Origin of the sequence: Pseudomonas sp. IT-P44 (genome assembly GCF_949768225.1) — a bacterium.
In the GTDB taxonomy this organism is placed as follows: domain Bacteria; phylum Pseudomonadota; class Gammaproteobacteria; order Pseudomonadales; family Pseudomonadaceae; genus Aquipseudomonas; species Aquipseudomonas migulae.
Map to the genome: position 1 here is coordinate 1 of NZ_CATKQM010000017.1, position 57,089 is coordinate 57,089.

The following is a 57,089-nucleotide window of genomic DNA, read 5'->3' on the forward strand; positions in this document are numbered from 1 at the left end:
AAATAAGTTGGCGGACCCACCGCTATCGCCAGCAAGCCGGCTCCTACAGGGGGATGCGTACGAACAAAGAGCCAGGTCGGCTGGCAGGCCGCCTCGCTTTTGCTTTTGCTTGGTTTTTGATTTTGATCTGCCCCGTCGGGAGGCCGAGTGGAGGTTCTGCGCAGTGGGCACCGCGGCAAGGATGCCGCGGTAGCCGCCCCCGGCCAGGGATGGCCGATGGCGGCGGGCCCACGGAGCAGGACCGGAGCGAGGGCATGCCGAGCCTAGGCGAGGCACCGTACGTCAGGGGCAAAGCCTTTTGGTTCCTTTTCGGCGTTTGGAAAAGGGACTCGCCGTAAGGGCGAAACCACAAGCGGCCGTTACCGAAGAAACGGATATGTACACAATCCCCCTACCCACCCAACACATTCACCAACGTCGCCTGATTCTGCCACTGCGCCGTCTTGACCTGGGACAACGCATTCTGCGCCGCCAACTGCACCCGCTGCGCCTGCAGCACATCCAGAAACGGCGTCTCCCCCGCCTGCCACGCCCGTTGAATCTGCACGGCGGCCGAACTGGCCTGACTCGCCGCACTGGCCAGAAACGTCTGGCGCTCGACATTACGTTGCGCAGCAGCCAGTGCCGACTCCACCTCGGACACCGCCACCAACACGGTGCGCCGATAACTCAACAATGCCTGCCGCGCTTCCGCGTCCCGCAAATCAACCACATTACGTCGACGGCCACCATCGAGCACCGGCACGCTGGCATTCAAACCCACGAGCCAGAACGTCGAACTGGCCAGGTTCGCCGCGCTCACACCATCAATCAAAGACCCCAGTGCAGCTGACAGACTCAAGCGCGGCAACAGATCCGCCTTGGCCACGCCGACCCGCGCATAGGCCGCGATCAAGCGAGCTTCCGCAGCACGGATATCAGGCCGGCGGCGCAACAGATCGGCCGGGGTTCCGGCCTCCAGCAACGACACCGTGGAAACCTGCACCGGACTGTCCCTGAACTGCTGATACAAACCCTCGGTCGGCTGGGCCAGCAGCACCGACAACCGATGCAGCGAACGCTGCCAGTTCAATTGCAGCGCCGGCACCTGAGCAGCGGTAGAGTCCGACTGCGAACGTGCACGCAACACATCCGCCTCCGGCGTGTCCCCGGCCGCATACAACTGCTCGGTCAGTTGCAAGGTCTGCGCCTGACTGGCAGCACTTTGCTTGACGATCGCCAGGCGTTCCTCCAGGCCGCGCGCCTCGGCATAGGCCTGGACCACCTCAGTGATCAACGCTACCCGCACGCCCCGCGCCTCTTCCTCGGTCGCGTTGAGGTCCGCGTCGGCAGCCCGCACGCCTTCGCGGATGCGTCCGAACAGATCGATTTCCCAGGCAGCACTCAACCCGACCGAGGTCGGCTCGGTGATCAGCGAATCCGTGAAACCGGCCTGATCGGCCGAGATCCGCTGACGCGCCGCGCTCGCCCCGAGATCGACCTGTGGGCTGCCCGACGCCGCGCTGATGTTGCGCAGCGCACGCCCGGCATCGATACGCGCCAGGGCAATCTGCAGGTCAAGGTTTTGTCCCAGGGCGCGCTCGACCAGACGGTCCAGCAGCGGGTCCTGATAACGCGTCCACCAGTTGTCGGTAACGCTCGCCGGACGTGCCGTTTGCGCGTTGACGAAACGCTCGACCGACACGTCGGACGGCGGTGGCATCACCGGCGAAGCACAGGCGCTCAACAGCGCCGCTCCCAGCATCAGGCCTGGAGCACGAAGCAAGTTATTCATGGGCCACGCCCTGTTCAGAATGAATGGATTGAGCCTTGGCCTGACGCTCGCCACCCGCGAGGCGGCGGATCAGCACATAAAAGACCGGGGTGAACAACAGACCAAACAACGTGACGCCGATCATCCCGAAGAACACCGCCGAACCCACGGCCTGGCGCATTTCGGAACCCGCGCCCTCGGACATCACCAGCGGCAACACACCCAGCACGAAAGCCAGAGAGGTCATCAGGATCGGCCGCAAGCGTAGACGACACGCCTCAACCACTGCATCGACAATGCCCTGCCCTTCCTTCTCCTGCTGACGCGCCACTTCGACGATCAAAATCGCGTTCTTCGCCGCCAGTCCCACCAGCACGATGAAACCGATCTGGGTCAGGATGTTGATATCGAGCCCCATCAGCCGTACGCCTCCGGCAGCTGCCAGCAAGCACATCGGCACGATCAACAGGATCGCCAGCGGCAGACTCCAGCTGCCGTACTGCGCCGCCAGCACCAGGTAGACGAAGATCACGCACAGCGGGAACACCAACAACCCCATGTTGCCGGCCGTGGTCTGCTGGTAGCTGAGGTCGGTCCACTGATAAGTGATACCCGCCGGCAGCGTCTCTTGAGCCAGGCGTTCCATGGTCTTGATCCCGAACTCGGAGCCCAGCCCCGGCAACGTATCACCGTTGATTTCCGCGGTCGGGAACAGGTTGTAGCGCGGGAATCGCTCCACACCCAGCGCTTCATGCAGACGTGTCACGCTGGTAATCGGCACCATCTGACCGGCATCGTTACGCACCTTGACCCGTGCCAGATCCTCCGGCGTGACGCGGTACGGCAGGTCAGCCTGCGCCGTTACGCGATAAGTCCGCCCGACGAGGTTGAAGTCGTTGATGTACGACGAACCAAAGTAGGTTTCGATGGCCTGGTTGATCTGGCTGCTCGGTACGCCGAGCATTTCCGCCCGTTCGCGGTCCAGTTCAACGAACACCTGCGGCGTGCGGGCCGAGAACGGCGAGTACACGCCGGTCATGCCTTGGGTGGCGTTGGCGGCGGCAATCAGGTTATCGGTCGCTTTGGCCAGGGCTTCGGTGCCCAGCCCGGCAGTGTCCTGCAAACGCATGGAGAAACCACCGGTGCTGCCCAAGCCTTGAACCGGCGGTGGCGTGGCAACAATCACCGTCGCACCGCTGACCACTTTCAAACGTTCACGCAAGTCTTCGGCAATCCTGTCCGAGGTAAGCCCATGGACCTTGCGCTCGGACCACGGCTGGAACACCGGCGCCAGACCGGCCGAGTTCGAGGAACTGGTGCCGGTCACCATCGAAAACCCGGAGAACGTCGGTACGCGATCCACTCCCGGCACCTGCAGGGCAATTGCCTCGATCTGCTGCGAGATTTGGTTGGTGCGCTCCAGCGATGCACCATCGGGCAGTTGCACGATGACCACCAGGTAGCCGCGATCCTGAACCGGGATGAAACCCTTGGGCGTCGACACCAACAGGTATGCGGTCGCGGCGATCAGCACCGCGTAGATCGCCAGCATCAACGGTGTTCTGGCCACCAGGCCGCGTACGCTGCCGGCATAACTCGAAGAGAGTTTCAGGAAGCCACGGTTGAAGCCATCGGCCGCCCGTTTGAGCACGCCTGTTTTTGCGGCGTGATGCGCTTGTGGTTCATGCCGGCGCAGGATCATCGCCGCCAGGGCGGGAGACAACGTGACCGAGTTGAACAGCGAGATCGCGGTGGCCACCGCAATCGTGATCCCGAACTGGCGGAAGAACTCACCCGAGATCCCCGGAATGAACGCAGTCGGAATGAACACCGCACACAACACCAGGGTAATGGCGATCAACGCACCACCGATTTCCTGCATGGTGACGATGGTCGCTTCCAGCGGACTCTTGCCATCGGCCAGATGCCGCTCGACGTTTTCCACCACCACGATGGCGTTGTCGACCACGATGCCCACGGCCAACACCAGCCCGAAGAGGGTCAGGTTGTTGATCGAATAACCGAGCATTGCCATGACCGCGAAGGTGCCCACCAGCGACACCGGAATGGCCAGGATCGGAATGATCGACGGCCGCCAGCCTTGCAGGAAAACCATGATCACCAGCACCACGAGGATGACCGCCTCGTAAATGGTCTTGCCCAGCTCGCCGATGCTGTCGGCAATGAACGCCGTCGGGTTGTAACCGATGCTGTATTCGATGCCCTCCGGGAAGTCCTTGCCGATTTTCTCCATGGTCTCTTCGACCACTTTCATCGTCGCCAGGGCGTTGGCGCCCGGACGTTGCAGCACTTGCAGGCCGATGGCCGGGTTGCGCAAGTAATAGGTGTTGTTGACGTACGCCAGCCCGGCGATTTCCGTGCGCGCCACATCCTTGAGCCGCACCAGACGCCCGGCAGTTCCCGACTTGAGAACGATGTTGTCGAAGTCGGCCGGCTCTTTCAGGCGGCCCTCGAAGATCAGGTTCGGCTGAAACGCCTGGGACGCCACTGGCGGCTGGGCGATCACCCCGCCGGCCACCTGGGTGTTTTGCGAACGCACGGCCGCGATGATGTCGGCGGGTGTCAGGTTGAACGCCGCCACACGCTCCGGATCGAGCCAGATGCGCATCGAGTACTCGCGTGCGCCGAGCGGGTTGATGTCGCCGACACCGTCGATACGCTTGAGCACATCGGCGACGTTGCGGATCGCGAAGTTGGAGACGTACAGCTGATCGTAAGTACCCTTGGGCGAGGAGATGAAAATCGTCGACAACTGCGTCGGCGATGATTTGCGCACCGTCACGCCACTGCGCTGCACTGGCTCCGGCAAGCGCGGCGTGGCCAGCGCCACACGGTTCTGCACCAGCACCTGGGCCTTGTCGACATCGGTGCCGCTCTTGAAGGTCACGGTCAGGTTGAGGCTGCCATCGGAGGTCGCCTGGCTGTACATGTAGAGCATGTCTTCAACGCCGTTGACCTCCTGCTCGATCGGGATTGCCAGGGTCTCGGCGACCGTTTGCGCCGAGGCACCGGGATAGGTCGCGGTGACCACCACGGTGGGCGGCGCGATGTCCGGGTACTCGGAAGTCGGCAAGACCAGATAGGCCAGGCCACCGATAATCATCAGGACGATCGACAGCACAATCGCCAATACCGGCTGTTCGATGGATGTACGGCCCAGGCTCATAACGGCGCCTCCTCGTTGCCCGTGGTTTTCGCGGCCTGGGCCAGCGAGCGATCCTCGGCCATGGCCGTATCACCGGCCCGCACGCGTTGCAGGCCATCGACAATCACCCGGTCCTGCGCCTGCAATCCGCTGGCGATTTCGCGCAAACCGTCATGCAGTTTGCCGAGCGTCACCGGGCGCACTTCGACCTTGTTCTGCGCATTCAGCACGTAGACGACTTTGCGGGTCGCATCGACGCTGATCGCAGTGTCCGGCAGAAGGAGCGCCGGGTACGGTGCCTGACTGGAGAACTGCACCCGGCCAAATTGCCCTGGGCTCAGTTGCAGGTTCTGATTGCTGACCCGGGCTCGCTGCCGCAAGGTCCCGGTCGATGGATCGAGGCGGTTGTCGATGAAGTCCATGCGTCCGGTCATGCTCGGCTCGGCTTCGCCGGGCAAGGCAATGCGCACCTGACTCTGTTTGCCGGCGGCGTTCGCCTGGCGACGGTATTTGAGGTAGCTCTGTTCATCGATATCAAAGTAGATATCAATCGGGTCAATCGAGACGATGGTGGTCAGCAACGTGGCGCTGCTGTTGCCGCCATTCACCAGGTTGCCTTCACTGATCAGCTTGCGGCTGATCCGCCCGCTCATGGGCGCGGTGATGCGGGTGAATTCCAGGTCCAGCTTCGCTGCGCTCAACGCGCCTTCGGCACTGAGGACTTCGGCCTGTGCCGCCTGACGCGCTTGCAAGCGCTGGTCGTAGAGGCTGCGGGCGATGGTTTTGGACTCGATCAAGACGTTGGCGCGGGCGAACTCCTGCTCGGCGAGGGCCAGTTGCGAGCGTACTTGCGCCAGCTTGCCTTGCGCCTGGATCACGGCGGCCTGGAACGAGCGCGAATCAATCACGAACAACAAATCGCCCTTCTTGACGATGGCCCCATCCTGAAACGCGACTTTCTCCAGATAGCCGCTGACCCGCGAACGAACTTCCACCGAATCGGTGGCCTCGAAGCGCCCGGTAAAACTGTCCCAGTCGGTGATCACCGACTTGACCGGCTGACTGACCGTAACGCTCGGTGCCGCCGGCGCGCTGCTGGCCTTTTCCGGACCGCATCCGCTCAAGGCAGCCACCAGCGCAAGGCTGATCGCGGACAACGCCGCGCCTTTTATTACTTTTGATTTGACTGGGGATGCTGCCGGTTTCCCCGTGGTGTGCAAGTTCACTGTTGTGCTCTCCGAAGTGGGTAAAACTAAAACATCAGTTCATTTATCCAGAACTGGTTTAATCAACTTCCGACAGCGCGCTCATCCAGTGTTTTATTGCGCTCGACAAAAGCACCCGACTCTTCTGCGTGAACTGCGAAAGATCCAGAAATAGCAGCCACGGTGGCAAACAAGGCAACGATTTTTTTGAAATAAGTCATGATGGAAAATCTCGGTAGTGATCAGGATGGAAAGGATTTTCCAGCACCACCCACCGAAGATAAACCGCAGGAATACGAAAACAATATTGACTAAAAGACACGAACGAACGCTCTAACACGAGGATCACACAAGCACCATCGCACCGATCCGACATCACGGGACAATGACTTGTGAAGCGCATTCACTGATGATTGGGCGATTGCCAATTATGGAGGCAGGACTAATAACAATAAGATTAAAAGCAGGCAGGGATAATTAACTTTCAATAAAAGGAGATGACCTGGCGGCCATCCCCCCGAAACTATCAGCGATTAATACCTCCCAGACAGAGGTATTTGATCTCAAGATAATCCTCGATGCCGTACTTGGAACCTTCACGGCCAAGTCCTGACGATTTGACGCCACCGAACGGCGCCACTTCCGTAGAGATCAACCCTTCGTTGATCCCGACAATGCCGCACTCCAGCGCCTCAGCCACGCGCATGATCCGGCCGATATCGCGGCTGTAGAAATACGCGGCCAAACCAAACTCGGTGTCGTTGGCCATTTCGATGGCTTGCGCCTCGGTGCTGAAACGGAACAACGGCGCCACCGGGCCGAAGGTTTCCTCACGAAACACTTTCGATTCGCGCGGCACATTCACCAGGATCGTCGGCCGGTAGAAACTGCCCCCCAGCGGATGACGCTCGCCACCGGTCAACACCGACGCACCACGCTCGACGGCATCGGCGACATGCTCCTCGGCCTTGCGCACCGCGTTGTCGTCGATCAACGGACCGATCGTCACGCCGTCTTCAAAGCCGTCGCCAATTTTGAGCGCTTCGACGGCGGTTTTCAGCTTGGCCGCAAACGCCTCATAGATGCCGTCCTGCACCAGCAAGCGATTGGCGCAGACGCAGGTCTGCCCGGCGTTGCGGTACTTGGACGCCAGCGCCCCCTGCACTGCCGCATCGAGATCGGCGTCGTCGAACACGATGAAGGGCGCGTTGCCACCGAGTTCCATGCTGGTCTTTTTGATCGTGGGTGCGCATTGGGCCAAGAGTGTTGCGCCGACCTCGGTGCTGCCGGTAAACGACAGTTTGCGCACATCCGGGTTGGAGGTCAGCTCGCCACCGATTTCACTGCCCGGTCCGGTGATCACGTTGCACACGCCGGCAGGCAGGCCGGCACGTTCGGCCAGCACGGCAATCGCGATCGCCGAAAACGGCGTCTGGCTGGCCGGACGCAACACACCGGTGCACCCCGCCGCCCAGCCCGGCCCAGCCTTGCGGGTGATCATCGCGGACGGGAAATTCCACGGGGTAATCGCTGCAAACACGCCGATGGGTTCTTTCTGCACGATGATGCGGCTGTTCGGCGAGTGCGAAGCGATGGTGTCGCCGTAAACACGCTTGCCCTCCTCCGCGAACCACTCGATGAACGACGCGGCGTAGGTGATCTCGCCGCGACTCTCGGCCAACGGTTTGCCTTGTTCCGCGGTCATGATCCGCGCGAGGTCTTCGCGGTGGGTGATCATCAATTCGAACAGGTGCCGCAGCTTTGCCGCACGTTCCTTGGCGGTGAGCGCACGCCACGCCGGTTGTGCGCGCCTGGCGGCGGCAATGGCTCGCGCGGTTTCGCTCGCCCCCAGTGAAGGCACGCGCCCCAGTACCTTGCCGGTGGCCGGGTTGATGACGTTGATGCTGCGACCTTCACCAATCGCCAGCCATTGACCATCGATGTAGTTGGCCTCGCGAAACAGCGAGGGATCGTCGAGCGTCGACAGGAAGTTTGAATCGGCCATGCTGCTGTCACTCCTCAAAATTCAATCACCTGACGGACCGCACTGCCATCGTGCAGGCGGTCGAAACCTTCGTTGATGTTGTCCAGTTTCAAGCGGCCGCTAAGCAGCCGATCCACCGGCAGGCGGCCATCGCGATAGAGCTCGATGAAGCGTGGAATATCGCGCAGCGGCACACAGCTGCCGATGTAGCTGCCCTTGAGCGTGCGCTCTTCGCCCACCAGTTGAACGACGTTGACCGGCAGCGCCGAACCGGGCGGCGGCAAACCGGCGGTCACGGTCATGCCACCGCGTTTGGTCATTTGCATGGCGTTGTCCAGTGCGCGGATCGAACCGGCCATTTCGAACACATAGTCCGCGCCGCCCCCGGTCAATTGCCGCACCTGCTCCACGGCGTCCGGGTCGCCGCCATTGACCACCGCAGTGGCCCCGACTTCTTTAGCCAGTGCGAGCTTCTCGGGTGACAGGTCGACGGCAATGATTTTGCTCGCCCCGGCCGCCCTCGCCCCCAACACCGATGCCAGGCCGACACCGCCCAGCCCGATCACCACGGCGGTCGAGCCCACCCGCAGCTGCGCGGTATTCACCACAGCGCCAACCCCCGTCAGCACTGCACAACCAAACAGCGCCGCTTCGACAAACGGCAGATCGCGATCGATCTTGACCACCGAGTTGCGCGACACCACCGCGTATTCGGCAAACGCCGAAACGCCGAGATGGTGATGGACGTGACCGGCAGCACTGCTTAAACGCACCGAGCCATTAATCAGCGTGCCGGCGGCATTCGCTTTTGCCCCCGGCTCACAGAGCGCCGGCCGACCTTCTGCGCACGGCAGGCAGTGACCGCAACTGGGCATGAACACCATCACTACATGGTCGCCTGGCTCAAGGTCACTGACCCCATCGCCGAGTGCTTCGACCACGCCCGCCGCTTCGTGGCCGAGCGCCATGGGCATTGGTCGCGGGCGGTCGCCATTGATCACCGACAGGTCGGAATGGCACAGGCCTGCGGCACGGATACGCACCAGCACTTCGCCCGGCCCCGGTGGCGCCAGCTCGATGGTTTCAATTGCGATCGGCTTGCTCTGTGCATAAGGCGGCGCAACATTCATATGTCTTAGAACAGCAGCTCTGACTTGCATCTTTCGTCTCCGACGCAGCTGGACTCGATAGTGAGTACTCATCACTATGCCGCAGCCCACCCACCTCAGAAACGCATCGCCAGGCGTAGCTGTTTGGAATTGAATTCGCAAAAGCACGCTGTCCCGGCGGGCACGCATTCGGGTCGAATTGTTATTTCGGTTCTCAAATCTTGTGCTCGGCCACCGCGTTCCCGGCCACCCATCCACTGCTTATCCTGAACCCGCAAACAACATCACTGCGTCCCCAGAGGCGCCTGAATGAGGGTTTCAAGATGACCGAAGCAAGCACCCGAAAAAAACTGGTCGAGGCCGCACCCCATGCCTCGTTCAATCTCGACGAGATCGTCAAGACATTCCCCGAAACCGCCGAAACACTGCTGGTCGATACGCGCCTGACTGATGAAGACGAAGCCAGTGCGCGGGTCTTCCGGGTCTATCACCCGACGCCCGCGCACTATCACGCCACCTGCGACGAATACCTGATTGTGCTGTCCGGGCGCGCGACCTTTTTCATGGGTGACCGCAAAGAATTCGAGGTCGGTCCGGGCGAGATGCTGTTCTTCAAGAAGTTCACCATCCACGGCATGCCGAAGATTCTCGAACATCCGCTGTTCATGGTGTCGGTCGACACTCCGCGTCGTGATCCAAGCGACATCATCTTTGTCGATCCATCCAGCGGCACCGCCGAATCGTTCGTGCAGGCAAAGCCATGAACAGCAGCGCGCTGGAAGTTTTCGCGACCTTTCCAGTCGAGCGCCCCGGCAATCCGACCGTAATGCCGGACGGACGCGTACTGGTATCGGTCTCGGCGATCATCGCGCCGTCGATCTCGGTGCGCGCCGTGTCCGAAAACGGCGAGCATGCGGCCTATCCCGATGAGGTCTGGGCCGGCAAACCCGGCGTCGACGGCCGTGGCATGTCTGCCGTGATCGGCATTCGCACGGACCCGCAAGGGATCGTCTGGATCCTCGACATGGGCAGCCCGCAGCAACAGCCCCGGCTCATCGCCTGGAATGATCGCGAACAACGCCTGCATCGCCTGATCGTGTTGCCGCAGAACGTACTTCGCCCGAGTTCCTTCACCCAGGACTTCGTCATCGACTGGCGCCGCCAACGCATTTACATCGCCGACATGACGATGAACCCCAGCGGTGCGAGCGACTATCCGGCCATCGTCGTGGTCGACCTGCAAAGCGGTCTTTCGTGGCGTTCGCTGGAGTGCTATCCGGGTCTGATGCCCGGCGATGTGCCGCTGATGGTCGCCGGTAAACCGCTGTCGCTGCGCACACCGGATGGCGAGGTCATTGCTTACCAGTACGGGCTGAACCCTATCGCCATCGACCCGTTGGGCCGATGGGTTTATTTCGGTTCGATGTCGGCGCGCAAGGTCTACCGCATCGCCACCGAAATCCTCGCGCAACCTGCCGCCGACGCGCCGTTGAGCGAGGCGGTGGAATACTGGTGCGAGAAGCCGCATTGCGACGGGTTTGATGTCGATGCACAAGGCAACGTCTATGTGACGGACATCGCCAACAGTGCGATCGGGCTGGCCTCTCCTGCGGGCTATCGCATCCTGGCCCAGGACGACCGACTGCTTGCCTGGCCGGACGGGGTCGAGCTCGATGCGCAAGGAAAATGGCTGTACATCACAGCGAACCAGTTGCACCGACACCCGCTGCTCAATGCGGGTGAAGACGCCAGCCAGCCGCCCTTCCATGTTCTGCGTTTGCAGGTGGATGCACCGATGGGGTTGAGCGAAGCGCCATGAGCATCCGGTCTGTTGTCATTGCGCTGCTGTTGACGGTAAGCGCCATTGGCCTGGCGCTCGCGGGTGTCAGTGCCGGTGTATGGATCTATGCCGCGGTGGCGCTCGCGGCGGCAGCGCTCTCGCGGGGCGGTCCGGACCGTTGGCCCGGTTGTATGTTCGAGGGGGCGAGGGTCTCCCTGGCGCATCGTTTGCTGACTCAATTGGCAGCGCTGGTGTGTTTGCTGTTGGCGCAATGTCTGCGTGGAGACCTGCGGGACATGCTTTCGGTTGCCGGGATTCTGCTGTTTGTTCATGCCTTGCTGGTGGCTTGCGTGCCGCGAATTGGCAGGGTGATTCGCCGGTGAATGAAGGGCGTGAGCCTGATTTCTGCCGCCCCCTATCAACTGTAGGAGCTGGCTTGCCGGCGAAAGCGGTGGGTCAGACGACATATTTGTCGACTGAAAGGACGCATCGCCAGCAAGCCGGCTCCTACAGGAGACATGTACATCCGATGCATCAGGCTGGCCGCCGAAGCATCGCCAACAACGACATCACCCGATCACACCACAAACCGTTATCAAAACACCCTGAAAACACGCTCCTCCCACACAGGTGAAAACATGAGTGAAGTGCACATCTGGATTGCCATTGAACGTCCCATCGAACAGGTCTGGTCGCTACTGGGCGGCTTTGACTGGCTCCCGCGCTGGGTCGAGGTCATCGCCAGCAGCCGTCTCAGCGACAGCGGCCGCCTGCGCCATCTGAAAACCACGGACGGTGCCGTCATTGTCGAGCGCTTGCTCACGTTCGACGAAAATGAAAAATACTACAGCTACGCCCTGCTCGAAGGCCCCTCACCCGTCACCGACTATGTCGGCACGATGTCAGCCCAGAGCGATGGCAACGGTAGAACGCTGGCCTCCTGGTCAAGCACTTTCCAGGTCCTGGAGGCCGACGAAGCGCAGGTCGTCGCGCGTCTCGAGGCGCTCTACCGCACTGGTCTCGAGCGCCTCAAAGCCATCGTCGAAACCATGGACTGAGCACCGAAAACGTCTCATCCCCGGTTCATGAAGGCCTGCAGACGCGGCACCATAAAGTCGAGGAACGTCCGGATACGCTGGGGCACATGCTGCCCGCCCTGATACAGCGCATGGACTTCCTCGCAATCATGCCCGGTCTGCGCAAGCACCTCGACCAGACGCCCCGAGGCCAGGTCCTCATCAATGTGAAAATCGGCCAATCGGGCAATCCCGACCCCGGCGATGGCCATGCGCCGAACCGTCTCGCCATTGTTCGCTTGCAGGTTGCCCTGGACGATGCGATCGACGATGCGACCACTCTGATGCATCGGCCAGACCGGACTGGAGCGGCGGAAATTGAAGCTCAGACAATTGTGCTCGGCGAGGTCTTCAAGGGTCTGGGGCACGCCGTACTTTTCCAGGTAGTCGGGGGACGCCACCATCTTGCGTCGGGCAACACCGATACGCCGTGCGCGCAACGTCGAGTCGGTCAATACGCCGACCCGGAAGGCAACGTCGGTGCGGTCCAGGTACATGTCGACGATGTCATCGCACAGGGACAGGTTGATCTGAATGTTCGGATGGGCTTCCCAGAACGCCGGCAGATTCGGTTCGATCGCCAGCGTGCCAAACGCCACCGAGGCATTGATGCGCACGGTCCCACGGGCTTTCTGTGCACCTTGGGCCAAGACTCTTTCGACGTCGTCGAGCTCGGCCAGCAAAGCGTTACTGCGCTCGTAGTAAATGCGGCCCTCATCGGTCAACGACAGCTTGCGGGTCGAGCGCTCGAGCAGACGAACCCCCAGGCGCAGCTCCAGGCGAACGATCAGCTTGCTGACCGTGGAAGGTGTCATCAGCATCTGCCGCGCTGCCTGTGAAAAGCTGCCGGCATCGACGACCCGCACAAAAACCTGCATCTCGCCCGCTCTGTTATCCACGTCTGTCTCCCGCTCATTGATTAGTGAAAAAATATCACAGGCGACACCCCTCGATACGCCGGAATATGCGGGTCAATGTTCATTGAACTTGTGAATATTTTTCATAAAAAGCTGTAGGAGCGGGCTTGCTGGCGATGGCGGCTGTTCAGGCGCACCGCGTCGCCTGAATCGCCGGCAAGACGGCTCCTACAGAAATCCAGGCTTACCTGACACACCACCCAACCTGTAGGAGCCGGCTTGCTGGCGATCCCGGCGCTGCGGTGCATCAAGTACGCTGATAACTACAGGGACGGCGAGCCGGCTGGCTCGGCCACTTCCCGGGTCAGAAAGTCGATCAAGGCCCGCGCGGTCGCTGACAATTGGCGATGGGGCGGATAGATCACCGAGAACGGTCGGGAGCGTCCGCCCGACTGTTCAAGCAGCGGCACCAGGCGTCCACTTTGAATGCGCTCGCGGACGATGAAATCGTAGCTCTGACAGATCCCCATGCCGTGCTCGGCCAGGGACACAATGCCCAGCACGTCGTCGGACACCTGCACATTCGCCTCGGGTATCCACTCCCGATCAACCCCCTGTTCGCGAAACAGCCAGGGCCCGACGCGGCCACTGCTGGGCATCACAAACGGCAGGCAGGCATGCGCCGCCAGTTCGTCGACACTGCGCGGGGTGCCGGCACGTTTCAGGTAGTCCGGCGCGGCGACCAAGCACAAACCCGCGTCCTCCAGCTTGCGTCCGATCAGGCCGCTGTCCGGCAATTGCCCGAGACGAATCGCCAGGTCATACCCTTCCGCCACCAAATCCACATTGCGATTGCTGATGCTCAATTCGATGCGCACTTGCGGGTACTGCCGGGTAAAACGGCACAGCAATGGCGGCAACCGGTAATGCCCGTAGGTCGTCGGCACACTCAGCCGCACACGCCCGGTCAACTCGCCTTCCTGCCCCTGGATCGTTCGTTCGGCATCATCGATCAACCCGAACGCCGCGCGGGATTGTTCAAGGTAAAGCAGGCCCGCCTCGGTCAGGCTCAGACGCCGGGTCGTGCGCCGCAACAGCTGGACGCCGAGGCGCGCTTCCAGGCGCGAAATCGCCCGGCTGACCACCGACGGCGTGGTCGCCAGAAACACCGCCCCGGCGCTCAACGAGCCCTTTTCCACCACGGTGACGAACACTTCAACGTCCGCGAGATAATCGAATCGACGGGTCACTCTTACCTCCAAAGAACAAGTGCTTTCCTTCGCAGCGAGTTTATCGCCCATACAGGCATGAATATAGTGAATCAACGATCCGGCGACCGCCGATCGATCACCTCACTGTTCGGAAGCTCCCATGCGCCCTATCGCCCGACTCGCCCTCGCCATGACCATTTCCGCGGCTGCCTTCAACGCACAGGCCAGCAATGTCCTGATCGTGCTGTCCGATTCCGACCACCTCGACCTCAAGGACCAGAAGGTTTTCGCCACCGGTTTCTACCTGAACGAACTGATGCAACCGGTGAAACTGCTGCTCGATGCCGGGCACTCGGTCACCTTCGCCACCCCAACCGGCAAGGCACCGACACTGGACCAATCGTCCAACGACAAGATGTATTTCAACAATGACGTGGCCGCCTTACAGGCGCACAAGGCGTTGCTGGATCAGCTAAAAGTCACTTCAAAAGGCGAGTCGCCGGTCATCAGCCTCGCGCGGGTCGAACAGATTGGCTACGAGCATTTCGATGCCGTCTACGTCCCCGGCGGCCACGCGCCGATGCAAGACCTGCTGCACAGCGCCGCGCTGGGGAAACTGCTGAACAACTTCCATGACAACGGCAAGACCACTGCCCTCGTCTGCCACGGTCCGATTGCCCTGCTGTCGACCCTGGCCGATCCTGTCGCATTCACCCGACAACTCGAAACCGCTGGCAAAGCCTCCACCAAAGGCTGGACCTACGCCGGCTACAAATTCACCGTCATCAGCAATCAGGAAGAGGAATTGGCCAAGGGCCTGTTGAATGGCGGCGCGATGAAGTTCTATCCGCAAACGGCGCTGGAACAAGCGGGCGGCGTCTATCGCAGCAACACCTCGCCGTGGGCCTCCAACGTCGTCATCGACCGCGAACTGGTGACCGGCCAAAACCCAGGTTCCGCGCTGGACGTGGGCAAGGCAATCGTCGAGCGTCTCAAGCCTCGGAGCTAGAGACTGAGTGGTCCCGGAATGGTAAAACTCGTGGCGTTGTTTTTTGTTTGAATGGCCTCGAAAAAGGATCACATCGGTGAAGTCACCCGCCACGCCAGATTCAAGTGTCACAGCCGAGTCTGGCCTGAGCCTGCAAACCCGGCTGATCGCGCTGGTGGTGGCGGTGACCTTTTTCATGGAAAACCTCGACGCGACGGTCATCGCCACCGCGCTGCCCACCATGGCCAGCGCATTTGGCATTACGCCGGTCGACATGAACATCGGCATCACTGCCTACATTCTTGCGGTGGCGATCTTCATCCCGCTGTCCAGCTGGATCGCCGACCGCTTTGGTGCGCGAAAGGTGTTTACCGGCGCAATCATCGTCTTCACCCTCGCCTCGCTCCTGTGCGGGCTCAGCCAGAACATCGAAATGTTCGTTTTCGCCCGCGTGCTCCAGGGCATCGGCGGCGCGTTGATGGTGCCGGTGGGACGCCTGGCCGTGCTGCGCAACACCGACAAAAAAGACCTGGTAAAAATGATCGCGGTGATTACCTGGCCCGGCCTGGTAGCGCCCATTCTCGGGCCAATCGTGGGCGGCCTGATCGTCACCCATGCTTCATGGCCGTGGATCTTTTACGTCAACCTGCCGCTCGGTGCGTTGGCGTTGTTTGCCGCACTGTGGCTAGTGCCGGAAGGACGAGAAGACAACGTGCGCCCATTCGACGGCAAAGGCTTCGCCCTGCTGGCCGGCGCCTGCGCATCCCTTCTGGGCGGCCTGGAATGGCTGGGCAGTCAGCACGGCAACGCCATGTACTCAGGACTCGCGCTAGTGATTGCCGGCGTGATCCTCGCCGCATGGGCCGTGCACCACTGCCGACATCACACCCACCCGCTTTTGCCGCTCGGCACCGTTTCCATCAACACCTTCCGGGTCAGCCTCTTCGGCGGATCACTCTTTCGCCTGGCCATCAGCGCCTTGCCGTTTTTGCTACCGCTGTTGTTCCAGGTCGGCTTCGGCTTATCGCCCGTCGACGCCGGCCTGCTGGTGCTCGCGGTGTTCGCCGGCAACCTGGCGATGAAGCCGTTCACCACAGCAATCATGCAGCGTTATGGCTTTCGCCAAGTCCTGCTGGTCAATGGCGTCATCGGCGTGATCTCGATTGTCGCCTGTGCCTTCTTCACCCCACAGACACCCTTCGCCGTGATTGCCGCCGTTCTATTTGTCGGCGGCTTGTCGCGATCCATGCAATTCACCTGCTACAACTCCATCGGCTTTGCCGACGTGCCCAAAGCGCGGATGAGCGAAGCGTCGGCGTTGTTCAGCCTGTTTTTTCAACTGGCCATGGGGTTGGGGGTGACGGTTGCGGCGTTGTTGTTGCGAGCGTCGATGTCGGTGCAAGGCCATGAGTTGCAGGCGCAGGTGGCTGACTTTCGAGTGGCGTTTGTGGGTGTGGCGGTGTTGGGGTTGTTGGCGTTGGTTGATGTGATCAGGTTGCCCAAAGATGCGGGGGACAGTGTGTTGAAGCGGGTTTGAACCTGCCTCAAAGCGGCTGAACAGAGACGGCCCATTCGAGCCGCCCCTGTACTTGATTACCCGCGTTTGGGCAATTTCCAGTTGGGTCGGATGAAGTGGCAGGTATAACCGTTGGGAAGCCGTTCGAGGTAATCCTGGTGTTCCGGCTCCGCTTCCCAAAACGGCCCGGCCGGGGTGATTTCGGTGACCACCTTACCGGGCCAAAGGCCGGAAGCTTCGACGTCGGCCACGGTGTCTTCGGCAACCTCTTTCTGCTCATCGCTGAGGTAGAACAACGCAGATCGGTAGCTCGCGCCGACATCGTTGCCTTGGCGATTTTGGGTGGTCGGGTCATGAATCTGGAAAAAGAACTCGAGAATCTGGCGATAACTGATTTGTTGCGGATCGAACACGATCTCGATGGCTTCTGCGTGATTGCCGTGGTTGCGATAAGTCGCGTTCGGCACATCGCCTCCCGAGTAACCCACCCGTGTGGACAGCACGCCGGGGTAACGTCGCAGCAAATCCTGCATACCCCAGAAGCAACCACCGGCCAGGATGGCGGTTTCGGTTTGCGTCGTCATGAACGGTCATTCTCCTCAATGAAAGTGGCGTGTTATTGATTACGGATCGGACTGTTGAACGAGTCGGAGCGACTGCCGCACGGGTGTCGACGCAATGATCATAAACCTTAACCGCTACGCCGTAAGCTCGACGTAGCTCGACTCCCCACCGCCCGTCGCGCCCGACAACCACCCCCAAACGAAGGCCAGAGTGGTACGCCCTGCGTGATCAACGCCCACCGTGCCACGAGACCAGCCGGCAAGCATCTCGCCATCCGCCGTCAAACACTGAAAAAGCAGCTCAATCGTATCGGGGCCTGTCACACGCCCGACTTGATGACCGATGCGTATCCGTCCGCCCTGGTAAGTGCTCGAAATGGCATTCCCCTCGACGTGGTAGTGAAACACGGTGCCGGCACCGGACAACCCTTGAGCGTTATTCGCGACGGTAAACCGGCGATTGTTCAAACGCTCGCTGATTTGAGAAAAGGGGGTTTCCATGAGTGTCGCATCCTTGGGTTGAGAGGTTCCGTTTTTAGGCTTTGATGATCCTAACTCATTCTTTTCCGAGTGATGAAGGCGCAGGGTTGGCTATCTCTGATGCTGTGGCTTCAATCCAAAAACAAAAAAGCCCTGCCCCGACTAATTGGGGCAGAGCTTCTGTTGGCGCATCACGTTAAATCAACGCCCTCGCCTACTCCTGCGGGTCAACCTGATCCAGCACCCGATTCACCGTCAACTCGGCTAAAGCAATCATTTGCTGAATCCCGAGTGCCAAATTGCATTTGGGACCTTCGAGTATGAACGCCAGCTCACTGGCCATAACGCTTGCAGAAGCGAGTGTTTCGCAGGCGTGAACCAACAAGGTTTCAGTGCTTGCGGTGGGGACGACGGCGAAGATCGGGTTTGGCCGGCGCTCGGCCTCGGCGGGTTTGCGGGGTGGGGATTCAGAAGTTTCGGAGGGGTTAACGTTTTCGTCGAGCATTTGGAACTCCAATGAACTGGGCTCCTATGAGAAAGTCGGGCTACCACACCCGGTCGCTGTATTGGCAGCGGCAGAGGAAGGTTAGTAAGGTCGCTTCCTAGGTGCAAGCCTATTAGGTTGTAGGAAATTTCGATGGAGTTAGGCGCCGAATCTGTAGGGGGTTGATTTCGGCCGAAGCAAACTTTCTGTGAGCGCGAATAAGTAAATCTATCCCCTTTTCCTCTGAAGTTTGCGCACAAAGCCTAGGTCGTGAGATAGGGCTTCACTGCGTCTTCGAGCATGTCCACCAGCTCAGGATCCATGTAGCGAAAGTCGTCGGGAATATCCAGAGTGTAAATCCGCTTGTGTTCAAGCAGGCGGGCGTACTCGGCTTGCAGGCGATTCAGGTGTTTGCGTTCCATGACGAAGATGACATCGGCCCAGCGAATATCCGCTTGGCCGATGGGTTTGCGTGCGTTCGGACTTGTGCCCGCCGAGCGGGCATTGAAGCCGGGGCGGCGGTGCCAGATCGCTTCCGCCGTGGGACTACGCCATTGGTTACGACTGCAGACGAACAGAAGGTTTGTCACGCTTGATCCAACAGTTGGCGGGTGGTGCGGATGGGATAGCTCATGCCGAGTTGCCGTGCCCTGACAAGCTTGTCGGCACGGGTGTACATCAGCTTCCAGTTCTTTTCCGGCTTGAACTTCAGCGGATCAACCGCTTTGTCATTGCCGTGTTTACGGGCCTGTGTGCGTCTCCACGCGCGGGTTCTTTCCATGGTCATTTCCTCGTGAGTACCGGGTTCAGCAGCCGCGGTAATACGAGTCGGGAGTATGGTAAGCGTGAATCGGGGGCAGTGGCTACGTTGTTGAGTGCCCGATACCAGCAGCGCCCGCTTCTGGCCGAATTTTGCCTGTCGCGAAGGACGGCAACCGACCCATAGCAGCCCTTCGCGGAGGGCAGCTAACGGCCAGAAGCGGACGCTCGACATTACCTCGCAGACCAAAGGTTACGTTCCCTTCAGCGTGGGGAGCAGTAGTAGATATATCCATGAAGCGATGCGATTATGACAATTGGATAGGACTACCCCTTAGATTGATGGCTGGAAAAATGTCGCTACTAGCGTCGTGGGTAGGACGTGTGCCTATTTGAAGATGGCGCGCTTTGTAGAAATGACACTCAAGGAAACTGAAAATGTCCAACTCGACACCTCCTGATCAGGAGCCGGCAAGCTCCAAAGCCACAGCGAGTATGCGTCGTGTCAGCCTACGCAACCTTTACCTCGACCCGAACAATTTCCGCATCATTCACGAGCCAGACCAGAAAGCGGTACCGGACGATCAAGTAAAGGATCGCACTGTGGCCCAACGCACAATGCGTTTGCTAACTGGAGATCGGAACCAGAACATCCAAGATTTGATCGAAAGCTTTAAAGCCAACGGTTACTTACCAGTTGATCAAATCCAAGTTCGGGAGTTGCCGAGCTCTGGCTATCTAGTAATCGAAGGCAATCGGCGTATAGCCGCACTCAAGTTTCTGCAACTGGAGTATGAAACCAAAGGGATCGACCTAGGGGAACTAGATCCAGATTTTTTTAGCCAGATTCCGGTTGTTCTGTACTCCGATGCCGATGAGGTCCACCATTTGACGCTGATGGCGCTCAAGCATATTAGCGGCAACAAAAAATGGGGGGAGTGGAATCAGGCCAAGTTGCTAGAGACGTTGCATAGCACCCACGGACTAACAGAGGGAGAGATACGCAGTCGCATCGGTATTAGTACAGTCGAATTACGCCGTGGTCTACGCGCCCTATCAATGGTGGCTGAATACCAGGCCTCCGATTATGGGGATCAGTTTACTGAGGCTATGTTCCCCATTTTTCGTCATGCAGTACGCAATGCTGCCTTGAAGGATTGGCTGCAATGGGATGACTTTGACCGGAAAAGTCACAATACGGCCAACCGAGACTTCTTCTTCTCACTACTGTCACGCGAACCTATGGATGAACCGGAAGAGGATGGTTCGATCGGTTACGGAGACAAATATTTGGACCCGGCGATCACCAAGCGCGACGACATCGATACGCTAGGCAAGGTTGTTTCGGATGAGCGTGCACTTGAGCATCTTAAGAAAACCCGCGATCTGAATGGTGCATACCGAAGCAGCGACTTGGTCTTTCGGGAGCGACAAGAATCCACTATCAACTCTGTTGTAGCTGACATTAAGTCCTTGAGTCAGTTAACTATACGCCCAGAGAACCTGCCCGAACTTGAAGGTATACGCGGTCGTTTACAAACCATTATCGATCGTGCAAGAACCATCGGCCTTAGTGGCGTTGAACAGAAAGCAGTATTCCGTGACCGGGTGGATACCCACTTCACTCAAATTCATGTGAAATGCTATCGAAGTATGGCGGGCCTACACATGACCGGCCTCACACGAATTAATTTGATTGCGGGCATCAACAACTCCGGAAAGACATCTTTACTGGAAGCAATCTACCTATTAACAAGGCAAAATGATTTCGATGGACTTATAGAAATAATGCGCCGCCGCGGAAAGGTGGCTACGGATCAACTGGATCCTGAATGGATGCTCGAACAATTGGGTCAGACTCAACTATTTATCGAAGGGATATTCGACGATCTGGCAACGAATGTAGAAATTCAGCTTCGCCAGGAAGAAGATTCGACTCTTGACAGAACCCGTTATCTTGGATCTGTGGAGATTAATTCTGCCTTCGGTAGCAATCAACTTAACTCAATCAATCGGATCTATAAGGGGCAAGATCGAGAGACTCATGCTGACAGTCTTCGTATACTATGCCCTATTGTATTTAGCAGCCCATTCTTTTTCAATGAGCCGCATCGCTATTCAGGTTTTTATCACAAGAGTGTTCAGTCTAAGGCCCTGCCCGAAATATTTGAATTCTTGCGGATCCATATGCTTCCAACGTTAGAAGATATTCGACTGACGGATGAGAGACAGCGGTTTGTGGTGATTGATAGCAAATTCCCTGCTGGGGTGGATTTGTCCTCTTATGGCGAAGGCCTACAAAGAATGTTCCTACTTTCGTTACTATTTGCTTCGGCGCAGCACGGAGTGGTTCTGATAGATGAGTTTGAAAACGCCTTGCATTACAGCTTGATAGGCCCATTTTCGCGATTTATTCATCAGATGGCACTCAAATTTAATGTGCAAGTTTTCATCAGCAGCCATAGCAAGGAGTGCATTGATGCATTCGTAATGGAGATAGCAACAAAAGATGATTTATCTTGTCATGCTGTTGTGAATACGGAAGACGGTATTCGGACTCGTGATTTCAGTGGTCCCCAATTCAAGCGCCTACTGGACATCGGAGATGTAGACTTGCGAGGAGCGAATTGATGTCGAGCTTCTCGAACATTCACCTATTGTTCTGTGAAGGGCCCCATGACGCGGCATTCCTAGCTCTTTTATTGAGGCGGGTTATTGGCTTTGAAAGAAGGCAACTGAAAATTTCAGAGATCCCTTACCCATTCTCAAATATTTTTCGCCAGAGCATGCTCACTCGTTCTGCTGAGGATCTAAGATTAGACCTCGCCAAGAAATTCTTTCTTCCAGATTTCCTGCTGACGAAAGGCGAAACATTGGTGATGATTTTCAATTCTGGGGGGGCATCACGGCGAAGCGAATCAATCGGCCCATTCCTTTCAGATGTATTTGAACTTTTGGCGGTCCAGTCAAGTTTTGGGGGACCTGATACGAATGGTGCTAGCGCGAAGGTACGCTATGCCGTGTTCGCGGATGCTGACGCGATAGGCTCGAAACTAGCTCTTGATCAAATCCAAAAAGACTTGGCTATAATCGGCGATAAAGAATGGCTTAAAGTCGAATGGGCCCCGTTCGGCGAAACGCGTGCTGTTACACAGTCCACAACAAACGGCGAAGTCTCAGCTTATATATGGAGGCAGTGGTCACAAGATATAGGGACATTGGAAGATTTGACTCTTGAGTGCTTGTCGGAAAGTGAAACGATACTGAGAACATTCGAATTTTTGGATCAGCGCTTTTCCTGGGCCCCTGCAAAGCAAGCAAAACCTGATCAGGTTTGTGCCCTCGCTGCAAAGCGATTAAAGGCGGCGTTATGCGTCGAAGGGCAGCGCGAAAAGCCAGGCGGCAGCCTAAGTGTCATTTTGGATCAAACAAATATGCTTACTTCAGAAAACCTGGCTAAATCCAAATCCGTTCAGGACTGCGTGCGTTTTTTGGATCAATGGGTGGCCGCTAATTAAATTAATATGGGCAATAATTGAATTGCCCCTGGTTTCCTAGATGAATCTGTGTGGCAGCTATTGGCCGATAGTTGCCTGTCGCGAAGGGCAGCAACCGGCCAAGTAATGCCAGTACTCGTGACGAGTACTGGCATTTTTTGCAGAGCAGAGTCAGCTATGATTAAGAGGAGGCACAATGACAGCTGTTATGGGCCTATCGTCCGGCGATGTTGCTGCAGCGTTTACAACGGTCGATGGGATCTGCACCTGCTTCCCGTTGGAGAGCTTCCGAAGGTGAGCATTTCGGGCATGTGTGCGCTTGGATTGGCCAGTGCCGCCGCCCTGATTTTCGTCACCGACTTCAGATGAGGTGGGGCGTTTGCGAAGTTGGCGGGTTCGAGTTTCAACATCCCAGGCGGTGATTTCCTGTGCAGGAATCATCTGGAATCCAGATGGGGTCCGCTTGGGCTTTGGAGTAGAAGGCCTACTTGCAGGGGGTACCTCAGCTGTTATGGCACAAAGCCTATAAAGCAACCCCGCGATGGGAAGGATATCTTCCTCCAGGGTGCTTTTCAGGATTTCGAGGAGTTCCTCAGGGTGTTTTGGGCTCTCATTTGGAAGTGGTGCGCGCTTCCAGTAATCCCCTAGAACCGTTGCCTGGAAGAAGTTTCGATCATCGTTGTCCATTCCCCACCCAGACGCGCCCTTCTTCCAGTTTCGAATGATGTCGGCACGTGAGTTCATGGGTTCGCGCACCTTGTGAATCTGGTATTCGATCCGCACATGGACGACATCGGTCAGCGAATGAAAAACCGGCTCGTCACGGTCCATCAGTATAATCAGTCCCAACTCTTCATCGAGATGGTCGTCGAGATAGGCAAAGAAACCGGACAAGGGATCTCCCAGCCATGAAAAGCCCGGTGTAGGCACGTAGATACATGGTTGAGGAAGGTGAAGGAACATTTTGGGATCGGGATCGTTTGGTATACCGGTCTCACGGGCGTCCGTAACGTCCTCATCGCTCATCACGAATATCCCTTTCGTGAGGCGCCAAGAGGCTAGGCCGGCAATGACATCGATGTCACGTAAACGCTTTCTCTGTTCCAGTTTGCCTGGTCGGCTGTAGCGACCGCGCGTAGGGAAGGGGTCTTGAAATTCGTGATTCAAAAATTTGGTGGGGATGAAGCAACGCCGGTCCCACTTGGTCTCATGCTCATGAGCGAGCTGGCGGACACCGTCAATCTGCTGCCAGATGCCTTCATGTCGTTTGCTTATTTTGGTAAGAAATGATTGCGCACGAGCAAACGCTACCGCGATTAGAGCGGATTGTGTCATAAGGACTCCATACCGATGATGAGTCATATCCAGGTTCCCGCCTGGTCAGGGCACAGGTTGTGCCAGCGCTGAGTCCGGTTGACTCAAACACCCATTTTTATGCCTCGACGGGCACCTTTTCAGGCTATTTCAAGCCGGGTTGCCGTGTAAAGGGAAATTGTGAAGGGTATGCCGCAGTTCCTTTGACAGGGCGGGTGATCAATGGGGTAGTCAGTGGTCGTGCTTCGTCAGATTTGAAGCGAGCATGAGACTATGGATCGGCTAGCGCCACGCACCTACTGACCGAGTGTTTAAGGTCGCTTCGGGCAACTCTCGAACGGCTGCAATTGGCCGATTGCTGCCTTTCGCGAAGGGCAGTGAATGGGTCTACTCAGGCCTGCTTCGAAGCCCAACGGGGGCTCCTCCGCTTTTCACGACAAAGCAGCAATCAATCTTTTAACAAACTATCCGCAATAGTCCCTGAAAAAACTGCCTCCACCGGCCCAATAAGAAACACCGGCCCCACCCCATCCCATTGAACCGTAACAGCCCCGCCATCACATTCAACCTCAACGGTATCGTCCAACAACCCCCGACGAATCCCGTTAACCGCAGCACCACAAGAGCACGAACCTGAACCCAGCGGAATCCCGCCCCAACGTTCCCAGATGCGCAGTCGAATATGCTTGCGGTCAATGACCTGAACGAAGTGCACGTTCGTCCTGAGAGGAAACAGCGGGTGGGTTTCAAGGGTCGGTCCGATGGCCGCAATATCAATCGCCGTCAGGTCATCCACAAAAAAGGTGCAATGCGGATTGCCCATGCTGCACGCCGCCGGGCCGCCATCAAGGGGCAGAACCAACGTATCCATTTCATGAGCCAGGGGAACATCCGACCAGCCGAACATCGGCGGCCCCATGCTGACGGAAATGTTGCCGTTGGAGGTTCGTTGGCAAGTGAGCAACCCCCGGTTGGTCCGAAGCGTTATCGACGTCGAATTCGATTCGCGCATCAGCCTGTCCGCAGCCCCCCGCGTTGCGCTGCCGCACACATCCAGCGTGGAGCCATCGGTATTCCAGAACATCAACCGCGCATCGGCGTCCTCGCAATCGAGCATCACTGCGAGCTGATTGAAGCCGATGCCGCGGTGGCGATCTCCCATTCGCCGAGCCAGGGCGCTTGTCACTGGATTGGCCGAGTTTCGCGCGTCCACGACCACGAAGTCGTCGCCATTGGCGTGCATTTTATGGAAACTCAGCGGCATAGACAGATCCCTGTGGTGAATGGCCGTTTGCAGGCGATCTAGCCCCATTCGCAGTGCTTTTGCAAGTTGTGTGAGGGTAAGCGAAAGCTACCCGCCAGCCCCGAATTCCAGGCACAAAAAAGCCCACTGACCGTCACCGGCTCAGTGGGCTTTTTGACTGGGCTTCTAGTTACAGAGCCATATCAGTAGCAGCGTTTGCCTTCGGCGCTTTTGGCGCTTCAGCCGGGGCAGCTGCCGGGGCCGCTACTTGACCGATCGCCGGTGGCGGGGTCAGTTGCAGGACCTTGGCGGTGTAAGCCCACTCTTGTGCAACCTTCTCAGGACTGCCGTTCAGCTGAGTGCCGTAGCTCGGCACGATCTGGTGCAGTTTTTCCTGCCAGGCTGGCGAAGCGACCTTGTCCTTGAACACTTTCTGCAGCACGGTCAGCATGATCGGCGCAGCGGTCGAAGCACCTGGCGATGCGCCCAACAGACCGGCGATGGTGCCGTCAGCGGAAGCAACGATTTCGGTGCCCAGTTTCAGCACGCCACCGGCGGCTTCATCACGCTTGATGATTTGCACGCGCTGGCCGGCTTGCCACAGGCGCCAGTCTTCAGCCTTGGCGTTCGGGAAGTATTCTTTCAGGGCGTTGAGGCGGTCTTCGTCAGACAGCATCAGTTGACCGGCAAGGTACTCGACCAGCGGGTATTCCTTGATGCCGACCTTGGTCATTGGCCACACGTTGTGCGTGGTGGTGGTGGTCAGCAGGTCCAGGTACGAGCCTTCTTTGAGGAACTTGGTGCTGAAGGTCGCGAATGGGCCAAACAGGATCACGCGCTTGCCGTCCAGGACACGGGTGTCCAGGTGCGGAACCGACATTGGCGGTGCGCCAACGGAAGCTTTGCCGTAGGCCTTGGCCAGGTGTTGCTCGGCGATGGTCGGGTTTTCGGTGACGAGGAACGAGCCGCCGACCGGGAAGCCTGCGTATTCCTTGGCTTCAGGAATGCCGGACTTCTGCAGCAGGTGCAGGGCACCGCCGCCCGCGCCGATGAACACGAACTTGGCGTCGGTTTCGGTTTTGCTGCCGTCTTTCAGGTTTTTGTAGCTGACGCGCCAGGTGCCGTCTTCGTTCTTGGTGATGTCTTGCACTTCGCTAGACAGTTTCAAGTCGAACTTCGGGGTGGTTTGCAGGTGCGCAACGAACTGGCGGGTGATTTCGCCGAAGTTCACGTCGGTGCCGATCGGGGACCAGGTGGCCGCGATTTTCTGGTTCGGGTCACGCCCTTCCATCATCAGCGGAACCCACTTGGCGATCTGCGCCGGGTCTTCCGAGTACTGCATGCCGGCGAACAGCGGGCTCGCTTGCAGGGCTTCGTAGCGCTTTTTCAGGAACTTGATGTTGTCATCGCCCCACACAAAGCTCATGTGCGGTGTGGAGTTGATGAACGAACGCGGGTTTTTCAGCACGCCTTGCTGAACCTGCCAGGCCCAGAACTGACGGGAGATCTGGAACGCTTCGTTGATTTCAACGGCTTTCGGGATCGAGACATTGCCCTTGTCGTCTTCCGGGGTGTAGTTCAACTCGGCCAGGGCGGAGTGACCGGTACCGGCGTTGTTCCAGCCGTTGGAGCTTTCCAGGGCGACGCCGTCGAGGCGCTCGATCATTTCCATCGAGGTGCCAGGTTCCAGCTCATTGAGCCATACACCCAGGGTCGCGCTCATGATGCCGCCGCCGATCAGCAGCACATCGACTTTCTTTGCCTCTGACCCGTGAGCGGACGTGATCCCCATCGACAAAGCCAGCCCCAGCAGGGCCGTGTTCATTTTCTTAAACATCTTGTAGCACCTTTGATAAAACGTCATCCGCCCTTCCATCCTCACGACGAAACCCTTGTTTCACACGGCATTCAGGCAAATGTCGTGGGGGCTCGCACATGAGATCCGGAGGGTGGGCACACAAGGCCGACGTGATCCATCGACCTCAGTTTATATGTCCCTACTGAACTGACTTTTTATCTTTATTGGCTTCAGCTACTTGAGCGACAGTGATTCTGTTGGCGCGTCTCGAGAACACGCAAACTGAATAGGTCAAACCAAGTTGAGGTGAAGAATATCACGCCGGAGCAAACCCGCGCGTCTGTTCCCGACCTGATAGTCCGAACACGCGCGCCGGGGCCACTATACTCAACCTGTTTTTTCGATGAGCCGGTGAGGAGCAGTCATGAGCGATAAAAACAATCTGCGCAAATATTCCTCTCAAGTGGTCGATGGCGTGGAGCGTGCGCCCGGTCGCTCGATGCTGCGGGCCGTGGGGTTCACCGACGAGGACTTCAAGAAACCGCAGATCGGCATCGCCTCGACGTGGGCGATGGTCACGCCGTGCAACATGCACATCGACAAACTGGCGATCGAGGCCGAGAAAGGCGCGAATGCCGCCGGGGCCAAGGGCGTCATTTTCAACACCATCACCATTTCCGACGGCATCGCCAACGGCACGGAAGGCATGAAGTATTCGCTGGTGTCACGCGAGGTGATTGCCGATTCCATCGAAGTCGTGGCCGGTTGCGAAGGCTTCGACGGCTTGGTGACTGTGGGCGGTTGCGACAAGAACATGCCGGGCTGCCTGATCGGCATGGCGCGGCTGAACCGCCCTTCCATCTTCGTCTATGGCGGGACGATTCGGCCCGGCGCCGGCCACACTGACATCATTTCCGTGTTCGAAGCCGTGGGCCAGAATGCGCGTGGCGACATCAACGAAATCCAGGTCAAGCAGATCGAGGAAGTGGCGATTCCCGGCCCCGGTTCCTGCGGCGGAATGTACACGGCCAACACCATGGCCTCGGCCATTGAAGCGCTGGGCATGAGCCTGCCCGGTTCCAGCTCTCAGGACGCTGTCGGCAGCGACAAGGCCTCGGACAGTTTCCGCGCCGGCCAGCAGGTCATGGAGTTGTTGAAGCTGGACCTCAAACCGCGGGACATCATGACCCGCAAAGCCTTTGAAAATGCGATCCGCGTGGTCATCGCCCTCGCCGGCTCGACCAATGCGGTGCTGCATCTGTTGGCCATGGCGCATGCGGTGGACGTCGAGTTGACGCTGGATGATTTCGTCGAGCTGGGCAAGGTCTCGCCGGTGGTGGCCGACCTGCGCCCCAGCGGCAAATACATGATGAGCGAACTGGTGGCCATCGGCGGCATTCAACCGCTGATGAAGCGCATGCTCGCGGCCGGCATGTTGCATGGCGATGCGATGACGGTGACCGGCAAGACCCTCGCGGAAAACCTCGAAAACGTGGCGGATTATCCGGAAGGCCAGGACGTGATTCTGCCCTTCGACCAGCCGGTGAAAAAGGACTCGCACCTGGTGGTGCTGCGCGGCAACCTTTCGCCCACCGGCGCGGTGGCCAAGATCACGGGCAAGGAAGGTTTGCGCTTTGAAGGCACGGCGCGGGTCTACCATGGCGAAGAAGGTGCGCTGGCCGGGATTCTCAATGGCGAAGTGAAAGCGGGCGATGTGATCGTGATTCGCTACGAAGGGCCCAAGGGTGGCCCGGGCATGCGCGAAATGCTCTCGCCGACGTCGGCGGTCATGGGCAAGGGGTTGGGCAAGGATGTTGCGTTGATTACCGATGGCCGCTTTTCAGGGGGTTCCCATGGTTTTGTGGTGGGTCATATCACGCCGGAAGCGTTTGATGGCGGGCCGATTGCGTTGATCGAAGACGGCGACAAAATCACCATCGATGCCGAAACCCGGCAGATCACGGTCGGCGTTTCCGATGCCGAACTGGCCGAGCGCAAAACCCGCTGGGTGCGGCCGGAATCCAGGTACAAACGCGGGGTGTTGGCGAAGTATGCGAAGACGGTGTCCAGCGCCTCCGAGGGTGCCGTCACCGATAAATACCTTTAATGCTTTGATTCTGTATCGTTTGAGCGATTGCCATCGCGAGCAGGCTCGCTCCCACAGTTGATCTTCGCGTTGACGCAATCAATGTGGGAGCGAGCCTGCTCGCGATGGGGTCCGGCCTGGCAACATCAATGTTGAATGGATATCACAGCCGAAACCGATCCACCGACTGCGACAATTCCCCCCCATCGCCGACAGGTCATCCGTCGTCGAGGGTGCCGTCACCGACAAATATTTGTAGGAGCCGGCTTGCTGGCGATGCTAACAACGCGGTATCCCGTTAAACCGCGTTGCTCCTATCGCCAGCAAGCCGGCTCCTACAGGGGCGTGTTTATTTTCAGAGGCGAAACCGGTCCACCGACTGCGACAATTTCCCCGCCAGCGCTGACAGTACATCCGCGCGTAACGCGTCATGCAGCATGTCGGCTTCGAGGTGATTGCGCAGCGCGGTCATGCTGACCTCGTTGTCATTCACTGCGGTCGCCATTTGCGAATTTCCCAGGTAACTGACCAGGCTCATGATCACGGCCGTCAGCAGGCCGGTGCCGATCAGCAAGAGCAATAGTAAATTTATCGACACTCTGTGGGTCTCCTGTCAGTGGGTGCGGCCATTCGCGCATGGCTTTTGAACAGGTTATCGACTGCGTCACAGCGCAATTGAAGGGCTATTTGCGTTCGTGCGGTTTTTACGACATGCGGTAATTCCCCCTGGCCATGTTCGTTTTTTCCTCAGTGCATGCTAGGTTGTACGACGACTGATGAATGATCTTTATGCTCATCACTCGATCACCCACAACAACAAGGAAATACCCATGAAAAAAGCGAAATTGCTGGTTGGATTTCTGTGCCTGTTCAGTGGCTATGTCGCGGCCGCCCCGTCCGCCGCTGAAAAAGACGTGGCCCAGGCTGTCGACCACCTGACCCAGGCCATGCTGAAAAAGAATATTTCCGAACTGAACGCTCTGACCGCCGAAAACCTGACCTACGGGCATTCCAGCGGGAAAATCCAGAACAAGCAGGAATACATCGCCGACATCGAAACCGGTCGAAGCGCTTTCAAGACCCTCGAAATGCAAAACCAGACCATCACCCTGTCCGGTGACGTGGCGTTGGTTCGCAACCATTTCTCGGCACAGGCGCTGAAAGGCACTGAAGTGATTCCGACCGAAATCGAGAACTTCCAGATCTGGCAGAAGCAGAAAGGCCACTGGCTGCTGGTCGGGCGTCAGGCGTTCAAGTTCTGATTTGGGTTGTGTAGGAGCGAGCCCGCTCGCGATGGCCCCATAAGCGCCGCGTTGATTCAGGCAAACTGCGTCATCGTTGACGTTCATCGCGAGCGGGCTCGCTCCTGCAATGACCGTTGATCTGTGCGCGGGGCGTCGGCCCGATAAAAACATATTTTTATGCTTAAATTGATATTGTCGAACAATCCCACTTTCCGAGGGTGCCGTCATGAATATCAAGATCCTGGCTTTAATGTTGTTGGCGTTCTGTGCTCAACCGGTCTGGAGTCAGACGCCGCCCGCCTCAACGGCTGCGCCTGACAGCGTTGCATTGACCACGCGCCTGGCCTTGCGCGACCTGTGGGTCGAACATGTGTTCTGGATCAGAAATTACGCCATCGCCAATCAGGCTGCCGACAAGCAGCAAGCCAAAGTCGCCGCTGATCAGGTGGTCGACAACGCAACCAAAATCGCCAATAGCATCGCCCCGCTCTACGGTCAGCCCGCTGCCGATCAGTTGCTCAAATTGCTGGCCGGCCACTGGGGCGCGGTGAAGCACTACAGCGATGCAACGGTCGCCAAAGACGGCAAAGGCAAGCAAGCCGCAGTCGCGGACCTGACCAGCAATGCCAAGGCGATTGCCGCGTTCCTGGCCAAAGCCAACCCCAACTTGCCTGAAGCCACGCTGGTTGCCATGCTCGGTGCTCACGGGGGCCATCATGTCGCGCAGATCGATGAACTCGCCGCACACGATTACGCGGGCGAAGCGCGGACCTGGCACATGATGCGCGGCCATATCCTGGCGTTGGCCGATGCGCTGACGGCAGCACTGGTCAAGCAGTTCCCGGACAAGTTCTGACGTCGGGCGAGGACACACCATGCTGGAAGGACTGGGCCGGACACAGCAAGACCTGCTCAATGCGCTGCTGCACCATGCGAGCGGCATGAGCATTGACGAGTTGGCCGAACAACTGGCCGTCACGCGCACTGCGATTCGCCAGCATCTGGCGGCGCTTGAGCGTGACGGCCTGGTGTTGCGGGGCGAAACCCGGCCGACGGGCCGGCGTCCAGAGCAACTGTACCGGCTCACCGACCATGCCAAGGAGCAGTTTCCTCGCCAGTATCAAATGCTGGCGAGTGTGCTGATCGATGAAGTGGCCGGCATCATCGGTCCCGAAGCGCTGGCCACGCTGATGCGCAGCATGGGTCGAAAACTGGCGCTGGATCGTGAATCGCAGGTGGTCGACGAAGCCAGGATCGTGCAACACATGAACCAGGCGGGATACCAGTCGGAGGTGTTCTTTCGCTCCAGCGGTGACCCGGAAATCGTCGCGCACAACTGCGTTTTTCACCGACTCGCAGAGGCCCATCCGGTGGTCTGTGAACTGGACCTGGCCTTGATCGGCACGCTGGGCGGCGCAGAAGTCGATCACACGGAATGCATGGTGCGCGGCGGTAACGTCTGCCGGTTCAAGCTTCGACCAAGCGCAGAAACGACCACCGGGCCTGATAACTTGCGGCCTTCTGAGCAAACAGATCCGGTTGATGATTGAGTCGTCTTCGACATCGCCCAGATCGTAAGACGCGTACACCTCGCCGCCTCCCCTATCCAGGTCGAGGCAGCGTTGGCCGGATGGCATCCAGCGAAGTCAGAGATTGCAGTGGCGATCCTCTCAAAGGTAGTATTGAGAACGATTCACACTAACATCTGGAAAGCCAACCGGTGCAAGTTCCTCCTACCAGCAAGCTGGGCTTCTTTTTCAGCGACCATCATCGCTGGCTGCTGCAGCATATCCAGCGGCGCCTGCGCAATCACGCGGACGCTGAGGACACCGCCGCCGATACGTTTTGCCAGATGCTGGTGGCCCGGGTAGACCCCGACAGCATCGAACAACCTCGCGCGTACCTGTCGACCATTGCCCGACGACTGATCTTTGACCGTCATCGCCGGCGCAAGCTGGAACTGGCCTACCTCGAACGCCTGTCCACACTGCCTGAATCGTTCGCCCCCTCCCCTGAAGAACAGTTGCAACTGATCGAAGCCCTGGTCGCGATCGACCGGGCGCTCGACGGCTTGCCACTGGTCGTCAAAGCCACGTTCCTCTACAGCCAGCTGGACGGTCTGAGCTACGTGGCGATTGCTCACAAAATGGGGCTTTCGGAACGCACGGTCAGCCGCTACATGAAACAGGCATTGCGTCAGTGCTACCTGAGCGAGTTGACGCCATGAGCACGCCGCGCCTTGACCCGGTCAGCGAGCAGGCCATCGACTGGATGGTAAGCCTTCGTGCCGGCAAACCCGATGCCGCACTGCAAGAACGGTTCAACGCATGGCTGGCGATGGACCCCGCACACGCCCGGGCCTGGGCCACCTTGCAGGAACGTCTTGGCGGTTCCTTCAACACGATTCGTGCCCTGGATCGGCGCCTGCCCGGTCAAGCCAACGAAGCTCGGCAACTGCTGTTGCAGCCTCATGGTTCACGCCGCGATGCGCTCCGCGTGATCGCGGGCCTGGGCCTGCTGGGCGGCGGCGCGTGGCTCGGCATCCGCAGCCCGCTGGGTGACTCGCTGCTGGCGGATCTGCACACCGGCCGTGGCCAGCGTCAGGATTTCACGCTGGCCGACGGCAGCCGCCTGAGTCTGAATGCGAACAGCGCGGTGGACCTGCGCTTCGATGACAAGCAAAGGCTGGTGATTCTGCGCCACGGCGAGCTGGTGATTCAGGTGGCGGCCGACCCCCAGCGTCCGCTGCGGGTGCGCACCGCTCAAGGTGAAATACGGGCACTGGGCACCCGTTTCCTGGTGGCTCAGGAACAAGATGCGACTCGCGTTGTGGTGCTGCAACACTCCATCGAAGCCCGTCTGTTCGACGGCACGACACTCGACCTGCAGGAAGGTCAATCGGCCTTGTTGTATGCAGGGAACATTGCACCGGTGGCCGGCGATCAGCGTCATCGCGCCGATTGGCTCAGCGGGCGATTGAACGTGCTGGACGATCCCCTGGAACACGTCGTCGATGCGCTACGCCCGTACAGCCGGGGTTTTGTCCGCGTCGCTCCCGAGGTTCGCGGCTTGCGCGTCCAGGGCGTATTCCCGTTGAACGATCCGGATCGGGTGTTCACGGCCCTGGCGGAAACCCTGCCGATTCGCGTGGATCGCTACAGCCCATGGTTGACGCTGATACGTGCAAAAGAGTCGCGCTGATAAATTTTTTTGAAAATAACTCTCATTCGTGTCCGGTTTTCATTTCTCGTCCCACCTATCTCCTGACACTTCCACATTTTCAGGAGAACGCTGTGTTCAACCCGTGGCCCCATGCCCTTTCCGCCGCTGTCGCCCTGGCAACCCTGGCGAGCCCTGCCCTGTCGCAGGCGCAAGACCTGATGTTCAACCTGCCGGCCGGCCCACTCGCCAGCACGCTGAATGCCATCGCCAGCCAGAGCGGTCATATCGTTTCATTGGAGCCTTCGCTGGTGCAGGGCAAACAAGCCCCGGCAGTGGTCGGCCAGATGCCTGCGGAACAGGCGATGCAAAAGGCGTTGTCGGGCAGCGGCCTGCAATTGCGAGTGACCGGGCAAGGTAACTTCAGCGTCGAGCCAGCCCCGGACAACAGCGCGGCGTTGCAGTTGGGCGTGACCAACATCGTCGAACGCAGCACCGACGCCACCACCGAAGGCTCAGGCTCCTACGCTGCGCGGGCGGTGACCATCGGCAAGGGCACCCACACCCTCAAGGAAATCCCGCAGTCGGTCACGGTGATGACCCGCAAGCAAATGGACGATCAGGATATCGTCGATCTCAAGGACGCGGCCAACAAGACCACCGGCCTGGTCGGCGCCCAAGGCGTCGGCAGAGGCCTGATCCTGAGCTCGCGTGGTTTCCAGATCGATGACTGGCAGTACGACGGCGTGCCGATTCCGCGCAACTATTACTCGCTGGGCAACTGGGCCACGCAGGACCTGATCTTCTTCGATCGCATGGAAGTGCTGCGTGGCGCGTCCGGCCTGCTGCAAGGCACCGGCAGCCCTGGCGGCGCGGTCAACCTGGTGCGCAAACGCGGCCAGGCCGCACCGATAGTGACCCTCACCGGCAAGGCCGGCTCATGGGATCACTACGGTCTGCAACTGGACGCCGGCGGGCCGCTGAACCAGGCCGGCACCGTGCGCGGGCGCTTCATTGCCGACCAGGACGACAGCCACTCGTTCGTCGATTCCGAATGGTACAAGACCACCTCGCTGTACGGCGCGCTGGACTTCGACCTGCGTGAAGACACCACCCTGGGCCTGGCAGTCAGCCAGTCCGACGGCGAATCGCGCTCGAATGTCCGCGGCTTCCCCCGCTACGCCGGCGGTAAGCCCATCGACCTGCCGCGCAGCACGTACACCGGGGCCAAGTGGAACCATTCGGACATCGATGTCACCACGCTTTACACCGACCTGGAACACCGTTTCAACGACGATTGGGCCTTCAAGGTCGGCGCCGTGCGCATGACTGAAACCAATAAAGCGAAAAACCAACGGGTGCAATCCAGTGGCAACGGCATCAATGCCGATGGCAGCGGCGTGCAGTACGCTGACTTCGTGACGGACATGGACTCCACCAAAGTTGCTCTGGACATGAACCTCAACGGCAAATTCGAAGCCTTGTCCATGCAGCAGGAAATCATGGTGGGCGGCAACTATTCCAAATACACGTCAGACGACAAATTCGCCCGAACCTTCAATAACAGTGCCGACACCATCTTCGACATTGATCACAACCGTCCCGAAATCAGCTACGACGGTTTGCTCAATAGCCCCGGTGGCCGTGGGACACCGAGCAAGTATGACATCCGCCAAAAAGGCCTCTACGGCAGCTGGCGGGTCAAGCCGATTGATCCGCTGACCCTGGTGCTCGGCTCACGGGTCAGTTGGTACGACTACAGCTATAAATCGTGGCGCCAGGACGCGACCAGCATTACCGCCGATCCTGAAAGCACCAGCAACGAAAACGGTGAAGTCACCCCCTTCGCCGGTATCGTCTATGACTTGAGCCGCGAATGGGCGGTCTATGCCAGCTACACCGACGTGTTCACGCCGCAAACCGAACGCAGTACAAGCGGCTCGGTAATCAAACCGATCATCGGTACGAACTACGAGTTGGGTCTCAAGGGTGAGCTGATGGAGGGTCGGGTCAATACGTCCCTGGCGATGTTCCGTTACGACCAGGAAAACCGCGCCACGCTCGATATGGACGGAGGGCAAAACTGCGACGGTTGGTACTGCTCGAAGGCATCCGGCAAAGTACGCAGCCAGGGTCTCGACGCCGAAATCAGCGGCGAAGTACTGGACGGTCTGCAACTGTTTGCCGGTTATACCTACAACACCACCAAGTACCTCAAGGACCCGGACAACGAAGGCAAAGTCTTCAGCTGGTGGACGCCGAAACACATGCTGCGCGTCTGGGGCAACTACCAGTTCAGTGGCGACTGGAGCCGTGTGAGTACCGGCCTGGGCTTCACGACCCAAAGCCATACGCTGGGTTACGACCACGTCGTCAACGTACCGGGTTACACCGTCTGGAATGCCCGTGTCGGCTACCAGCTCTCCTCGGAGATCGAGCTGGCGATGAACGCCAACAACCTGTTCGACAAGACTTACTACACGGCGGCCTACAACCAGATCAATGGCAACAACAACTACGGTGAACCACGCAACGTGATGTTCAGCGTGAAATACACGCCGGAGTTCTAACACCGCCGATCGATCATCAACGCCCTCCTTCCGGCTGCTGTCGCAGGGAGGGCCGTTTCAGGGTCATTCAATTTCCAAAGGTATCGCAAACGTTCTTTTATTATTCTGCATCGCGACAAACGTCTTGAACTGCTTGATGTTTCCGAAGAAAAACAACTCTCTGGTTAATTGTTCGTACTCACTCATGTCACGCACATTCAACACCAGCAAAAAGTCAAAATCCCCCGTCACATAATAAACCTGCTGAACTTGCGGACAACTCACAAAGCGCCGCTTGATCTCATCCAGCAAATCAAGTCTTTCATTCTCTAGTTTAACTTCGACGATAACGGTAATCGGTCGGCCGACCGCTGCCGGGTCGACAATACTCACGTTATACCTGATCACTCCCGCCGCTTCGAGGGCGGCGATTCTTCTATTGACTGCCGAGGGAGACAGGTTCACGCCCTCAGCCAGTTCCCGCTGGGAAATCCGGTTGTTTTCCTGAAGGAAGTTGAGAATTTTGCGGTCATAGGCATCTAGCTGCATAGGGGAACTCCTTCACCTGGGGCCCAGCCATTACAGCAGAAAAGGCACCTGGATGCTCATTCGTTGCGCACAAGCCCTTGTTCCAACGCACCAAGCCTGACCATCGCGCAACAAAATGCTGAAAACGCAACGATGGTGCGTTTGACGCCGCGATTTTCGAGCAATCGTGCGCCCCCTGAGCATTAGCATCGTTTTATCCCACCTGCTTGTCAGGCAAGGGCTGCGCTCCCACCCGCCGAAAACAATAAAAACGGAGAATGCATGACTAACGCCATCTCACCCCCAATCGCAGCTTTTAGTTTGGTACTGCCCCACCACTTAACCGATGGGAGTTTCACGATGAACAGTGCTCAAGAAAGTCGAGTTGACCGCCGTATCATTTCAAAGGCCGGTCGTTTTCTTATCGTTGGCGCAGCCAGTATTATCTTCAGCCTCGGTATTACCGGCGCAGCGAGTGCAGCCAGCCTGGCAGAGATAAACACTCGCGGCACACTTAACGTTGCAACCGAAGACAGTTATTACCCTTTCGAATTTATAAAGGACGGTGAGTCCGAAGGTTTCCATAAGGACGTTATCGCGGAGCTGCGCAAGTACGCTCAATTCAAAGTGAATCAGGACATCATGCCCTGGACCGGCCTGCTGGCGGGTATCACCTCAGGGAAGTACGACGCCGCCATCACCGGCGCCGGTGTTACGGAGGAACGCCTGGGCGCCTTTGACTTCGTGGCACCGGTCGCCCCTGAGGTCTCGCATTACATCAAGCGCGCAAACGATGACCGCATCAAAAGCGTCTCGGACCTTTCCGGGTTGATCGTCGGCGTGCAGGCCGGTGGTGCGCAACTGGCCCGATTGACGCAGCTGGATGCAAAGCTCAAAGCCTCCGGCGGTTCCATTGGCAAGATCGTGCAGTACCAATCCTATCCGGAGGCGTATGCCGACCTGGCGAATCACCGGCTCGACTACGTTGTGAACTCGATCGTGCCCGCCAACATGCTGGTGAAGGAACGTCCACAGGTGTTCGCCGTTGGCGAGGCCACTTCAAGCATGGGCTACATCGCCTGGCCAGTGGCCAAGGGCAACAAGGAGCTCCTCGATTACCTGAGTGGTTTTGTGAACCACTTGCGTGACACCGGCAAGCTCGCCGAACTACAGAAAAAATGGCTCGGACAATCGTTCGATGACCTGCCCCGCGAACCGATTACTTCTGCGCCACAGTTCACTCAACTGACCGCGAAATAACCTGAGAGCCTCCATCGTTGGCGCAAGAAGTGTCAGCGATGGTCAGGTCAGTGGATCGTTCTTTTGACCCGGCAGGTAGCCGACGGCCAAAAGACTTGTTCGAAGGATGTTTTCAATGCAAAGCAGTGACTGGATCACGCTTGTGTACGCGGCCTGGACGACCATTTGGGTGTCCGGCATTTCTATCGTGCTCGGCATCATTCTGGGGCTTGTCGTTGCCATGTTGCGGGCGGCAAAAATCCCGGTCTTGAGCCAGGCCCTCGCGGTCTATGTCAGTTTGATCAGAGCGACACCGATGGTCACGCTGGTGCTGTTTCTGTTTGTGATTGCGCCCTCCATCGGCTGGGAAGTTGACGCCCGGGTGGTGGCCATTGCCGCCATGACCCTCAACACCACGGCGTTCAACGCCGAGATCTGGCGCAGCGCCCTGACCAGTTTCTCGCGCGAACAACTGGAAGCGGCAAAAGCCGCCGGCATGACCACGGGGCTGACACTTCGCCGCATCATGCTCCCGCAGATGTTGACCACCAGCCTTCCCGGGCTTGTGAATGAAATGTCCCTGTTGGTCAAAAGCAGTCCCGCGATCGCCATGATCGGCATTGTGGACCTGACGCGCGTGACGAATCGGATCGCTGCCGTCACTTACGATCCGCTTCCTCCCATCCTCGCGGCGGGCCTGCTTTACATCGTGATCATCGGTGGACTTGTCCGCTTCCAGAGAATTGCAGACTCGCGCGCCAAGCGCCTGGCCATGTAGGGGCTCCCATGAACGGAATTAAAATGCTGTGGGACAACCTGGACGTGTTCGCGGCCGGGCTGCAGAACACACTCATACTCTTTGGCGTGTCGTCGGCCTGCTCATTTATGTTGGCCTGCGTTATCGCTTTCCTGCTGGAAGGACAGGACAACCTGTTTCGACGGCTTGTTCGCGGGGCGCTAGACCTGATGCGAATGCTGCCCTTCCTGATCTTCCTGTACCTCCTTTACTACGGGCTTCCCAACCTGGGTATCAGCCTGGATGTATGGTCGGCGGGTTTCATTGCCCTGATTACGTATCACGGTGCCTATTTCGCCGAGATCCTGCGGGCGGCGAGAACCGCGCTGCCCGCAGGCCAGGCGGAAGCGGCCTATGCCCACGGCTTCGTCAACTCAAACATGTACTGGAGGATTCTCCTCCCGCAAATGGTGATGCGTTCCGGGCCGCTCTTTGGCAACCAATTGGTCTGCCTGCTGAAGGACACCGCCTTCCTGTCGATCATCACTTTGATGGATCTGACGGCTGCGGCCTCTGCTGTACAAGCCAAATATTTTGTTCCGCTGCCGCCCTTCATATTCGTGATCGCACTGTATTGGTCCATCACCCTGTTGGTTGAGGCATTACTTCGTCGCCTGGGTCGCCGAGCGCAGAAAAGAGGATTGGTCCATGAATAAGTCCGCCCCGGTCGTTGAAATCCGCGACCTGCATAAACACTTCGCCGGCATTGAGGTGCTTCGCGGCATCAACCTCAAGGTCGAGCGAGGACAGACTGTCAGCATTCTGGGCTCTTCCGGCTCAGGCAAATCCACCATGTTGCGTTGCATCAACTGGCTGGAAGTGCCTGATACCGGTGAAATCTACATCGGCGGTGATCGCATGGGCGTTAAAAGTGGCGGTGGCAAAGCCATGTCCAATCGCGAACTGGCGGCGATGCGCGCAAGAACCGCCATGGTGTTCCAGAGCTTCAATCTCTGGCCCCATCTGACGGTGCTTCAGAATGTCACCGAGGCGCCCATTCATGTCATGGGTGTCAGTCGCAAAGAGGCCAATGATCAGGCGGTTGCGCTGCTGGAGAAAGTGGGCCTGTCACACAAGCATGATGCTTATCCCTGGTCGCTGTCAGGAGGCCAACGACAGCGGGTTGCCATTGCGCGAGCCTTGGCGATGAACCCGCAAGTCATCTTGTTCGATGAGCCAACGTCTGCGCTCGATCCAGAACTGGTCGGGGAAGTCCTGGCGGTGATGCGCTCACTGGCCGAGGACGGTTTCACGATGGTCATCGTGACCCATGAAATGGAATTTGCCCGCGCCGTCTCCAACGAGGTCGTGTTCATTGAAAAAGGACAGATCATTGAAAGAGCGGCACCGGAAAAATTCTTTACCAACTCAGACAGTGAACGCGTTCGGCAGTTTTTAGGGCGCTACAGAACGACCACGGCATGACTGCCCCTGGAACTCGCCAAAACGCGCACGCCTTTTCTCCAGCGTTACAAGGAACCGCTATGTTTTTCGCTAACCCACGCGCCTCTCGCAGCACCTACCCAAAACACCTTCAGGACATCATGAGTGTCGACGCGGCCCATGAGTCACGAGACTGGCTATCGAGTTGGGAACACCTGAACCAAAAGGCGACACCGCTGTGGGAACTTCCGGGCATGGCTGAAGAACTCGGCGTGGCCGGGTTCTGGGTCAAGGACGAATCGACACGTTCACCCCTGGGCAGCTTCAAGGCACTCGGCGCACCGATCGCGTTGATCCGGCTGATTCTGCGGCTGATGCCCCATGAATCCTTCGACCCCAAAGGGCTCATCACCGGTCAATATCGGCAGCGCCTGCATGATTTCACGGTCATCAGTGCCACTGACGGCAATCACGGGCGAGCCCTGGCGGCTGCGGCACAAAGTGTCGGCTGCCAATGCGTCATCGTTTTGCATGCCAACGTGAGTACGGAGCGCGAGGCGGCCATTGCCGCGTACGGCGCCCGCATCATCCGGGTTGAAGGTAACTACGACGAGTCGGTGGAACATACCGCTGCCGTGGCAGAACAAAACGGTTGGCCGGTCGTGTCGGACACCTCGTATGAGGGCTACGAGATCGTCCCTCGCGACGTGATGCAAGGCTACGGCACCATCGCCGCCGAGTTGATCGAGCAAACCACGGGCCAAGCCCAAGCGACCTGCCCTTTCACCCACGTATTCCTGCAAGGGGGGGTGGGAGGAATGGCAGCGGGCATCAGCAGTTACCTCTGGGAAATTTACCAGGAACAGCGTCCCGTCTTCGTCATGGTCGAACCCCGGCAAGCGGATTGCCTGTACCAAAGTGCGATTCAGGGCCTGCCCGCCAAAGCAACAGGCTCGGTGGACTCGGTCATGGCGGGCCTCGCCTGCGGCGAAACCTCTCCCCTCGCCTGGCGATTCCTCGAACCGTGCGTAGATTTCTTTATGACCATCAGCGACGACGACGCCGTGTCTGCCATGCAGCAGCTGGCTCACGGCAGTCCAACCGACATTCCTGTGGTGGCCGGTGAGTCGGCGGTGGCCGGTCTGGCAGCGCTTCAAATCCTGCTACGCGATCCGGCAACAGCCAGAACAGTCGGCATCGACCGAGACTCCCGAGTGCTCATCATCAGTACCGAAGGTGCGACGGCCCCGTCGGTCTACGAGCGTCTGGTGGGTGAATCCGCGGAAGCGGTCACTGCCCGTCAGCACCAATGGCAGCTACAAAAAAATGTGTGATCAACAGAACGCAGGAGCCCATGCAGTGATCGACGACCACGAGTTTCACGCGCAGCTGGTCAGCTGGCGTCACCACCTCCATCAACACCCAGAAGTCGGTTTCGAGGAAATCCACACGTCCGACTACGTGGCTGATGCGCTCGCGTCGATGGGCCTTGAGGTGCATCGGGGCATTGGCGGCACCGGCCTGGTCGCCAGTTTGAAGGTCGGAGACAGTCCGGCGGTGGTGGGGCTTCGGGCCGACATGGATGCACTGCACATTCACGAAGATGCTCCGGGGCGGCATCACGCCTCGGTAACCGCAGGGAAAATGCATGCCTGCGGTCATGACGGCCACATGTCCATGATCCTCGGCGCCGCCAGGCTACTGACCACAACTCGTGATTTCAACGGGACGGTACGCTTCATTTTCCAGCCCGCCGAAGAACACGGCTGTGGCGCCAAAGCGATGATTGCTGATGGCCTGTTCGATCGTTTCCCGGTGGATGCGATCTACGGCGCTCACAACATGCCGGGGCTGCCTGCCGGCACAATCGCGACGCGCTCTGGAGGGATCATGGCCAGTGAGGACAACTTCGTTATCCGGATCAAGGGCCAAGGCACGCACGCGGCACGACCGCACATGGGGGTTGACCCGATCGTCATCGCTTCCGAGGTGGTGCTGGCCCTGCAAACGGTGATTTCCCGCAACCTCGACCCGAGCGTTCCGGCCGTGATTTCCTGCACAGAGTTCATCACCGATGGCATCCGCAATGCGATTCCAACCCACGTCGTCATCAAGGGCGACACGCGCAGCTACGCACCCGAGGTCCAGGCCATGCTGGAAAGGCGCATGCGAGAAATCTGCGAAGGCATTTGCAGGCTCCACGGCGCATCGTGCGAGTTCGAATACACCCATGAATTCGCACCCACCGTGAACTGGGAAAAGTGCACCCCCATCGCTGTCGCGGCGGCGACCCGAATTGTTGGCCAGGACCGGGTGAATGCGGACATCCAGCCGATGATGATTTCAGAGGATTTCGGCGCGTTCCTGCAGGTCGTACCCGGCAATTTCGTGTTTATCGGCAACGGTGACACAGCGGATGAAGGGGGGACTCCGCTTCACAATGCCAGGTATGACTTCAACGACAATGTGCTGGCCACGGGGGCGCACTATTTCGCCGAAGTTGCCCGTACAGCACTCGCTGCGGGATAACCCGCCACAGAGCAGCACGACAACGTGCTGCTTTTTCTGTCGGGTGGCTACGCGCTTCGACTGCCCTTGAACGCCTCACGCCGCGCTTGCCTCTCTGCGCGGTACGCCGCGCTCTGCTCACTGATCAGTTCTTCACGGCGCAACAGCTCACCGCAATGGGCGCACAGCGGCCCTAACCCGGCGGGCTCGCCACAGGTTTTGTGGGTGTACACCACCGCCAACCCTTCTTCCGGCGACTTGCACCAGGTTTCCCCCCAGGCGCGCAGTGCCAACACCACCGAGTAGAAGGCCTGCCCTTTCGCGGTGAGGTGGTACTCGTAGCGCGGTGGCCGTTCGTTATAGAGGCGGCGTTCTACCAGGCCGTCGGCTTCCAGGTTTTTCAGGCGTGTAGCGACCATTTGCGGGGTGCCGCCGGTCTGCGCCTGGATCTCGTCATATCGATGACTTCCCATGAACAACTCACGCAGGACCAGCACGGTCCAGCGGTCGCCCACGACTGTCTCGGCCCGCGCAATCGGGCATAGAGTGTCGGGAGCAGCAATGTTGGTCGACATACGGGCTTGCCTCTTTCTCTGTAACTATGATTATCATATCAACAAGATGCCCAGGCAAGTCCCCGGCACCGGTCACTCAACTTTTGTGGAGAACATCGTCATGTCGAACGCCCTTTATCCGCTCAACAGGACCGCCTATCTGCTGGTCGATCCGTACAACGATTTCCTCTCGGAAGGCGGCAAGGTCTTTCCCCTGATCAAGCCGATCGCCGAGCAAGTCGGCCTGCTCGACAACCTGCGCACGCTAGACCGCACGGTTCGCGCCCTCGACATTCCGGTCGTCATCGTACCGCACCATCGCTGGGAACACGGTGACTACGAGGGCTGGGACCATCCAACGCCGACCCAGTGCAAGATCATGCACATGCACCACTTTGCTCGCGGGGAATGGGGCGGCGAATGGCATCCGGATTTTGCGCCGAAGGACGGTGACATCGTCGTGCAGGAGCATTGGGGTTCGAGCGGTTTCGCCAACACCGACCTGGATTTTCGCCTCAAGCAAAAAGGCATCACCCACGTGATCATCGTCGGTCTGCTGGCCAACACCTGCATCGAAGCGACCGCTCGTTATGCATCGGAAATGGGTTACCACGTCACCCTGGTGCGCGATGCGACCGCCGCCTTCCGCCCGGAAATGATGCACGCCGCCCACGAGCTGAATGGCCCCACGTTTGCCCATTCGATTGTGACCACGGACGAACTCGTCGCCGCCCTCGCAGGGAAGGAATAACCGATGATGAAACTGACAGGAAACCTGATCATCGGGACCCACGATGTCGCGGCCACCGAAGGAACGATGAAAGCGCTCAACCCTGCGACCAACACGTTGATCGAACCGGATTTTGCCCTCGGCGGCGTCGCGCAAGTCCACCAGGCAGCAACGCTCGCCGACGAAGCGTTCGACAGTTACAGCCATACGTCGCTCGCACGGCGCGCGGCGTTTCTCGAGAGCATTGCCGACAATCTTGAGGCCACCCGCAAGGAGCTGGCGGCACGGGCCGCGCTCGAAACGGGCCTGCCGGAAGCTCAGCTTGAGGGCGAAGCGAGCAGAGCCGCCGTCCAGTTCCGTCAGTTCGCGGAGGTCGTGCGCAAAGGCCGCTTCCTGCAACTGGCCATCGATCCGGCACAACCTGATCGTCAGCCTCGCCCGCGCATGGACCATCGCCTGCAGAAAATCGCCATCGGCCCGGTGGCCATTTTCGGTGCGAGCAACTTTCCGATTGCCTATTCCGTGGCCGGTGGCGACACCGCTTCGGCATTGGCCGCCGGCGCGACCGTCATCCTCAAAGCACACAACGCCCATCCGGGTGCTTCGGAAATCCAGGCGCGGGCCATCCAAAAGGCCGTGCAGGAGCACGGGTTGCATGAGGGGGTTTTCTCGATGGTACGCGGCAGCGGCAACACCATCGGCGAAGCGCTGGTCGATCATCCTTTGATTAAAGCCGTGACGTTTACCGGTTCGGAGCAAGGCGGCATGGCGCTGTATCGGCGTGCGCAACTGCGGCCCGATCCGATCCCGGTGTTTACCGAAATGACCAGCATCAACCCCACGTTCATCCTGCCCGCTGCCCTGGCCGAGCGCGGCGCGCAGATCGGCGATGGCTTTATCGAGCGCATGCTGGTCAATGTCGGGCAAGCCTGCCTCAGACCCGCGCTGCTGATCGCGATCAAAGGCCCCGGCCTTGAAACGCTGCGCGCCGCGATGGTGCAGCGCGTCAGCGAGGCCGCAGCCCGAACGATGCTGACGCCGGGGATCCATGCGTCATACCTGAACGGTCTCACCGCGATGGAAAACGCCGGTGCGCAGCGCATCGCCGAAGGCACGGCCGCCAGCGCCGACGTTGACGGCCAATCGGCGTTGCTGGAGGTCACCGGCCAACGTTTCCTCAAGGAAGCCACCCTGTCGCAGGAAGTCTTCGGCCCATCGGCGCTGCTGGTGACCGTCGAGGACGAGGCTGAACTGCTCTCCATTGCCCGCTCGCTCAAAGGCCAACTCAGCGCCGCCCTGCACCTCGAAACAACTGACTTGCCACTGGCCCGGCGCCTGTTGCCGGTGCTGGAGCGCAGAACCGGGCGCATCGTCGTCAACGCCTTCGCCCATCCGCAGGAGGTGACGCACGCCACTGTTCACGGCGGACCGTTTCCGGCGACCTCGGACAGTCGCTTCACCTCGGTGGGCATGACGTCGATCGAACGCTTCCTGCGGCCGGTGGCTTACCAGAGTTTTCCGGACGCGCTGTTGCCTGAGGTATTGCGTGATTTCAACCCGTTGGGGCTGCCTCGCCTCGTCGACGGGCAATAGTTGTCAGCCAGACCGGAGATCAAGGATCAACCTGAGCCATGAGTTCAGGGATGGTTTCCTTGCGATTGGCATAGCGCTGCGCCAACACGGCGCAGACCATCAGTTGAATCTGGTGGAACAGCATCAACGGCAGGATCAACACACCCATGGTGCTGCCGGCGAACAGGACCTGGGCCATCGGCACGCCGGTGGCCAGGCTCTTCTTCGAACCACAGAACAGGATGGTGATGCGGTCTTCCTGATTGAAGCCGAACGCCTTGCCCAGCACGGTGGACGCCAGCAAGACCAACGCCAGCAAAATGCAGCAAGCGACCACCAGTCCGGCCAGTTCCCAGAGCGGTATCTGATGCCAGATCCCTTCGATCACCGCCTCGCTGAACGCGCCGTAAACCACCAACAGGATTGAGCCCTGATCGACGAATTTCAGCCAGCTCTTGTTGCGCGCAACCCAGGCGCCGATCCAGCGTCGAGCGATCTGCCCGGCAATGAACGGCAGCAGCAGTTGCACGCTGATCTTCAGAATTGCATCGAGCGTCGAGCCGCCTTCGCCGTGCACATTCAGCAGTAAGGTCACCAGCAACGGCGTGAGGAAAATCCCGAACAGGCTGGAGGCCGCCGCACTGCAAATCGCCGCTGGGATATTTCCACGCGCCAGGGACGTGAACGCAATCGCTGACTGCACCGTAGCGGGCAACGCACAAAGGTAAAGCATGCCCATGTACAGGTCGGCGCCGATCATCGGCGACAGCAAGGGTTTGAGCGCCAGCCCAAGCAAGGGGAACAGGACAAACGTCAGGCTGAACACCAGCAAATGCAGGCGCCAGTGGCCAGCCCCGGCGATGATCGATTCACGCGACAGTTTGGCGCCGTGCAGGAAAAACAGCAGGGCAATGGCGATGTTGGTCAGCCAGCCAAAACCGACCGCGACCTGACCGCTGGCGGGCAGCAAACTGGCGAGAATCACAACGCCGATCAGGGTCAGGGTGAAGTTGTCGGGTAAAAAACGGGGGCGAGTCATCGGTATTATCCGGTGGTGGCGAGGGGCGTGGGTCGACTCTAACGCGCCTGCCGATTACCGACTAACGCTAACAAGCCAGTAGATGTCGCCTAACGGACATAACGTTGATGCGAATGTATTCATCAGCAAAAACACCGGGGGTCGGCAACTTCATGCGGACGCGGTACTCGACCATGACACAAATCAACTGTAGGAGCCGGCTTGCTGGCGAAGGCGTCCGTCCAGTCAATAAATAGTTGACTGACCCACCGCTATCGTCGGAACGCCGCCCGCAGCAAGCCGGCTCCTACAGGGGAACGAGTACATCCGCAGAATCAGGTCGCCACCGCACAGGCTCAATCATCCTCATGCAACTTGATGCCCCTGGCATGCAGCAAATGCGGCACCACCAGCACCAGTAACGTCAACGCCAGAAACGCGGCGGAAATCGGCTGTGTCAGAAACACCGTCCAGTCGCCCTCGCTGATCGACAACGCGTTACGCAGTTGTTTCTCCGCCATCGGTCCCAGCAGCATGCCCACGATCACCGGCGCGACGGGGAAGTCGAACCGCCGCATCAACACCCCGCCCCACCCGATCGCCAGCATCAGCAACAGGTCGAAAGATGAGTGACGCATGCCATACACGCCGATGGTGGCGAACACCAGGATCCCGGCATTCAGATAAGGCCGGGGGATTTGCAGGAGTTTGACCCAGAGGCCCACCAACGGCAGGTTCAGCACCAGCAGGATGACGTTGCCGATGTACAGCGAGGCCACCAGGGTCCAGACCAGTGCACCCGAGGTTTCAAACAGCAGCGGCCCCGGTTGCAGGTTGTAGTTCTGGAACGCCGCCAACAGGATGGCTGCCGTGGCGGAAGTCGGGATACCAAGCGTCAGCAACGGCACCAACGAACCGGTGGCGCTTGCGTTGTTCGCCGCTTCAGGGCCGGCGACGCCCTCGATGGCGCCTTCGCCTTTGTTGGCGGCAAATTCTTTCGGATACTTGCTGAGTTTGCGCTCGGTCGAATAGGACAGGAACGTCGGGATCTCCGCACCACCGGCCGGAATCGAACCGAAGGGAAAACCGATCAGCGTCCCTCGCAGCCAGGCCGGAACCGAGCGCTTCCAGTCGGCGCGCGTCATCCACAACGAGGACATGCGGTGTCGACCGGAAGCCTCTTCTTTCTGATACAGCAGGCTGTACAACGCCTCGCCCACCGCAAACAGCCCGACCGCGACCAGCACGACTTCGATGCCATCAACCAGCTCCGGGACGCCCAAGGTGTAACGAGCGATACCCGAGGTCGAGTCCAGCCCGATCAAACCGATGGTCAAGCCAATCCCCAGGGATGCAAAGCCGCGCAACATCGACGCCCCGAGCACCGCAGACACCGTCGTGAACGACAGCACCAGAATCGCGAAATACTCCGCAGGCCCGAACTTCAGTGCCAGTTTCGCCACAATGGGCGCAAACAAGGTCAGCAGAACCGTGGCGACAGTGCCCGCCACAAAGGACCCGATGGCCGCCGTGGCCAAGGCCGGCCCCGCTCGGCCATTGCGGGCCATGAGGTTGCCTTCCAGGGCCGTGACCATGGAAGACGATTCCCCTGGGGTATTGAGCAAAATAGAGGTTGTGGAACCGCCGAACTGAGCGCCGTAGTAGATGCCGGCGAACATGATCAGCGCGCCGGTGGGATCGACCTTCGCGGTAATGGGCAGCAACAGCGCCACGGTCAGCGCCGGCCCGATGCCCGGCAAGACGCCGATGGCGGTGCCGAGCAGACAACCAATGAACCCCCACATCAGATTGATCGGCGTCAGAGCCGAGGAAAACCCCATTGCCAGGCTTGCGAGAATATCCACCCTGTTGATCTCCTGCGGCCTGAATCAGATCCAGGCGTTGACAAGCGGCGGAAGGGAAACCCCCAGCCCTGCATTGAACAGCCAGTAAATCGGGAGCGTCAGGGCAATGCCGATGGCGAGATCGCGCAGCGGATGACGACTGCCGAAACCCCGCGCCGAACAGGCGAACAACAACGCGGCCGACAGGACAAAGCCAATGAGATTGATAAGCACGGCAACGCCTAGCAGCCCCCCCGTCACCCAGGCCACCCCCGCTTTGCCGCCAGGCACCACTTTGGCGGATTCGTCATCGTGATCGGCCAGTTCGCGAAAACCGCCGGTGACGGCTTGAAAGCACAGAACCACCCCCACGCCCGCGAGGAATACCGCCACGGCGTAGGGATAGACGTACGCGCCCAGGATGACGAACCCCATCTCCTCGGGAAACAGAAAGGCGCCGTAGCCCAGCATGGCGCTAATGGCGAGCACACCGACGCCAATCGCCAGTTGCACCGGCACGATTGCACGCGATTGACTCATGGCTTGACCAGCCCCACTTCCACCAGCATTGCCCGCAGCCGCACGTGCTCCGCATCGACGAATTTGCCGAACTCGTCACCGGTGAGGATGTTGGGCGACCATTTGTTGGTTTCGATGTTGTCTTTCCAGACTTTGCTGTTGGCGGCCGCCACCACGGCGTCGGTGACTTCCTTGCGCTGCTCGGGCGTGAGGCCCGCGGCACCGTAAACACCACGCCAGTTGCCGATGATCACGTCATACCCGCTTTCTTTAAGCGTCGGGGCGTCGATGCCTGCAACGCGCTCCGGTGCGCCGATGGCGAGTACACGGAACTGATCGCTCCTGATGTATTGGCCAAGTTCGGCATAACCGCCGGTGATGACTTTGATCTGCCCGCCCAAGGCCTGGGCAACCACTTCACCTCCGCCGGCGAAAGCGACGTAATTGACCTTGTTGACCGGGACGCCCATTTTCGCGGCCAGTTCAGCAATGCCGATGTGATCGATCGAGCCCTTGGAACCCCCGCCCCAGGCAATGCTGGTCGGTTTTTCCTTGAAGGCTTTCAGCAAGTCGTCCAGGGTTTTGAATTCGGATTCCTTGCGCACCGCAATTACGTTGTACTCAGTGAACAACCGGGCAATCGGCGTCACATCCTTCAAGGTGATCTGTGGGTTGTTCTGCTCAATGCCAGCAACCATGATCGCGCCCATCACAAGCAGCGCATCCGGATCGCCCTTGGTGCTGTTGGCAAACTGCGCCAGCCCCAGCGTGCCCCCCGCGCCGCCCTTGTTTTCGAAGGTGACGGATTTGGCCACGTTGGCTTCAATCAAGGCTTTGCCCAGCACGCGAGCGGTCTGGTCATAACCGCCCCCCACCGAACCTGGGGCCATGAACTTGACGGTTTCCAGCGCAAAGGCAGGCGTTGTGAGCACAGCGGCAGTGACGACAACCGCGAGGCAAAGGGTGGATCGACGTAACGATGCGAACATGCGTTTTCTCCCGGGACTTTTGTTTTTATGGGGCGCCGGCTGAACGTCGGTCCGGACATAAATCCGGATCGTTGAACAGCCATCTCGGGATAAGCGTAGGCCATGGTTGGAATGGCGGCATACAACAGTGAATCAGTTCATTTCAGGAGGACGCCTGCATGGATGCGCGGCGCGTTGCACGGACTCAAAATGGTGGCCGTCGCGGTGGGAGCAGTTGCAGGATTGCTGGATGACTTTTGAGCGCCATTGACCGGGATTGACCCGCTGACACTGCCCCTTCCCTGATTCGCACAGTCAAGGAAGGGGCAATCAACCTCAGGTATTGGTTTTCAACTTGGTCCACAGACGCGTGCTCAGCCGCGCAATCGCCGCCGGCAGTTCCTCGACGGTAAACAGCTTGTCCAGCACGCTCTTCGGCGGGTAGATCGCCAGGTCCTGCTTCACGGCCGGGGTCACATACTGATCCGCAGCGAGGTTGGGGTTGGCGTAGTGGATGCTGTTGCTGATGTTGGCAATGACTTGCGGTGTCAGCAGGTAGTTCATGTAGGCGTAGCCGTTTTTCTCGTGCGGCGCGCTTTTGGGCATGACCACCATGTCGAACCACAGGGTCGAGCCTTCGTCAGGAATCGAATAGGCGATGTCGATGCCGTTGTTGGCTTCCTTGGCGCTGGCGGCCGCCTGAACGATGTCGCCGTTGAAGCCGATCACCGCGCAGACATTGCCGTTCGCCAGGTCACTGATGTACTTGGAGGCATGGAAGTACTGCACGTACGGCCTGATTTTCAGCAGCGCCTGCTCGGCTTTCTTGTAGTCCGCCGGTTCGTGGCTATGGGGCGGCAGGCCCAGGTAATTCAGGGTGATTGGCAGGATTTGCGTCGGGTTATCGATGATCGCCACGCCGCACTGGCTGAGTTTCTTGATGTTTTCTTCTTCAAAAAACAGCTTCCAGGAATGGGTGACATCGGTGTTGCCGAAGATCGCCTTGATCTTCTCGACGTTGTAACCGATCCCCGCCGTGCCCCACATGTACGGATAGCCGTACTGGTTGCCCGGGTCATTGACCTCGAGCTTTTTCATCAACGCCGGATCCAGGTTTTTCCAGTTCGGCAACTGGCTCCGATCGAGTTTCTGAATGGCCCCGGCCTTGATCAGGCGCGACAGGAAATGGTTCGAAGGGCTGACCACGTCGTAGCCGGTGTTGCCGGTCATCAACTTCGATTCCAGCACTTCGTTGCTGTCGTGGATGTCGTAAGTCGCCTTGATCCCGGTTGCCTGGGTGAAGCTGGTCAGGGTGTCGTCGGCGATGTAGCCGTTCCAGTTGGAAATATTGACGACTTCGTCGGCGTACGTGGCGGCCGATAACGTGGTCAGTACAACCATCAGGGGAATTGTGTTCGCGCGCATGTTCAATCACCTTATTGATGAGCTTTTGTTGTTTTTTGATCGCCGGGGTTTCTATATTTCTGTTCTGGCCCTGACCGCCTCCACGCGCATGCGAAGCATGGCACCGATATCGAGCAAGGGCTTTGGCGGCAGCCAGCCCGGTTGCGCCCTGCGCATGACCGATTCGAGGATCGGCGAGCTGGTGCCCGAGGCCATTTCGGCGAGCAATCGCCCCCACAGCGTGCCGCGCGCGACACCCGAACCATTGCAGCCGGCCACCGCAAACACACCCTCTTCGACCTTGCCGAAATAGGGTTGCCCGGTGCGCGAGGCGCTCAAATGTCCGGTCCAGGTGTACTGGATGTCCTGCTCGCCCAAAAACGGAAAACGCCGTTGCAAGCCGAGCACATGGTGTTTGCGCCGATGCAGCAGTTCACTGTCGGTCAGGTCACGGGAGCGGTACTCCGCAGTGTTGCGGATCATCACGCGACGGTCCGGGGTCAGGCGCACCGTGGCGCCGAGCGGCCGGGTGGAGAGCACGCCCCACGGCTCGACGGCGCCGATGGACTGGAACTCTTCATCGCTGAGCGGCCGGGTAAGGCTGGCGCTGAGTTCCATCGGGAAGGTTCCGCTGTCCTCTATGCCCGACCGGGGAATGAACGCGTTCAGGCATACCATGACTTGCGTCGCCTCGATGCTGCCAGCGATGCCATTGGCGCGAATTCGCCCTTTGCCCAGACGCTCCAGGCCAGTGATGTCGGTGTTCTCGAACACGGTCACGTTGTCCGGCAGTGCATCCAGCAAGCCCTTCACGTATTTCGCCGGTTGCAGCAGCGCGTTGCCCTGACCGCACCAGATCGCGGCCTGGTAGTGCCGGGTGCCGAGTTTTTCGCTCAGCTGTTCACCTTGCAGAAATTCAGCAGAGGCGCCGACGGCGCGTAGCGTCGCCAGTTTGCCCTCGACATCGGTCAACTTGCCTGGGTCGCTGACCGCGAAGAAGTAACCGCAATCCCTGAAGTCGCATTCGATACCGTGACGGGCGATGCGTTGGCGCACTTCGTCGCTGGCAGCCCGTGAAATCGCGGAGTCCACCTCATAGCCGGCGAACCCGTGGTTGCCGATCAATTCGTCCCTGGTCGGGTGTTCGTGACCTACGACGAAGCCTGAGTTGCGCGCCGAAGCGCCCTGCGCCGCGCGTTGCCGGTCGACGATCACGATCCGCGCCTGAGGGTGCAATTGCGCGAGCGAGTGCGCGGCACTCAGCCCGGTGATACCGGCACCGATAATCAGCCAGTCGGCTTTTACCGTGCCTTTGAGAGGACCGCGAGCGGCTGAACTTCCCGCCTGCGCAATCCAGCCACATTCATTGGTCATGCCTCACCTCATTGACTGTCATTCTGCGAGCACATGCTGTAATCGCATGGACGTTTCCGGAAAACGCTCGCCAGAGCTAGAATCTATAAGGCCTGTAGTGATACAACCAACGTTATAAAATCATCGAGCCATTCAGAAAACGCATGGATAAAATTCGCCACGTTCCTTCGCTCCAGGCCTTGCAGGCGCTGGTGGAAGTCTCCGACTCGGGCAGCTTCACCCAAGCGGCCGCCAGGCTGTGCCTGACCCAAAGTGCGGTGAGCCGAAAGATTCAACTGTTGGAAAGCCACTTCGGCGTGCCGATGTTTGCGAGGAACAGCCGCCATGTGCGACTGACACCGGAAGGCGAACAGGTGTTGGGCACCGCACGAAATATCCTGGCGCAACTGAAAACCCTGGAGGACCGCCTCTCGCCACAGGAACGGCCCTTCCGCATTCGCATGCATGTGTCGCTGGCGGTTCGCTGGTTGCTGCCGAAGTTGAGCGAGTTTTATCGAAGTCATCCGCAGGTTTCGCTGTCGATCGAGACCGTGGCGACAGAAGTGGTGGAGCCGGCCATCGACAGTGATGCGTACATTCTCTATCTGCCCGAGCCGTCTGCTGATCCCGATAGCCTGACCCTGTTCAAGGAAGCGTTGGTGCCGGTGTGCGCGCCCGGGCTGGGCACCTCGACGCGGCCATTGGCGGCGGTGGAGGACCTGGTGAGTTTCCCGTTGTTGCATCGTTCGGCGGACCGCAATGATTGGGCTCAGTGGTTGTCGGCCAATGGCGGTAAATCGCTGGATGATTACCGGCACATCCCCTTCAACCTCGATGAACTGGCGCTGGATGCGGCGGCGAGAGGATTGGGTGTGGCGATGACGGATATGACGCTGGCAGGAGAGTCGATAGAGCGAGGGGTGCTGGTTATCCCGTTTGGCCGGCCGTTGGCAACACGCGGTATTTACGCGTTGAATCTGCAACCTTCAGCCGTTGCTCATCCGGCTTGCGCGATGGTTCTGCAATGGTTTGCGCAGCAGGCCGAAAGGGAAGACCTTCAGCGTTAGGTGCTCCCACCGGCCCCATCGCCAGCAAGCCGGCTCCTACAGGTTCGCGGCGTTTGTACCGAATCCTTGCCGGCGATGACGGTCGCAAGATCACCGCAAAACCCGACAGCCGTGCATTACAAACTTGTCATCGACTTGTCAGCGTAGCCAGCACCCTCGCTTCCTAAAGTGGCGTCGTCAGTCACCCACACCGGGTGACGCCTCCCACTGATGATGACAAGGGTCGATACCATGAAACCATTGAACAAACTCTGCCTGATCGCCGCCAGCCTGCTGATGCTCGGCACCGGCTCCGCCATGGCCGGCGACATCGCGCCGGTCAAGGCCGACAACGTCGTGCTGGTACACGGCTCCTGGGCCGATGGCTCGAGCTGGGCGGACGTGATTTCGCGGTTGCAGGCCGCCGGATTGCACGTCACCGCCGTTCAAAACCCGTTGACCTCGGTCGCCGATGACGTCGCCGCCACCCAACGTGTACTCAACCAACAGGACGGCCCGACGGTGTTGGTCGGCCACTCCTACGCCGGCACCGTGGTCAGTGAAGCCGGGGTCAATCCAAAGGTCAGCTCGCTGGTCTACGTCGCGGCCCGCGCCCCGGACGCCGGGGAAGATTTCGTCGCCCTGTCAGCCAAATACCCGACCATGCCCGTGCGTGCCGGCACCGAAGAACACGACGGTTTCGTCAGCCTGAAACAGGATGCCTTCCTCAAATATTTCGCCAGCGACGTGCCCCACGACAAGGCGATGCAACTGTTCGCCGTCCAGCAACCGATTGCCAAAACCCTGTTCACTGATCGCACCACCGCAGCCGCCTGGCACAGCAAACCGTCGTGGTACGCGGTCTCCAGCCTCGACCAGACCATCAACCCGGACCTCGAACGCTTCCTCGCCAAACGCATGGGCGCGACCACCATCGAGCTGCCGTCGAGCCATTTATCGCTGGTTTCCCATTCCAAAGAAATCGCCGACCTGATCCTCGAAGCCTCCGGCCGCCAGCCATAACGCCAGGCCCGGTTTCATTACAACTTTGTCATTGAACTGTTGGTCGGCTGTCCGGATCGCCTGGTTAACCTGAACTCACTGTCAGGCCATTCCCGGCAGCCAACCTGAATAGAGAGACACCTCATGAAAATGTTAATCCTCGGTTTCGCCGCCCTCCTCGCCACCGGCTCGGCGTTTGCCGATACGCAGACCACTGCGCCGGTGATCCACGACAAGACCGGTTTCTTCGTGCACATGGACGTCGCCAAAGTCCTCGCCAGTACCGACATCTCGCAGCAATGCGGCGTGATCCCGGCGCGACTCGACTACCTCGACCACCAGGGTCGCGAGCACGTCCTCGATTACCAGGTCAACGGCACGGGCTGCACCAACGATCATTGATCCGGCTACACTGGCGCCAATTGGCTGAGGCACAAACCCCATGAATATCCTGGTAGTCGAAGACGAACCCAAGGCAGGCAATTACCTGCTCAACGGCCTGCAGGAACTCGGTTACTCCGTCAGCCTGGCGCGGGACGGCATCGATGGCCTGCACCTGGCTCTGGAGCACGATTTCGATGTCATCGTGCTGGACGTGATGATGCCGAAAATGGATGGCTGGGAAGTTCTGCGCCGCTTGCGCAAGGAAGCCGACACGCCGGTGTTGTTTCTCACCGCGCGGGATGACATCGCCGACCGCATCAAGGGCCTGGAACTGGGCGCCGACGATTACCTGATCAAGCCTTTTTCCTTCGCCGAACTGGTGGCGCGCCTGCGCACCCTGACCCGCCGTGGTCCCACCCGCGAAGAAGAACAACTGCAGGTGGACGACCTGCAGATCGACGTGCTCAAGCGCCGCATCACTCGCGCAGGCGTGAAGATCACCCTGACCAACAAGGAATTCGCCCTGCTGCATTTGTTCGCCACGCATCAAGGCCAGGTCTTGTCGCGCTCGATGATCGCGTCACGGGTCTGGGATATGAATTTCGACAGTGACACCAACGTCGTCGACGTCGCCGTGCGTCGCTTGCGCCTGAAAATCGACGACCCGTTCCAGCTCAAGCTGATCCACAGCGTGCGCGGTATCGGCTACCGCTTCGACACCCAGGCATGAGTCGCCTTCGCCATTCCCTGACACTGCGCCTGGCGCTGGTGTTTGCCCTGCTCGCGTTTGTCTCGCTGACCCTGTTGGGCGTGGCGCTGTACCGCGACCTGGAGCGCGAGCTGATCCGTCGCGACGACGCGGCCCTGGTGAACCGCATCGATCAACTGCGCACCTTCCTCAACGACAGCAATACGCTGGAGCTGATCAGGACCAAACCGGCGCTGTTCCAGAACATGCTGGGCAATCGCGAAGCCCTGCTGACCATTGGCGCCGCCGGACAAAAACCGCTGCTGGTGGTCAATCCCGGCAACCTCGCCTTGCCATCGCTGGCACCGGTGTCGATGGACCATCCGTTGAGCCTGGCCGATGTGCAGCACTATCCCGGCGTGGACGGCGTCCCTTTCGCGGCCGTCGCGGCGACCATCGAATCCGACGACATGGGCAGCTTGCAGGTAGTCACCGGACGCCTGATGACCGAGCGCACCGCCGTGCTCGCCCGCTACCGCCTCAACGTGTACCTGTTCGCCAGCGTGGCGGCGATTCTGCTGGCGCTGTCCGGCTATCTGCTGGTGCATCGCGGCCTGCTGCCCGTGCGACGCCTGGCCCGGCATGCCCACGGCATTGGTGTCGGCAACCTCACCGAGCGCCTCGATGGCCAGGGCGCGCCACGGGAGCTGCTGCCGATGATCGACGCGCTCAATGCAATGCTCGACCGCTTGGGCAAGGGTTTCGTGCAACTGGGTCAGGTCTCGACCGACATGGCCCATGAATTGCGCACGCCGATCAACAACCTGCTCGGCGAAACCCAGGTTGCGTTGCAGCAGAACCGCAGCGTCGAGGCCTATCAGCAACTGCTCGCCTCCAACGTCGAAGAGCTTGAGCGTCTGGCGCGGATGCTCGACAACATGCTGTTTCTGGCGCGTACCGACCCGGCCAGTGCCCTGAGCCAACGCCAGGAGCTGGATGCCGCTGACGAAATGGAACGTATGGCCGACTATTTTGAAGGGCTGGCGGCGGATGTCGGGATCAGCATCGATGCCCAGGGCAGCGGCGTGATCTGGGCTGAGCCGATGCTGCTGCGCCGTGCGTTGGCCAACCTGTGCGCCAATGCCATCAAATATGGCGCGGCGCATTCTGAGCTGGTCATTCGCGCCATACCTTCGGCTGAGGGGATCCGGGTGGTCGTGCGTAACGTTGGCCAGACCATCCCTGCCGAGCACCTGCCCCGGCTGTTTGAACGCTTTTACCGGGTTGACGAATCCCGCGAGCGTTCGGCTCATTCCAATGGCTTGGGGCTGTCGATCGTGGCGACGATCATGCAGTTGCATAACGGGGCTTACAGTGTAAGCAGCAGTGAGGGGGTGACGTGTTTTGAGTTGTTTTTTCCGGGGCGTCGGGTGGGTGAGTGAGGCTTGGTGTTTTCGCGGTTGGTGTGAATATCCGTTTTTTTGGTGACGGCGGCTGGCGGTTTCGCCCTTACGGCGAGTCACTTGGAAGAGCCCCAAGTAACCAAGGGCTTCTGCCCCTTTCGTTCGGTGCCTCGCTGTGGCTCGGCATGCCCTCGCTCCGGTCCTGCTCCGTGGGCCCGCCGCCATCGGCCATCCCTGGCCGGGGGCGGCTAACCCGGCATCCATGCCGGGTTGCCCACTGCGCAGAACCTCCACTCGGCCTCTCGAGGGGGCGCTCAGATCAAAAGCTG

Annotated in this window: 52 protein-coding genes and 1 pseudogene; 28 read left to right on the top strand and 25 right to left on the bottom strand. The window is 59.2% G+C overall.

The features are described from left to right. Positions 1-391: 391 nt before the first annotated feature. The 6 genes from ACM6IO_RS10475 to ACM6IO_RS10500 all read right to left on the bottom strand — a co-directional run bounded on the left by ACM6IO_RS10475 (position 392) and on the right by ACM6IO_RS10500 (position 9,268). Positions 392-1,774 (bottom strand): efflux transporter outer membrane subunit, encoded by a 1,383-nt coding sequence (locus ACM6IO_RS10475; RefSeq protein WP_192228397.1) that lies wholly within the window; start codon positions 1,772-1,774, stop codon positions 392-394. Further along, a complete protein-coding gene (locus tag ACM6IO_RS10480) occupies positions 1,767-4,940 on the bottom strand; it encodes an efflux RND transporter permease subunit (RefSeq protein WP_414911418.1) in 3,174 nt (1,057 codons plus the stop codon). The genes ACM6IO_RS10475 and ACM6IO_RS10480 overlap by 8 nt, the downstream gene beginning before the upstream one ends. Next, positions 4,937-6,145, bottom strand: coding sequence for an efflux RND transporter periplasmic adaptor subunit (locus ACM6IO_RS10485; RefSeq protein ID WP_411736631.1), 1,209 nt, complete (start codon positions 6,143-6,145; stop codon positions 4,937-4,939). The genes ACM6IO_RS10480 and ACM6IO_RS10485 overlap by 4 nt, the downstream gene beginning before the upstream one ends. A gap of 62 nt (positions 6,146-6,207) precedes the next feature. Then, positions 6,208-6,345 (bottom strand): hypothetical protein, encoded by a 138-nt coding sequence (locus ACM6IO_RS10490; RefSeq protein WP_192228399.1) that lies wholly within the window; start codon positions 6,343-6,345, stop codon positions 6,208-6,210. A 305-nt stretch (positions 6,346-6,650) separates the two neighbouring features. Then, positions 6,651-8,129 carry an NADP-dependent succinate-semialdehyde dehydrogenase gene (gene gabD, locus ACM6IO_RS10495; RefSeq protein ID WP_192228400.1) on the bottom strand — a complete coding sequence of 493 codons (1,479 nt, stop codon included), beginning with the start codon at positions 8,127-8,129 and terminating at the stop codon, positions 6,651-6,653. A 14-nt stretch (positions 8,130-8,143) separates the two neighbouring features. Beyond that, positions 8,144-9,268, bottom strand: a complete 1,125-nt coding sequence (locus ACM6IO_RS10500; protein WP_414911419.1) for a zinc-dependent alcohol dehydrogenase family protein — start codon at positions 9,266-9,268, stop codon at positions 8,144-8,146. Between the two features lie 272 nt (positions 9,269-9,540). Between ACM6IO_RS10500 and ACM6IO_RS10505 the strand changes: the two genes are divergently transcribed. The 4 genes from ACM6IO_RS10505 (at position 9,541) to ACM6IO_RS10520 (ending at position 12,055) form a co-directional block, all read left to right on the top strand. After that, complete coding sequence (locus ACM6IO_RS10505; RefSeq protein WP_192228402.1) at positions 9,541-9,981, top strand: cupin domain-containing protein; 441 nt, start codon at positions 9,541-9,543, stop codon at positions 9,979-9,981. Further along, positions 9,978-11,036: an L-dopachrome tautomerase-related protein gene (locus ACM6IO_RS10510; protein ID WP_192228403.1), complete on the top strand. Its 1,059-nt coding sequence runs from the start codon at positions 9,978-9,980 to the stop codon at positions 11,034-11,036. Before ACM6IO_RS10505 ends, ACM6IO_RS10510 begins: the two co-directional genes overlap by 4 nt. After that, positions 11,033-11,380, top strand: a complete 348-nt coding sequence (locus tag ACM6IO_RS10515) for a hypothetical protein (RefSeq protein ID WP_192228404.1) — start codon at positions 11,033-11,035, stop codon at positions 11,378-11,380. Before ACM6IO_RS10510 ends, ACM6IO_RS10515 begins: the two co-directional genes overlap by 4 nt. Positions 11,381-11,635: 255 nt before the next feature. Beyond that, the gene (locus tag ACM6IO_RS10520) at positions 11,636-12,055 is read left to right on the top strand and encodes an SRPBCC family protein (protein ID WP_192228405.1); all 420 of its coding nucleotides are present in this window, start codon (positions 11,636-11,638) and stop codon (positions 12,053-12,055) included. A 14-nt stretch (positions 12,056-12,069) separates the two neighbouring features. On the opposite strand, the gene ACM6IO_RS10525 is transcribed toward ACM6IO_RS10520, so the two are convergent. Then, positions 12,070-12,972, bottom strand: coding sequence for a LysR family transcriptional regulator (locus ACM6IO_RS10525; protein WP_008024148.1), 903 nt, complete (start codon positions 12,970-12,972; stop codon positions 12,070-12,072). A 281-nt stretch (positions 12,973-13,253) separates the two neighbouring features. Further along, positions 13,254-14,180 carry a LysR family transcriptional regulator gene (locus tag ACM6IO_RS10530; RefSeq protein ID WP_414911420.1) on the bottom strand — a complete coding sequence of 309 codons (927 nt, stop codon included), beginning with the start codon at positions 14,178-14,180 and terminating at the stop codon, positions 13,254-13,256. A 121-nt stretch (positions 14,181-14,301) separates the two neighbouring features. On the opposite strand from ACM6IO_RS10530, the gene ACM6IO_RS10535 reads away from it, so the two are divergent. Together ACM6IO_RS10535 and ACM6IO_RS10540 are read left to right on the top strand one after the other, a co-directional pair. After that, positions 14,302-15,150, top strand: a complete 849-nt coding sequence (locus ACM6IO_RS10535) for a type 1 glutamine amidotransferase domain-containing protein (protein WP_223437906.1) — start codon at positions 14,302-14,304, stop codon at positions 15,148-15,150. 76 nt (positions 15,151-15,226) lie between these two features. Next, positions 15,227-16,666 (top strand): DHA2 family efflux MFS transporter permease subunit, encoded by a 1,440-nt coding sequence (locus tag ACM6IO_RS10540; protein WP_414911421.1) that lies wholly within the window; start codon positions 15,227-15,229, stop codon positions 16,664-16,666. Positions 16,667-16,722: 56 nt separating this feature from the next. Here ACM6IO_RS10540 and msrA read toward each other — a convergent pair whose 3' ends face one another. The 5 genes from msrA to ACM6IO_RS10565 all read right to left on the bottom strand — a co-directional run bounded on the left by msrA (position 16,723) and on the right by ACM6IO_RS10565 (position 18,953). Further along, on the bottom strand, positions 16,723-17,229 hold the full coding sequence (gene msrA, locus ACM6IO_RS10545; protein WP_414911422.1) for a peptide-methionine (S)-S-oxide reductase MsrA: 507 nt from the start codon (positions 17,227-17,229) through the stop codon (positions 16,723-16,725). A gap of 114 nt (positions 17,230-17,343) precedes the next feature. Beyond that, positions 17,344-17,709 (bottom strand): hypothetical protein, encoded by a 366-nt coding sequence (locus ACM6IO_RS10550; protein ID WP_223437902.1) that lies wholly within the window; start codon positions 17,707-17,709, stop codon positions 17,344-17,346. 193 nt (positions 17,710-17,902) lie between these two features. Continuing rightward, positions 17,903-18,193 carry a DUF6124 family protein gene (locus tag ACM6IO_RS10555; protein WP_008024162.1) on the bottom strand — a complete coding sequence of 97 codons (291 nt, stop codon included), beginning with the start codon at positions 18,191-18,193 and terminating at the stop codon, positions 17,903-17,905. A 242-nt stretch (positions 18,194-18,435) separates the two neighbouring features. Further along, complete coding sequence (locus tag ACM6IO_RS10560; protein ID WP_008024165.1) at positions 18,436-18,762, bottom strand: low molecular weight protein tyrosine phosphatase family protein; 327 nt, start codon at positions 18,760-18,762, stop codon at positions 18,436-18,438. Beyond that, complete coding sequence (locus tag ACM6IO_RS10565) at positions 18,759-18,953, bottom strand: hypothetical protein (protein WP_414911423.1); 195 nt, start codon at positions 18,951-18,953, stop codon at positions 18,759-18,761. Before ACM6IO_RS10565 ends, ACM6IO_RS10560 begins: the two co-directional genes overlap by 4 nt. Positions 18,954-19,369: 416 nt before the next feature. Here ACM6IO_RS10565 and ACM6IO_RS10570 point away from each other — a divergent pair, with 416 nt between their 5' ends. Both ACM6IO_RS10570 and ACM6IO_RS10575 read left to right on the top strand, forming a co-directional pair. Next, positions 19,370-21,562: an AAA family ATPase gene (locus ACM6IO_RS10570; RefSeq protein ID WP_414911424.1), complete on the top strand. Its 2,193-nt coding sequence runs from the start codon at positions 19,370-19,372 to the stop codon at positions 21,560-21,562. Then, a complete protein-coding gene (locus ACM6IO_RS10575; RefSeq protein WP_414911425.1) occupies positions 21,562-22,449 on the top strand; it encodes a hypothetical protein in 888 nt (295 codons plus the stop codon). Before ACM6IO_RS10570 ends, ACM6IO_RS10575 begins: the two co-directional genes overlap by 1 nt. 150 nt (positions 22,450-22,599) lie before the next feature. Here the strand turns inward: ACM6IO_RS10575 and ACM6IO_RS10580 are convergent, their stop codons facing one another. The 3 genes from ACM6IO_RS10580 to mqo form a co-directional block, all read right to left on the bottom strand. Then, positions 22,600-23,763 (bottom strand): hypothetical protein, encoded by a 1,164-nt coding sequence (locus tag ACM6IO_RS10580; RefSeq protein ID WP_414911426.1) that lies wholly within the window; start codon positions 23,761-23,763, stop codon positions 22,600-22,602. Between the two features lie 427 nt (positions 23,764-24,190). Beyond that, positions 24,191-25,006 (bottom strand): diaminopimelate epimerase, encoded by an 816-nt coding sequence (dapF, locus tag ACM6IO_RS10585; protein WP_414911427.1) that lies wholly within the window; start codon positions 25,004-25,006, stop codon positions 24,191-24,193. A 169-nt stretch (positions 25,007-25,175) separates the two neighbouring features. Continuing rightward, entirely contained in the window at positions 25,176-26,822 is a 1,647-nt protein-coding gene (mqo, locus tag ACM6IO_RS10590; RefSeq protein WP_414911428.1) for a malate dehydrogenase (quinone), read from the bottom strand. Positions 26,823-27,207: 385 nt separating this feature from the next. On the opposite strand from mqo, the gene ilvD reads away from it, so the two are divergent. Continuing rightward, positions 27,208-28,890 (top strand): dihydroxy-acid dehydratase, encoded by a 1,683-nt coding sequence (ilvD, locus tag ACM6IO_RS10595; RefSeq protein ID WP_414911429.1) that lies wholly within the window; start codon positions 27,208-27,210, stop codon positions 28,888-28,890. Between the two features lie 355 nt (positions 28,891-29,245). Here ilvD and ACM6IO_RS10600 read toward each other — a convergent pair. Beyond that, positions 29,246-29,467, bottom strand: a pseudogene (locus ACM6IO_RS10600) (hypothetical protein); the annotation flags it as partial. Between the two features lie 232 nt (positions 29,468-29,699). Between ACM6IO_RS10600 and ACM6IO_RS10605 the strand changes: the two are divergent. From ACM6IO_RS10605 to ACM6IO_RS10630, 6 genes are all read left to right on the top strand, one after another. Next, positions 29,700-30,131 carry a nuclear transport factor 2 family protein gene (locus ACM6IO_RS10605; protein WP_008032405.1) on the top strand — a complete coding sequence of 144 codons (432 nt, stop codon included), beginning with the start codon at positions 29,700-29,702 and terminating at the stop codon, positions 30,129-30,131. A gap of 208 nt (positions 30,132-30,339) precedes the next feature. After that, positions 30,340-30,969: a hypothetical protein gene (locus ACM6IO_RS10610; protein WP_207286402.1), complete on the top strand. Its 630-nt coding sequence runs from the start codon at positions 30,340-30,342 to the stop codon at positions 30,967-30,969. A gap of 19 nt (positions 30,970-30,988) precedes the next feature. Then, a complete protein-coding gene (locus ACM6IO_RS10615; RefSeq protein WP_414911430.1) occupies positions 30,989-31,663 on the top strand; it encodes a helix-turn-helix transcriptional regulator in 675 nt (224 codons plus the stop codon). 170 nt (positions 31,664-31,833) lie between these two features. Beyond that, on the top strand, positions 31,834-32,340 hold the full coding sequence (locus ACM6IO_RS10620) for a sigma-70 family RNA polymerase sigma factor (protein ID WP_008032410.1): 507 nt from the start codon (positions 31,834-31,836) through the stop codon (positions 32,338-32,340). Next, a complete protein-coding gene (locus ACM6IO_RS10625) occupies positions 32,337-33,314 on the top strand; it encodes a FecR domain-containing protein (RefSeq protein ID WP_223449457.1) in 978 nt (325 codons plus the stop codon). The genes ACM6IO_RS10620 and ACM6IO_RS10625 overlap by 4 nt, the downstream gene beginning before the upstream one ends. A gap of 92 nt (positions 33,315-33,406) precedes the next feature. Next, the gene (locus ACM6IO_RS10630; RefSeq protein WP_414911431.1) at positions 33,407-35,842 is read left to right on the top strand and encodes a TonB-dependent siderophore receptor; all 2,436 of its coding nucleotides are present in this window, start codon (positions 33,407-33,409) and stop codon (positions 35,840-35,842) included. A gap of 63 nt (positions 35,843-35,905) precedes the next feature. Here the strand turns inward: ACM6IO_RS10630 and ACM6IO_RS10635 are convergent, their stop codons facing one another. Then, complete coding sequence (locus ACM6IO_RS10635) at positions 35,906-36,370, bottom strand: Lrp/AsnC family transcriptional regulator (protein ID WP_008032416.1); 465 nt, start codon at positions 36,368-36,370, stop codon at positions 35,906-35,908. 261 nt (positions 36,371-36,631) lie between these two features. On the opposite strand from ACM6IO_RS10635, the gene ACM6IO_RS10640 reads away from it, so the two are divergent. The 6 genes from ACM6IO_RS10640 (at position 36,632) to ACM6IO_RS10665 (ending at position 42,296) form a co-directional block, all read left to right on the top strand. Next, positions 36,632-37,609 carry a transporter substrate-binding domain-containing protein gene (locus ACM6IO_RS10640; RefSeq protein WP_259331713.1) on the top strand — a complete coding sequence of 326 codons (978 nt, stop codon included), beginning with the start codon at positions 36,632-36,634 and terminating at the stop codon, positions 37,607-37,609. Between the two features lie 115 nt (positions 37,610-37,724). Then, positions 37,725-38,366: an amino acid ABC transporter permease gene (locus ACM6IO_RS10645; RefSeq protein WP_207286397.1), complete on the top strand. Its 642-nt coding sequence runs from the start codon at positions 37,725-37,727 to the stop codon at positions 38,364-38,366. Between the two features lie 8 nt (positions 38,367-38,374). After that, a complete protein-coding gene (locus ACM6IO_RS10650) occupies positions 38,375-39,040 on the top strand; it encodes an amino acid ABC transporter permease (protein ID WP_223556766.1) in 666 nt (221 codons plus the stop codon). Continuing rightward, positions 39,033-39,809, top strand: coding sequence for an amino acid ABC transporter ATP-binding protein (locus ACM6IO_RS10655; protein ID WP_008032422.1), 777 nt, complete (start codon positions 39,033-39,035; stop codon positions 39,807-39,809). The genes ACM6IO_RS10650 and ACM6IO_RS10655 overlap by 8 nt, the downstream gene beginning before the upstream one ends. 59 nt (positions 39,810-39,868) lie before the next feature. Next, on the top strand, positions 39,869-41,101 hold the full coding sequence (locus ACM6IO_RS10660; protein WP_414911432.1) for a diaminopropionate ammonia-lyase: 1,233 nt from the start codon (positions 39,869-39,871) through the stop codon (positions 41,099-41,101). 25 nt (positions 41,102-41,126) lie between these two features. Then, positions 41,127-42,296, top strand: coding sequence for a M20 aminoacylase family protein (locus ACM6IO_RS10665; RefSeq protein ID WP_223414152.1), 1,170 nt, complete (start codon positions 41,127-41,129; stop codon positions 42,294-42,296). Positions 42,297-42,343: 47 nt separating this feature from the next. Here ACM6IO_RS10665 and ACM6IO_RS10670 read toward each other — a convergent pair whose 3' ends face one another. Further along, the gene (locus ACM6IO_RS10670) at positions 42,344-42,850 is read right to left on the bottom strand and encodes a winged helix-turn-helix transcriptional regulator (RefSeq protein WP_008042728.1); all 507 of its coding nucleotides are present in this window, start codon (positions 42,848-42,850) and stop codon (positions 42,344-42,346) included. 100 nt (positions 42,851-42,950) lie between these two features. On the opposite strand from ACM6IO_RS10670, the gene ACM6IO_RS10675 reads away from it, so the two are divergent. After that, the gene (locus tag ACM6IO_RS10675; RefSeq protein WP_414911433.1) at positions 42,951-43,580 is read left to right on the top strand and encodes an isochorismatase family cysteine hydrolase; all 630 of its coding nucleotides are present in this window, start codon (positions 42,951-42,953) and stop codon (positions 43,578-43,580) included. 6 nt (positions 43,581-43,586) lie between these two features. Beyond that, entirely contained in the window at positions 43,587-45,152 is a 1,566-nt protein-coding gene (locus tag ACM6IO_RS10680) for an aldehyde dehydrogenase (NADP(+)) (protein WP_414911455.1), read from the top strand. Positions 45,153-45,171: 19 nt separating this feature from the next. Here the strand turns inward: ACM6IO_RS10680 and ACM6IO_RS10685 are convergent, their stop codons facing one another. From ACM6IO_RS10685 to ACM6IO_RS10710, 6 genes are all read right to left on the bottom strand, one after another. Further along, complete coding sequence (locus ACM6IO_RS10685; protein WP_008032437.1) at positions 45,172-46,170, bottom strand: bile acid:sodium symporter family protein; 999 nt, start codon at positions 46,168-46,170, stop codon at positions 45,172-45,174. A gap of 335 nt (positions 46,171-46,505) precedes the next feature. Then, a complete protein-coding gene (locus tag ACM6IO_RS10690; RefSeq protein WP_008032438.1) occupies positions 46,506-48,014 on the bottom strand; it encodes a tripartite tricarboxylate transporter permease in 1,509 nt (502 codons plus the stop codon). A gap of 24 nt (positions 48,015-48,038) precedes the next feature. After that, positions 48,039-48,533, bottom strand: a complete 495-nt coding sequence (locus ACM6IO_RS10695; protein ID WP_008032439.1) for a tripartite tricarboxylate transporter TctB family protein — start codon at positions 48,531-48,533, stop codon at positions 48,039-48,041. Beyond that, a complete protein-coding gene (locus ACM6IO_RS10700; RefSeq protein WP_008032440.1) occupies positions 48,530-49,501 on the bottom strand; it encodes a Bug family tripartite tricarboxylate transporter substrate binding protein in 972 nt (323 codons plus the stop codon). The genes ACM6IO_RS10695 and ACM6IO_RS10700 overlap by 4 nt, the downstream gene beginning before the upstream one ends. Before the next feature lie 315 nt (positions 49,502-49,816). Further along, positions 49,817-50,905 carry a polyamine ABC transporter substrate-binding protein gene (locus ACM6IO_RS10705; RefSeq protein ID WP_223414147.1) on the bottom strand — a complete coding sequence of 363 codons (1,089 nt, stop codon included), beginning with the start codon at positions 50,903-50,905 and terminating at the stop codon, positions 49,817-49,819. Positions 50,906-50,956: 51 nt separating this feature from the next. Next, entirely contained in the window at positions 50,957-52,258 is a 1,302-nt protein-coding gene (locus ACM6IO_RS10710) for an NAD(P)/FAD-dependent oxidoreductase (protein WP_414911434.1), read from the bottom strand. 143 nt (positions 52,259-52,401) lie between these two features. On the opposite strand from ACM6IO_RS10710, the gene ACM6IO_RS10715 reads away from it, so the two are divergent. The 5 genes from ACM6IO_RS10715 to ACM6IO_RS10735 all read left to right on the top strand — a co-directional run bounded on the left by ACM6IO_RS10715 (position 52,402) and on the right by ACM6IO_RS10735 (position 56,799). Beyond that, positions 52,402-53,304: a LysR family transcriptional regulator gene (locus ACM6IO_RS10715; protein WP_414911435.1), complete on the top strand. Its 903-nt coding sequence runs from the start codon at positions 52,402-52,404 to the stop codon at positions 53,302-53,304. 231 nt (positions 53,305-53,535) lie between these two features. Continuing rightward, positions 53,536-54,306, top strand: a complete 771-nt coding sequence (locus ACM6IO_RS10720) for an alpha/beta hydrolase (protein ID WP_008043703.1) — start codon at positions 53,536-53,538, stop codon at positions 54,304-54,306. 123 nt (positions 54,307-54,429) lie between these two features. Then, a complete protein-coding gene (locus tag ACM6IO_RS10725) occupies positions 54,430-54,687 on the top strand; it encodes a DUF2790 domain-containing protein (RefSeq protein WP_008032450.1) in 258 nt (85 codons plus the stop codon). A 40-nt stretch (positions 54,688-54,727) separates the two neighbouring features. After that, positions 54,728-55,399, top strand: a complete 672-nt coding sequence (locus tag ACM6IO_RS10730; protein WP_008043704.1) for a heavy metal response regulator transcription factor — start codon at positions 54,728-54,730, stop codon at positions 55,397-55,399. Then, complete coding sequence (locus tag ACM6IO_RS10735; RefSeq protein WP_223449468.1) at positions 55,396-56,799, top strand: heavy metal sensor histidine kinase; 1,404 nt, start codon at positions 55,396-55,398, stop codon at positions 56,797-56,799. Before ACM6IO_RS10730 ends, ACM6IO_RS10735 begins: the two co-directional genes overlap by 4 nt. Positions 56,800-57,089 lie beyond the last annotated feature (290 nt).

Bases quoted from the DNA above. Each gene is read 5' to 3' on its own strand.
- ACM6IO_RS10475 (WP_192228397.1), bottom strand. From the start codon at position 1,774: ATGAATAACTTGCTTCGTGCTCCAGGCCTGATGCTGGGAGCGGCGCTG.
- ACM6IO_RS10480 (WP_414911418.1), bottom strand. From the start codon at position 4,940: ATGAGCCTGGGCCGTACATCCATCGAACAGCCGGTATTGGCGATTGTG.
- ACM6IO_RS10490 (WP_192228399.1), bottom strand. From the start codon at position 6,345: ATGACTTATTTCAAAAAAATCGTTGCCTTGTTTGCCACCGTGGCTGCT.
- gabD (WP_192228400.1), bottom strand. From the start codon at position 8,129: ATGGCCGATTCAAACTTCCTGTCGACGCTCGACGATCCCTCGCTGTTT.
- ACM6IO_RS10500 (WP_414911419.1), bottom strand. From the start codon at position 9,268: ATGCAAGTCAGAGCTGCTGTTCTAAGACATATGAATGTTGCGCCGCCT.
- ACM6IO_RS10505 (WP_192228402.1), top strand. From the start codon at position 9,541: ATGACCGAAGCAAGCACCCGAAAAAAACTGGTCGAGGCCGCACCCCAT.
- ACM6IO_RS10510 (WP_192228403.1), top strand. From the start codon at position 9,978: ATGAACAGCAGCGCGCTGGAAGTTTTCGCGACCTTTCCAGTCGAGCGC.
- ACM6IO_RS10515 (WP_192228404.1), top strand. From the start codon at position 11,033: ATGAGCATCCGGTCTGTTGTCATTGCGCTGCTGTTGACGGTAAGCGCC.
- ACM6IO_RS10520 (WP_192228405.1), top strand. From the start codon at position 11,636: ATGAGTGAAGTGCACATCTGGATTGCCATTGAACGTCCCATCGAACAG.
- ACM6IO_RS10535 (WP_223437906.1), top strand. From the start codon at position 14,302: ATGCGCCCTATCGCCCGACTCGCCCTCGCCATGACCATTTCCGCGGCT.
- msrA (WP_414911422.1), bottom strand. From the start codon at position 17,229: ATGACGACGCAAACCGAAACCGCCATCCTGGCCGGTGGTTGCTTCTGG.
- ACM6IO_RS10550 (WP_223437902.1), bottom strand. From the start codon at position 17,709: ATGGAAACCCCCTTTTCTCAAATCAGCGAGCGTTTGAACAATCGCCGG.
- ACM6IO_RS10555 (WP_008024162.1), bottom strand. From the start codon at position 18,193: ATGCTCGACGAAAACGTTAACCCCTCCGAAACTTCTGAATCCCCACCC.
- ACM6IO_RS10565 (WP_414911423.1), bottom strand. From the start codon at position 18,953: ATGGAAAGAACCCGCGCGTGGAGACGCACACAGGCCCGTAAACACGGC.
- ACM6IO_RS10570 (WP_414911424.1), top strand. From the start codon at position 19,370: ATGTCCAACTCGACACCTCCTGATCAGGAGCCGGCAAGCTCCAAAGCC.
- ACM6IO_RS10575 (WP_414911425.1), top strand. From the start codon at position 21,562: ATGTCGAGCTTCTCGAACATTCACCTATTGTTCTGTGAAGGGCCCCAT.
- ACM6IO_RS10580 (WP_414911426.1), bottom strand. From the start codon at position 23,763: ATGACACAATCCGCTCTAATCGCGGTAGCGTTTGCTCGTGCGCAATCA.
- dapF (WP_414911427.1), bottom strand. From the start codon at position 25,006: ATGCCGCTGAGTTTCCATAAAATGCACGCCAATGGCGACGACTTCGTG.
- mqo (WP_414911428.1), bottom strand. From the start codon at position 26,822: ATGTTTAAGAAAATGAACACGGCCCTGCTGGGGCTGGCTTTGTCGATG.
- ilvD (WP_414911429.1), top strand. From the start codon at position 27,208: ATGAGCGATAAAAACAATCTGCGCAAATATTCCTCTCAAGTGGTCGAT.
- ACM6IO_RS10605 (WP_008032405.1), top strand. From the start codon at position 29,700: ATGAAAAAAGCGAAATTGCTGGTTGGATTTCTGTGCCTGTTCAGTGGC.
- ACM6IO_RS10610 (WP_207286402.1), top strand. From the start codon at position 30,340: ATGAATATCAAGATCCTGGCTTTAATGTTGTTGGCGTTCTGTGCTCAA.
- ACM6IO_RS10615 (WP_414911430.1), top strand. From the start codon at position 30,989: ATGCTGGAAGGACTGGGCCGGACACAGCAAGACCTGCTCAATGCGCTG.
- ACM6IO_RS10625 (WP_223449457.1), top strand. From the start codon at position 32,337: ATGAGCACGCCGCGCCTTGACCCGGTCAGCGAGCAGGCCATCGACTGG.
- ACM6IO_RS10635 (WP_008032416.1), bottom strand. From the start codon at position 36,370: ATGCAGCTAGATGCCTATGACCGCAAAATTCTCAACTTCCTTCAGGAA.
- ACM6IO_RS10640 (WP_259331713.1), top strand. From the start codon at position 36,632: ATGACTAACGCCATCTCACCCCCAATCGCAGCTTTTAGTTTGGTACTG.
- ACM6IO_RS10645 (WP_207286397.1), top strand. From the start codon at position 37,725: ATGCAAAGCAGTGACTGGATCACGCTTGTGTACGCGGCCTGGACGACC.
- ACM6IO_RS10650 (WP_223556766.1), top strand. From the start codon at position 38,375: ATGAACGGAATTAAAATGCTGTGGGACAACCTGGACGTGTTCGCGGCC.
- ACM6IO_RS10655 (WP_008032422.1), top strand. From the start codon at position 39,033: ATGAATAAGTCCGCCCCGGTCGTTGAAATCCGCGACCTGCATAAACAC.
- ACM6IO_RS10660 (WP_414911432.1), top strand. From the start codon at position 39,869: ATGTTTTTCGCTAACCCACGCGCCTCTCGCAGCACCTACCCAAAACAC.
- ACM6IO_RS10670 (WP_008042728.1), bottom strand. From the start codon at position 42,850: ATGTCGACCAACATTGCTGCTCCCGACACTCTATGCCCGATTGCGCGG.
- ACM6IO_RS10675 (WP_414911433.1), top strand. From the start codon at position 42,951: ATGTCGAACGCCCTTTATCCGCTCAACAGGACCGCCTATCTGCTGGTC.
- ACM6IO_RS10680 (WP_414911455.1), top strand. From the start codon at position 43,587: ATGAAACTGACAGGAAACCTGATCATCGGGACCCACGATGTCGCGGCC.
- ACM6IO_RS10685 (WP_008032437.1), bottom strand. From the start codon at position 46,170: ATGACTCGCCCCCGTTTTTTACCCGACAACTTCACCCTGACCCTGATC.
- ACM6IO_RS10695 (WP_008032439.1), bottom strand. From the start codon at position 48,533: ATGAGTCAATCGCGTGCAATCGTGCCGGTGCAACTGGCGATTGGCGTC.
- ACM6IO_RS10700 (WP_008032440.1), bottom strand. From the start codon at position 49,501: ATGTTCGCATCGTTACGTCGATCCACCCTTTGCCTCGCGGTTGTCGTC.
- ACM6IO_RS10705 (WP_223414147.1), bottom strand. From the start codon at position 50,905: ATGCGCGCGAACACAATTCCCCTGATGGTTGTACTGACCACGTTATCG.
- ACM6IO_RS10710 (WP_414911434.1), bottom strand. From the start codon at position 52,258: ATGACCAATGAATGTGGCTGGATTGCGCAGGCGGGAAGTTCAGCCGCT.
- ACM6IO_RS10715 (WP_414911435.1), top strand. From the start codon at position 52,402: ATGGATAAAATTCGCCACGTTCCTTCGCTCCAGGCCTTGCAGGCGCTG.
- ACM6IO_RS10720 (WP_008043703.1), top strand. From the start codon at position 53,536: ATGAAACCATTGAACAAACTCTGCCTGATCGCCGCCAGCCTGCTGATG.
- ACM6IO_RS10725 (WP_008032450.1), top strand. From the start codon at position 54,430: ATGAAAATGTTAATCCTCGGTTTCGCCGCCCTCCTCGCCACCGGCTCG.
- ACM6IO_RS10730 (WP_008043704.1), top strand. From the start codon at position 54,728: ATGAATATCCTGGTAGTCGAAGACGAACCCAAGGCAGGCAATTACCTG.
- ACM6IO_RS10735 (WP_223449468.1), top strand. From the start codon at position 55,396: ATGAGTCGCCTTCGCCATTCCCTGACACTGCGCCTGGCGCTGGTGTTT.